At 73.9% G+C, this 54,876-nt stretch carries 56 protein-coding genes, 1 tRNA gene and 1 pseudogene (1 of these 58 only partly in view); 16 read left to right on the forward strand and 42 right to left on the reverse strand.

Features of this window, described 5'->3' with window-relative positions; genetic code table 11:
- Nucleotides 1-885, reverse strand: a pseudogene (locus GD632_RS02505) (NlpC/P60 family protein); the annotation flags it as partial.
- 455 nt (nt 886-1,340) lie between these two features.
- Here GD632_RS02505 and GD632_RS02510 point away from each other — a divergent pair.
- Genes GD632_RS02510 through GD632_RS02520 form a run of 3 tightly spaced genes read left to right on the forward strand, consistent with a single transcriptional unit; the run spans nt 1,341 to nt 5,075 of the window.
- Nucleotides 1,341-2,666 (forward strand): bifunctional o-acetylhomoserine/o-acetylserine sulfhydrylase, encoded by a 1,326-nt coding sequence (locus tag GD632_RS02510; RefSeq protein ID WP_152188393.1) that lies wholly within the window; start codon nt 1,341-1,343, stop codon nt 2,664-2,666.
- A 34-nt stretch (nt 2,667-2,700) separates the two neighbouring features.
- Nucleotides 2,701-3,882 (forward strand): homoserine O-acetyltransferase MetX, encoded by a 1,182-nt coding sequence (metX, locus tag GD632_RS02515; RefSeq protein WP_193311344.1) that lies wholly within the window; start codon nt 2,701-2,703, stop codon nt 3,880-3,882.
- Between the two features lie 38 nt (nt 3,883-3,920).
- Nucleotides 3,921-5,075, forward strand: a complete 1,155-nt coding sequence (locus tag GD632_RS02520) for an alpha/beta hydrolase (protein ID WP_226924465.1) — start codon at nt 3,921-3,923, stop codon at nt 5,073-5,075.
- On the opposite strand, the gene GD632_RS02525 is transcribed toward GD632_RS02520, so the two are convergent.
- From GD632_RS02525 to ppdK, 7 genes are all read right to left on the reverse strand, one after another.
- Nucleotides 5,041-6,153 carry a hypothetical protein gene (locus GD632_RS02525; protein WP_152188395.1) on the reverse strand — a complete coding sequence of 371 codons (1,113 nt, stop codon included), beginning with the start codon at nt 6,151-6,153 and terminating at the stop codon, nt 5,041-5,043. The genes GD632_RS02520 and GD632_RS02525 overlap by 35 nt on opposite strands.
- Before the next feature lie 96 nt (nt 6,154-6,249).
- Complete coding sequence (locus GD632_RS02530; RefSeq protein WP_152188397.1) at nt 6,250-9,120, reverse strand: FAD-binding and (Fe-S)-binding domain-containing protein; 2,871 nt, start codon at nt 9,118-9,120, stop codon at nt 6,250-6,252.
- A 45-nt stretch (nt 9,121-9,165) separates the two neighbouring features.
- Nucleotides 9,166-10,278, reverse strand: a complete 1,113-nt coding sequence (locus GD632_RS02535; RefSeq protein WP_152188400.1) for a bifunctional 2-methylcitrate synthase/citrate synthase — start codon at nt 10,276-10,278, stop codon at nt 9,166-9,168.
- A 20-nt stretch (nt 10,279-10,298) separates the two neighbouring features.
- Nucleotides 10,299-11,192 (reverse strand): methylisocitrate lyase, encoded by an 894-nt coding sequence (gene prpB, locus GD632_RS02540; RefSeq protein WP_152188402.1) that lies wholly within the window; start codon nt 11,190-11,192, stop codon nt 10,299-10,301.
- Complete coding sequence (locus tag GD632_RS02545) at nt 11,192-12,727, reverse strand: MmgE/PrpD family protein (RefSeq protein WP_152188405.1); 1,536 nt, start codon at nt 12,725-12,727, stop codon at nt 11,192-11,194. The genes prpB and GD632_RS02545 overlap by 1 nt, the downstream gene beginning before the upstream one ends.
- A gap of 35 nt (nt 12,728-12,762) precedes the next feature.
- A complete protein-coding gene (locus tag GD632_RS02550; RefSeq protein WP_152188407.1) occupies nt 12,763-13,476 on the reverse strand; it encodes a maleylpyruvate isomerase family mycothiol-dependent enzyme in 714 nt (237 codons plus the stop codon).
- Nucleotides 13,477-13,556: 80 nt separating this feature from the next.
- Entirely contained in the window at nt 13,557-16,259 is a 2,703-nt protein-coding gene (gene ppdK, locus GD632_RS02555) for a pyruvate, phosphate dikinase (protein WP_152188409.1), read from the reverse strand.
- A gap of 124 nt (nt 16,260-16,383) precedes the next feature.
- On the opposite strand from ppdK, the gene GD632_RS02560 reads away from it, so the two are divergent.
- Nucleotides 16,384-16,677, forward strand: coding sequence for a GNAT family N-acetyltransferase (locus tag GD632_RS02560; RefSeq protein ID WP_152188411.1), 294 nt, complete (start codon nt 16,384-16,386; stop codon nt 16,675-16,677).
- 56 nt (nt 16,678-16,733) lie between these two features.
- On the opposite strand, the gene GD632_RS02565 is transcribed toward GD632_RS02560, so the two are convergent.
- Complete coding sequence (locus GD632_RS02565) at nt 16,734-18,047, reverse strand: hypothetical protein (RefSeq protein WP_152188413.1); 1,314 nt, start codon at nt 18,045-18,047, stop codon at nt 16,734-16,736.
- A 96-nt stretch (nt 18,048-18,143) separates the two neighbouring features.
- Between GD632_RS02565 and GD632_RS02570 the strand changes: the two genes are divergently transcribed.
- Entirely contained in the window at nt 18,144-18,692 is a 549-nt protein-coding gene (locus tag GD632_RS02570; RefSeq protein WP_152188416.1) for an NUDIX hydrolase, read from the forward strand.
- A 16-nt stretch (nt 18,693-18,708) separates the two neighbouring features.
- Here the strand turns inward: GD632_RS02570 and GD632_RS02575 are convergent, their stop codons facing one another.
- The 4 genes from GD632_RS02575 to GD632_RS02590 all read right to left on the reverse strand — a co-directional run bounded on the left by GD632_RS02575 (nt 18,709) and on the right by GD632_RS02590 (nt 22,620).
- Complete coding sequence (locus GD632_RS02575) at nt 18,709-19,182, reverse strand: RNA polymerase sigma factor (protein ID WP_152188418.1); 474 nt, start codon at nt 19,180-19,182, stop codon at nt 18,709-18,711.
- A gap of 128 nt (nt 19,183-19,310) precedes the next feature.
- Nucleotides 19,311-19,481 carry a CsbD family protein gene (locus GD632_RS02580; protein ID WP_152188420.1) on the reverse strand — a complete coding sequence of 57 codons (171 nt, stop codon included), beginning with the start codon at nt 19,479-19,481 and terminating at the stop codon, nt 19,311-19,313.
- A gap of 190 nt (nt 19,482-19,671) precedes the next feature.
- Nucleotides 19,672-19,875 (reverse strand): cold-shock protein, encoded by a 204-nt coding sequence (locus tag GD632_RS02585; RefSeq protein WP_110852418.1) that lies wholly within the window; start codon nt 19,873-19,875, stop codon nt 19,672-19,674.
- A gap of 168 nt (nt 19,876-20,043) precedes the next feature.
- Nucleotides 20,044-22,620 (reverse strand): ATP-dependent Clp protease ATP-binding subunit, encoded by a 2,577-nt coding sequence (locus GD632_RS02590; RefSeq protein WP_152188422.1) that lies wholly within the window; start codon nt 22,618-22,620, stop codon nt 20,044-20,046.
- 168 nt (nt 22,621-22,788) lie between these two features.
- On the opposite strand from GD632_RS02590, the gene GD632_RS02595 reads away from it, so the two are divergent.
- Complete coding sequence (locus GD632_RS02595; RefSeq protein WP_193311313.1) at nt 22,789-23,301, forward strand: O-acetyl-ADP-ribose deacetylase; 513 nt, start codon at nt 22,789-22,791, stop codon at nt 23,299-23,301.
- A 10-nt stretch (nt 23,302-23,311) separates the two neighbouring features.
- On the opposite strand, the gene dtd is transcribed toward GD632_RS02595, so the two are convergent.
- From dtd to GD632_RS02625, 6 genes are read right to left on the reverse strand one after another with little or no spacing between them, the layout of a single operon-like run.
- A complete protein-coding gene (dtd, locus tag GD632_RS02600; RefSeq protein WP_152188428.1) occupies nt 23,312-23,737 on the reverse strand; it encodes a D-aminoacyl-tRNA deacylase in 426 nt (141 codons plus the stop codon).
- Complete coding sequence (locus GD632_RS02605; protein ID WP_152188431.1) at nt 23,734-24,057, reverse strand: DUF2516 family protein; 324 nt, start codon at nt 24,055-24,057, stop codon at nt 23,734-23,736. Before GD632_RS02605 ends, dtd begins: the two co-directional genes overlap by 4 nt.
- A gap of 36 nt (nt 24,058-24,093) precedes the next feature.
- Nucleotides 24,094-25,209 carry an FUSC family protein gene (locus tag GD632_RS02610; protein ID WP_152188433.1) on the reverse strand — a complete coding sequence of 372 codons (1,116 nt, stop codon included), beginning with the start codon at nt 25,207-25,209 and terminating at the stop codon, nt 24,094-24,096.
- 4 nt (nt 25,210-25,213) lie between these two features.
- Nucleotides 25,214-26,311: a CAF17-like 4Fe-4S cluster assembly/insertion protein YgfZ gene (ygfZ, locus tag GD632_RS02615; protein ID WP_152188436.1), complete on the reverse strand. Its 1,098-nt coding sequence runs from the start codon at nt 26,309-26,311 to the stop codon at nt 25,214-25,216.
- Nucleotides 26,308-26,913, reverse strand: a complete 606-nt coding sequence (locus tag GD632_RS02620; RefSeq protein ID WP_152188438.1) for an FABP family protein — start codon at nt 26,911-26,913, stop codon at nt 26,308-26,310. Before GD632_RS02620 ends, ygfZ begins: the two co-directional genes overlap by 4 nt.
- 43 nt (nt 26,914-26,956) lie before the next feature.
- On the reverse strand, nt 26,957-27,679 hold the full coding sequence (locus GD632_RS02625; RefSeq protein WP_152188440.1) for a hypothetical protein: 723 nt from the start codon (nt 27,677-27,679) through the stop codon (nt 26,957-26,959).
- 137 nt (nt 27,680-27,816) lie between these two features.
- On the opposite strand from GD632_RS02625, the gene GD632_RS02630 reads away from it, so the two are divergent.
- Complete coding sequence (locus tag GD632_RS02630) at nt 27,817-28,494, forward strand: response regulator transcription factor (protein ID WP_152188442.1); 678 nt, start codon at nt 27,817-27,819, stop codon at nt 28,492-28,494.
- 238 nt (nt 28,495-28,732) lie between these two features.
- Nucleotides 28,733-29,164, forward strand: a complete 432-nt coding sequence (locus tag GD632_RS02635; RefSeq protein WP_152188445.1) for a septum formation family protein — start codon at nt 28,733-28,735, stop codon at nt 29,162-29,164.
- A gap of 140 nt (nt 29,165-29,304) precedes the next feature.
- Here GD632_RS02635 and pstB read toward each other — a convergent pair whose 3' ends face one another.
- From pstB to GD632_RS02700, 13 genes are all read right to left on the reverse strand, one after another.
- The gene (gene pstB / locus GD632_RS02640; RefSeq protein ID WP_152188447.1) at nt 29,305-30,084 is read right to left on the reverse strand and encodes a phosphate ABC transporter ATP-binding protein PstB; all 780 of its coding nucleotides are present in this window, start codon (nt 30,082-30,084) and stop codon (nt 29,305-29,307) included.
- 51 nt (nt 30,085-30,135) lie between these two features.
- Entirely contained in the window at nt 30,136-31,179 is a 1,044-nt protein-coding gene (pstA, locus tag GD632_RS02645) for a phosphate ABC transporter permease PstA (protein WP_152188449.1), read from the reverse strand.
- Nucleotides 31,179-32,165 carry a phosphate ABC transporter permease subunit PstC gene (gene pstC / locus GD632_RS02650; RefSeq protein WP_405002515.1) on the reverse strand — a complete coding sequence of 329 codons (987 nt, stop codon included), beginning with the start codon at nt 32,163-32,165 and terminating at the stop codon, nt 31,179-31,181. Before pstC ends, pstA begins: the two co-directional genes overlap by 1 nt.
- Before the next feature lie 88 nt (nt 32,166-32,253).
- Complete coding sequence (gene pstS / locus GD632_RS02655) at nt 32,254-33,393, reverse strand: phosphate ABC transporter substrate-binding protein PstS (protein ID WP_152188453.1); 1,140 nt, start codon at nt 33,391-33,393, stop codon at nt 32,254-32,256.
- A gap of 131 nt (nt 33,394-33,524) precedes the next feature.
- Complete coding sequence (locus tag GD632_RS02660) at nt 33,525-34,259, reverse strand: anti-sigma factor (protein WP_152188462.1); 735 nt, start codon at nt 34,257-34,259, stop codon at nt 33,525-33,527.
- Entirely contained in the window at nt 34,246-34,779 is a 534-nt protein-coding gene (locus tag GD632_RS02665; RefSeq protein ID WP_152188464.1) for an RNA polymerase sigma factor, read from the reverse strand. The genes GD632_RS02660 and GD632_RS02665 overlap by 14 nt, the downstream gene beginning before the upstream one ends.
- A gap of 26 nt (nt 34,780-34,805) precedes the next feature.
- Nucleotides 34,806-35,495 carry a class F sortase gene (locus GD632_RS02670; protein WP_152188466.1) on the reverse strand — a complete coding sequence of 230 codons (690 nt, stop codon included), beginning with the start codon at nt 35,493-35,495 and terminating at the stop codon, nt 34,806-34,808.
- Between the two features lies 1 nt (nt 35,496).
- Complete coding sequence (locus GD632_RS02675; protein ID WP_152188468.1) at nt 35,497-36,315, reverse strand: DUF4397 domain-containing protein; 819 nt, start codon at nt 36,313-36,315, stop codon at nt 35,497-35,499.
- 108 nt (nt 36,316-36,423) lie between these two features.
- A complete protein-coding gene (arfA, locus tag GD632_RS02680; protein ID WP_226924467.1) occupies nt 36,424-37,935 on the reverse strand; it encodes an arabinosylfuranosidase ArfA in 1,512 nt (503 codons plus the stop codon).
- Between the two features lie 113 nt (nt 37,936-38,048).
- Entirely contained in the window at nt 38,049-39,053 is a 1,005-nt protein-coding gene (locus GD632_RS02685) for an NUDIX hydrolase (protein ID WP_152188470.1), read from the reverse strand.
- Nucleotides 39,050-41,404 carry an RNA degradosome polyphosphate kinase gene (locus GD632_RS02690; RefSeq protein WP_152188473.1) on the reverse strand — a complete coding sequence of 785 codons (2,355 nt, stop codon included), beginning with the start codon at nt 41,402-41,404 and terminating at the stop codon, nt 39,050-39,052. The genes GD632_RS02685 and GD632_RS02690 overlap by 4 nt, the downstream gene beginning before the upstream one ends.
- A gap of 17 nt (nt 41,405-41,421) precedes the next feature.
- A complete protein-coding gene (gene mshD, locus GD632_RS02695; protein WP_152188475.1) occupies nt 41,422-42,282 on the reverse strand; it encodes a mycothiol synthase in 861 nt (286 codons plus the stop codon).
- The gene (locus GD632_RS02700; RefSeq protein ID WP_152188477.1) at nt 42,282-42,905 is read right to left on the reverse strand and encodes a hypothetical protein; all 624 of its coding nucleotides are present in this window, start codon (nt 42,903-42,905) and stop codon (nt 42,282-42,284) included. Before GD632_RS02700 ends, mshD begins: the two co-directional genes overlap by 1 nt.
- A gap of 157 nt (nt 42,906-43,062) precedes the next feature.
- Here GD632_RS02700 and GD632_RS02705 point away from each other — a divergent pair, with 157 nt between their 5' ends.
- Complete coding sequence (locus tag GD632_RS02705; protein WP_152188479.1) at nt 43,063-43,434, forward strand: spore germination protein GerW family protein; 372 nt, start codon at nt 43,063-43,065, stop codon at nt 43,432-43,434.
- Here GD632_RS02705 and GD632_RS02710 read toward each other — a convergent pair whose 3' ends face one another.
- Together GD632_RS02710 and GD632_RS02715 are read right to left on the reverse strand one after the other, a co-directional pair.
- The gene (locus GD632_RS02710) at nt 43,435-44,082 is read right to left on the reverse strand and encodes a hypothetical protein (protein ID WP_152188481.1); all 648 of its coding nucleotides are present in this window, start codon (nt 44,080-44,082) and stop codon (nt 43,435-43,437) included.
- 8 nt (nt 44,083-44,090) lie between these two features.
- The gene (locus tag GD632_RS02715; RefSeq protein WP_152188484.1) at nt 44,091-44,369 is read right to left on the reverse strand and encodes a hypothetical protein; all 279 of its coding nucleotides are present in this window, start codon (nt 44,367-44,369) and stop codon (nt 44,091-44,093) included.
- A gap of 161 nt (nt 44,370-44,530) precedes the next feature.
- Here GD632_RS02715 and GD632_RS02720 point away from each other — a divergent pair.
- The 4 genes from GD632_RS02720 to GD632_RS02730 all read left to right on the forward strand — a co-directional run bounded on the left by GD632_RS02720 (nt 44,531) and on the right by GD632_RS02730 (nt 45,635).
- A tRNA-Lys gene (locus tag GD632_RS02720) sits at nt 44,531-44,603 on the forward strand.
- 89 nt (nt 44,604-44,692) lie between these two features.
- The gene (locus GD632_RS02725; protein ID WP_152188486.1) at nt 44,693-44,953 is read left to right on the forward strand and encodes a hypothetical protein; all 261 of its coding nucleotides are present in this window, start codon (nt 44,693-44,695) and stop codon (nt 44,951-44,953) included.
- Nucleotides 44,954-45,046: 93 nt separating this feature from the next.
- Nucleotides 45,047-45,199, forward strand: a complete 153-nt coding sequence (locus GD632_RS15865) for a hypothetical protein (protein WP_193311314.1) — start codon at nt 45,047-45,049, stop codon at nt 45,197-45,199.
- Nucleotides 45,200-45,236: 37 nt separating this feature from the next.
- A complete protein-coding gene (locus GD632_RS02730; protein ID WP_152188488.1) occupies nt 45,237-45,635 on the forward strand; it encodes a hypothetical protein in 399 nt (132 codons plus the stop codon).
- Nucleotides 45,636-45,647: 12 nt separating this feature from the next.
- On the opposite strand, the gene GD632_RS02735 is transcribed toward GD632_RS02730, so the two are convergent.
- Nucleotides 45,648-47,153, reverse strand: coding sequence for a DEAD/DEAH box helicase (locus tag GD632_RS02735; RefSeq protein ID WP_152188491.1), 1,506 nt, complete (start codon nt 47,151-47,153; stop codon nt 45,648-45,650).
- A gap of 185 nt (nt 47,154-47,338) precedes the next feature.
- Here GD632_RS02735 and GD632_RS02740 point away from each other — a divergent pair, with 185 nt between their 5' ends.
- The gene (locus GD632_RS02740; protein ID WP_193311315.1) at nt 47,339-49,252 is read left to right on the forward strand and encodes a DUF2207 domain-containing protein; all 1,914 of its coding nucleotides are present in this window, start codon (nt 47,339-47,341) and stop codon (nt 49,250-49,252) included.
- A gap of 51 nt (nt 49,253-49,303) precedes the next feature.
- Here GD632_RS02740 and GD632_RS02755 read toward each other — a convergent pair whose 3' ends face one another.
- The 4 genes from GD632_RS02755 to GD632_RS02770 form a co-directional block, all read right to left on the reverse strand.
- Complete coding sequence (locus GD632_RS02755; protein ID WP_152188493.1) at nt 49,304-49,573, reverse strand: GlsB/YeaQ/YmgE family stress response membrane protein; 270 nt, start codon at nt 49,571-49,573, stop codon at nt 49,304-49,306.
- Between the two features lie 98 nt (nt 49,574-49,671).
- Nucleotides 49,672-50,436 (reverse strand): endonuclease/exonuclease/phosphatase family protein, encoded by a 765-nt coding sequence (locus GD632_RS02760; RefSeq protein ID WP_152188495.1) that lies wholly within the window; start codon nt 50,434-50,436, stop codon nt 49,672-49,674.
- Nucleotides 50,437-50,446: 10 nt separating this feature from the next.
- Nucleotides 50,447-50,869 (reverse strand): peptide-methionine (R)-S-oxide reductase MsrB, encoded by a 423-nt coding sequence (gene msrB, locus GD632_RS02765; RefSeq protein WP_152188498.1) that lies wholly within the window; start codon nt 50,867-50,869, stop codon nt 50,447-50,449.
- A 32-nt stretch (nt 50,870-50,901) separates the two neighbouring features.
- A complete protein-coding gene (locus GD632_RS02770; RefSeq protein ID WP_152188500.1) occupies nt 50,902-51,432 on the reverse strand; it encodes a GNAT family N-acetyltransferase in 531 nt (176 codons plus the stop codon).
- Nucleotides 51,433-51,489: 57 nt separating this feature from the next.
- Here GD632_RS02770 and GD632_RS02775 point away from each other — a divergent pair, with 57 nt between their 5' ends.
- Nucleotides 51,490-52,458 (forward strand): 1-phosphofructokinase family hexose kinase, encoded by a 969-nt coding sequence (locus GD632_RS02775; protein WP_152188502.1) that lies wholly within the window; start codon nt 51,490-51,492, stop codon nt 52,456-52,458.
- Nucleotides 52,459-52,461: 3 nt separating this feature from the next.
- Nucleotides 52,462-53,337 (forward strand): 5'/3'-nucleotidase SurE, encoded by an 876-nt coding sequence (gene surE / locus GD632_RS02780; RefSeq protein WP_152188504.1) that lies wholly within the window; start codon nt 52,462-52,464, stop codon nt 53,335-53,337.
- A gap of 10 nt (nt 53,338-53,347) precedes the next feature.
- Here the strand turns inward: surE and GD632_RS02785 are convergent, their stop codons facing one another.
- The 3 genes in view from GD632_RS02785 to GD632_RS02795 are tightly spaced (at most 49 nt apart) and all read right to left on the reverse strand, a layout consistent with a single transcriptional unit that may run on beyond the window.
- The gene (locus GD632_RS02785; protein ID WP_152188506.1) at nt 53,348-53,908 is read right to left on the reverse strand and encodes a hypothetical protein; all 561 of its coding nucleotides are present in this window, start codon (nt 53,906-53,908) and stop codon (nt 53,348-53,350) included.
- Nucleotides 53,905-54,156, reverse strand: a complete 252-nt coding sequence (locus GD632_RS02790; protein ID WP_152188508.1) for a helix-turn-helix transcriptional regulator — start codon at nt 54,154-54,156, stop codon at nt 53,905-53,907. Before GD632_RS02790 ends, GD632_RS02785 begins: the two co-directional genes overlap by 4 nt.
- Before the next feature lie 49 nt (nt 54,157-54,205).
- Nucleotides 54,206-54,876 carry the 3' portion of a cation diffusion facilitator family transporter gene (locus GD632_RS02795; RefSeq protein WP_152188510.1) on the reverse strand. 238 nt of this gene lie beyond the right edge of the window, so only the last 671 of its 909 coding nucleotides appear in the window; its start codon lies off the right edge, out of view — the gene reads right to left on this strand; its stop codon occupies nt 54,206-54,208.

Consider the following 54,876-nt stretch of genomic DNA (forward strand, 5'->3'; position numbering starts at 1 on the left):
CGACGGCGCCGGCCGGGCGGGCGCGGACGGCTCGGACGGGGCGGCGGGCTGGGCGGGTGCCGCGGGCCGCTGGCTGGCCCGGGACGCGGCCTCCTGCTCGCGTGCGGCCTCGAGCGCCGCGGCGCGAGCGACCTCCGCCTCCCGGCGGCGGCGCTCCTCGTCCTGGGCGTCCTGGCGCTCACGCTCGAGCTCGGCCGTCGTGCCGCGCTGCTCGGCGAGCTGGGCGATGAGGCCCTCGCGGCGGTCGGCGGACAGCGCGAGCTGGGTCTCCGCCCCGCTGGCGGCGGCGCGGGCCTCCTCGGCGGCCGCCGCGAGCGCCGTCGTCGCGTCCTCCTGCTCGGCCGCGGCCTCGTCGGACCGGCGCTGGAAGGTGGCGGCGACGAGCTCGGTCGCCTGGAAGCGCTGCAGCGCCTCGTCCGCGCGCGTGCCCATGCGCTCGGTGGTCGTCGCGCGCCGCATGGCGTTCTCGAAGCTGTCGGCCGACAGGAGCGGCTCGATGGGCCCGAGGGCGCCGGGCCCGGAACGGTAGGCGGACATCGCGATGCGGCCGATCTCGGTGCGCTGCTCCTCGACCTCGGCCTGCGCGGTCTCGGCGGCCTCGCGGGCCTCCTCGGCGCGGGCGGTCGCCTCGTCCAGGGCGACCTGCGCACCGAGGTAGTCCTCGTTGGCCTGCTGGGCGCGCACCGTCGCGTCCTCGAGCCGGGTGGCGAGGCCGGCGAGCTCGACCTCGAGCTCGGCGATGCTCGAGGCGGTCCGGCCTTCCGCCGCCCGCGAGGCGGCGATCTCCTCCTCGCTCGGCGGCTCGGCCGTGGCCGAGCTGACGAGCGCACCACTGGAGAGCGCGAGCACGGCGACGGCCACCGCTGCCTGTCGCCGACGGTCCAACCAGCCCACAGTGCCTCCTCCGCCGCCCGGTGGACGGCCTCACGCAGCGCCGGGGACGACGCCGACGGACACGCTAGCGCCTCCGACCCCAGAACGGAACACCAGCCCCACCCGTCCCACGAGTCACATCTGTGTCATTCCGGCCTCTCCGGCCCGCCGCCGAGCGGGGGCGGCGCTCCCCGGGCCGCACCGCCCCCGGCGCGCGGCGTCCAGCGGCGTCCACGTCGTGGACAGCGCCGCGCCGCCGGGTCCGCTGCGCGAGACACCCCTTCTCAGCGGCTCCGGGGGTTCCTAGGCTTCCCAGCATGAGCCGACGAATGTGCACGTGACGCTGCGCACCGTTGCCATGCCCGCCGCCCTCGGCGCCAGGCCCCCGTGCGCCAAGCCCCTCCGCGGGACCGGCGTGACGGCAGGGAGCCGGCTCGCCCCCGCTCCCCCACACCTGGAGAACTGACATGACCGAGTCCACCTGGTCCTTCGAGACCAAGCAGATCCACGCCGGCCAGCAGCCCGACCCCGCGACCGGGGCGCGCGCTCTGCCGATCTACCAGACGACCTCCTTCGTCTTCGCGAGCGCGGAGCAGGCGGCGAACCGCTTCGCCCTCGCCGAGCTCGGCCCGATCTACACCCGCATCACCAACCCCACGCAGGCAGCCGTCGAGGACCGCATCGCGGCGCTCGAGGGGGGTGTCGGCGGCCTCCTCGTCGCCTCCGGCCAGGCGGCCGAGACCTTCGCGATCCTCAACATCGCCGAGGCCGGCGACCACGTCGTCGCCAGCCCCAGCCTCTACGGCGGCACCTACAACCTGCTGCGCCACACCCTGCCGAAGTTCGGGATCACGACGACGTTCGTCACCGACCCCGACGACCCGCAGGCCTGGCGTGACGCCGTCCAGCCGAACACCAAGCTCTTCTTCGCCGAGACGATCCCCAACCCCAAGCAGGACATCCTCGACATCGAGACCGTCGCCGGGATCGCCCACGAGAACGGTGTGCCGCTCGTCGTCGACAACACCGTCGCGACCCCCTACCTCATCCGCCCGCTCGAGCACGGCGCGGACATCGTCGTCCACTCGGCGACCAAGTACCTCGGCGGCCACGGCACCTCGATCGCCGGCGCCATCGTCGACGGCGGGAAGTTCGACTGGTCCGCCGACCCCGAGAAGTTCCCGAACTACAACACCCCCGACCCGAGCTACAACGGGCTCGTCTTCAAGGACCTCGGCGCCCCGGCGTTCATCCTCAAGGCCCGCGTCCAGCTGCTCCGGGACATCGGCGCGGCCGTCTCCCCGTTCAACGCGTTCCTCATCGGTCAGGGCATCGAGACGCTCTCGCTGCGCGTGGAGCGGCACGTGGCCAACGCCCAGCGGGTGGCGGAGTTCCTCGAGGCGCAGGACCAGGTGACGAAGGTCGGCTACGCCGGTCTGCCGTCCTCGCCGTGGTACGAGCGGGCGCAGAAGTACGCCCCCAAGGGCGCCGGCGCCGTACTCACCTTCGAGCTCGCCGGCGGCTACGAGGCGGGCATCGCCTTCGTCGACGCCCTCGAGCTGCACTCCAACGTCGCGAACATCGGCGACGTCCGCTCCCTCGTCATCCACCCGGCGTCCACGACGCACTCCCAGCTCGACGAGGCGGCCCTGACCGCCGCGGGCGTCAGCCCGGGTCTCGTGCGCCTCGCCGTCGGGCTCGAGCACATCGACGACATCCTCGCCGACCTGCAGACCGGCCTGCGCGCCGCCGCCGCGGTCTCGCAGGCAGCCGCGGCGGTCGGGGGCGAGTAGCACCGTGCCCCCCGAGGAGCGCCGCCCGCACGCGGTGAACGGTCAGACCACCGCTCACCGCGTGCGGGCGCGACTCGACTCCGCGCCGGTCCCGGCCACGGGGGCGTGGCGCCCCGAGCACGGCGCCGGGCAGCGGCGCTTCGTCGACCTCGGCGCGCTCCACCTCGAGGCCGGTGGCCGGCTGCCCTCCGTGACGCTGGCCTACGAGACGTGGGGAGAGCTCAGCGCCGCCCGGGACAACGCGGTCCTCATCTGCCACGCGCTCACGGGGGACGCGCACGTCGCCGGCCCGGCCGGGCCGGGGCACCCCACCCCCGGGTGGTGGTCCTCCGTCGTGGGACCGGGCCTGGCGATCGACACCGACCGCTGGTTCGTCGTCGCCGTCAACGTCCTCGGGGGCTGTCAGGGCTCCACCGGACCCTCCTCCCCCGCGCCGGACGGCACCCCGTGGGGCAGCCGCTTCCCCAGCGTCACCGTCCGGGACCAGGTGGCCGCCGAGATCGAGCTGAGCGACCGCCTGGGCATCGGGCAGTGGGCCCACGTCGTCGGCGCCTCCATGGGCGGGCACCGCGTGCTCGAGTGGGCGATCACCGCCCCGTCGCGGGTGCGGTCGGCCGCCGTCATCGCCTCGGGCGCCCAGACGACGGCGGACCAGATCGCGTGGGCGCACGCCCAGATCGCCGCCATCGAGCTCGACGCGAACTTCCGCGGGGGCGACTACTACGACGCCCCGCCCGGGCACGGACCGCACGCCGGCCTCGCGCTGGCCCGCCGCATCGCCCACACGACCTACCGCAGCGCCGAGGAGCTCGAGGGCCGCTTCGGGCGCCTGCCCCAGCACGCGGAGGAGCCGCTGCTCGGCGGCCGCTTCGCCGTCCAGTCCTACCTCGACCACCACGGCACCAAGCTCGCCCAGCGCTTCGACGCCAACAGCTACCTCACCCTCACCCGCTCGATGCTCACCCACGACGTCGGCCGCGACCGCGGCGGGGTCGCGGCGGCGCTCGCCGAGGTGACGGCGGACGTCCTCGTCATCGCCGTCGAGTCCGACCGCCTCTTCCTCCCGCACGAGTCCGAGCGGATCGCCGCCGGCGTCCCGGGCTCCGGGCCGGTCCGCTACCTGCGCTCCCCCTACGGCCACGACGGGTTCCTCGTCGAGCACGACCAGGTCACCCGGCACCTCGGCGGCTTCCTCAAGCAGGTCGCCCGGTCCTGACGCGTGCACGGCGCGCCCGTCCGAGCGACCATGGGCGGGTGCCGAGCATCCCCTTCCTGCGCCAGACCGCCGACGACGTCGCGGACGCCCCCGTGGACGAGGGCCGTCACAGCCCCGACGCGGCGCTCGCGGACCTGCCCGCCGCGCCGGTGGGCGCCTGGGGCCCCGACGTCCTCGGTGACGGCTTCACGGCTCGCACGGTGGAGCTGCTGCCCGACGAGGACGGGCCGGTCGTCGCGACCGTCGTGCGCTACCGGCCCGAGGACGACCCGGAGGGCCCGCCGCCCGTCCCGCCCCGCTTCGTCATGCTCCACCTGCACGGGTGGAACGACTACTTCCACCAGCGTGAGCTCGCCCGCCGGTCCGCCGCCTCGGGGGCCGCGTTCTACGCGCTCGACCTGCGCCGTTACGGGCGCAGCCTGCGCCCCGGGCAGCTGCGTGGGTACGTCGAGTCGCTGTCCACCTACGACGAGGAGATCCACGCCGCGCTCGACCTGGTCCGCGCGGACCACCCCGCGCTCGGCGACGTCGTCCTCATGGGCCACTCGACCGGCGGCCTCACCGCCGCGCTGTGGGCCCACCGCCACCCCGGCGCCCTGCGCGCCCTCGTCCTCAACTCCCCGTGGCTCGAGCTCCAGGGCTCGTGGATCGTGCGGACCCTGGGCCAGCCGGTCATCGAGACCCTCGCGCGGTACCAGCCCACGGCGGCGCTGCCCCTCAAGGACCCCGGCTTCTACGGCCGCACCCTCGCCGGCCGCGTGGGCAAGGCGGCCGAGGGCGGCGACGCGCTGCCCGAGCTCACCCCCGAGGAGCTCACCGACCCCGCGCACACCGGCTGGCCGCTCCAACCCGCGTGGCGCACGCACCCCAGCGCCCCGATCCGTCCCGGCTGGCTCGCCGCCGTCCTGGCCGGCCACGCCCAGGTGTCCGCCGGCCTCGACATCACCTGCCCGGTGCTCGTCCTCGCCTCCGACAAGTCACTGTTCGGGCCGCGCTGGTCGGAGCAGATGCGCGGTGCGGACACGGTCATCGACGCCGATCTCACCGCGCGCCGCGCCCTCGGGCTCGGTCCGCTCGTCACGGTCGCCCGGGTGCGCGACGCGGTCCACGACGTCCTGCTCTCCCCGGCGGCCGTCCGGGGCTGGGCCTACGACGAGCTCACTCGCTGGCTGCGCGCCTACGCCGACGCCTGAGGCCGCCCTCGGCCCTCCGGCGGCGCCCGCCCGCGCGCTGCACGCGCAGCTCCTCGCGCGCCTCGTGGAGGCTCGGGCCCGCCTCGCCGAAGCGCCACGCCTCCCACGCCTCGGCGGCCACGGGCTCGCCGACGACGGCGGAGGCCGCCGCCTCGGGCGCCCCGAAGGAGCGGCCCTCGACGACGATCCACCCGTCCGGCCGGAGCGTCGCCTCCCCGCCGTGACCGTTGCGGGCCCAGACCAGGGTGGCGGGCTGCCCGAGCATCTCGGCGATGCCGAGCAGGTCCTCGTGCGGGGCGGCGGTCCCGGTCACTGCCGGGCCGGGCGCGGGGTGCTCGGGCGCGGGCGCCGCGTGCGCGGACCCAGCGAGCCCGGGCACCGGGTCCGCGGCCGGCGGGGCGGCCGCACGGCGGCCGCGCGCGCGTCGCTCCGGCCGCTCCTGCTCCGTCTCCTCTGCGGCGGGCGGCGGCGGCAGTGCCGGGGAGCCGGCCTCGAGGGCGGCGACCGTGCGCCCGGGAAGGAGCCACGGCAGCGGGGCGACGGGCACGCTGACCTCGGTGACGTCGAGGAACAGCCGGCCGCTCGACATGACCCGCACGGCGACCTCGTGGACGACGACGCCCGCGCCGGCGAGCGCGTCCAGGGCCCGCCGGGCGTCGTCGTCGATCTGTGCGGCGACGACGTGCACCCGGGCCGTGACGACCGTGCCGACCGGCTGGGACTCGCGGAAGGCGTTCCAGTCGCGGCGGAAGGCCCCGACCCCGGTGGGATAGCTGCGGGCGACGTCGATCCAGCCGCGCTCGGCGGAGTGCCCGGCGCGGCCGAGAGCGGCGACGAGGGCGTGCGCGTCGAGACGCTCGAGGACCTCGACGCTGACGACGTGGCCGGCGGGGTCCATCGCGGTGAGGCGGGGCGCGCCGTCGTCGTCCTGCCAGGTGACGGGGAGGACGGGCAGCCGGAGCATCTCCAGCACCTGTCCGCGTACGGCGTCGAGCACGGCGGGCTCGACGGGGTCGGTGACGGCGTGACCGATCTGCGCCGGGATCAGCTGGCCGGCCTCGAACTCGAACAGCGGCATACTCGACCTGAACTCTCGCACCGTGGGGACCGGTGCCATCTTCTCATGACCGCCCGGCCGCTCGAGGGGCCCCGACCCCCGCCGAAAGTAGGGTTGTCAGCGCCTCTCGCCGGCGAGGAGCTGGGCGAGGTGGACGCCGTGCCGGCCGGCGAGCTGGGCCGCCTGCGTCCGGCAGGAGTAGCCGTCGGCGAGGTAGACCGACTCGGGACCGGCCTCCGAGAGCGCCGGCAGCAGGGCGTTCTCGGCGACCTGGACGGAGACGTCGTAGTGGCCCTTCTCCATGCCGAAGTTCCCGGCCAGACCGCAGCACCCGGCGAGCCTGGTCACCTGGGCGCCGGCCTTGGCGAGGATCGCGGCGTCGGCCTCCCACCCCATGACGGAGTGGTGGTGGCAGTGCGGCTGGGCGACGACCTCGACCCCCTCGAGCGAGGGCGGCTGCCAGTCCTCACCGGGTCCCAGCGGTGCCGGTGCGGTGAGGAGCTCGGCCAGGGTGTGGGTGCCCTCGGCGATCATCCGCGCTCGGGGGTCGTCGGGGAAGAGGTCGAGGAGGTCGTCGCGCAGCACACCGGTGCACGAGGGCTCCACGCCGACGATGGGCACACCGTTCGCCGCGAAGGGCGCGAGGACCGACATCGTGTGCTCGAGCTGGCGGCGCGCGCCGTCGAGCTGGCCGGTCGAGATCCAGGTGAGACCGCAGCAGGCCTGCTCGTCCGGCACGACGACCTCGTACCCGGCGTCCCGCAGCACCCGGACCATCGCCCGGGCCCCGGCGCCGTCGAGCGTCTCGGAGAACGAGTCCGCCCACAGCAGCACCCGCCGGGGCCCGCCCGCCGCGGCGGCGGGGGTGACGTCGGCGGCGGGGTTCGTCCGTGCCCAGCGCGAGAAGCGCTCCGTGGCGAAGGTGACCATCTCGCGCCTCGGGTCCATACCGCCGGCGCGCATCACGAGCTTGGCCACCGGACGCACGCCGAGGACGGCGTTGACGAGGCGCGCGACGGCGGGCACACGGGTGATGAGCCCGGCCCACCTCGGCAGCCAGCCGAGGGCGTAGTGGTTGACCGGCCGCAGGCGGCGCCGGTAGCTGCGGTGGAGCACCTCGGACTTGTAGCGCGCCATGTCGACGCCGGCCGGGCAGTCGCTCGAGCACGCCTTGCAGGACAGGCACAGGTCGAGGGACTCGTGGAGGGCGGGGCTGCGCACGTCGGCCACGAGGGTGCCGTTGGCCAGCTCCTGCAGCATGCGCGCGCGGCCGCGGGTCACGTCCTTCTCGTCCTGCGTCGCCCGGAAGGAGGGGCACATGAACCCGCCGGCGGCGGAGGTGTCGGCCCGGCACTTGCCCACGCCGGTGCAGCGGTGGACGGCGCGGGTCATGTCGCCGCCGTCCTCGTGGAAGGTGAAGCCGCCGGCGACGGGCAGCAACGGCCGGGCGTGCGGGCGGCGCAGGTCCGCGTCGAGCGGGCGCGGTCGCACGAGCACACCGGGGTTGAGCTGCTCGGCGGGGTCGAAGAGCGTCTTGACCTGCCCGAAGAGGTCGATCGCGCCGGCGCTGTACATGAGCGGGAGCAGCTCGCTGCGGGCGCGCCCGTCCCCGTGCTCACCGGACAGCGAGCCGCCGTAGGAGGTGACGAGCTCGGCGGAGGCGACGAGGAAGTCACGGGACGGCGTGATGCCCTCGGGCGTCTCGAGCGGGAGGTCGATGCGCACGTGCATGCAGCCGTCACCGAAGTGGCCGTACAGGAGGCCGTCGACGCCGTGGTCGGCCATGAGCGCCTCGAAGTCGCGCAGGTAGGCACCGAGCTTCTCCGGCGGGACGGCGGCGTCCTCCCAGCCGGGCCACCCCTGTGCCCCGGACGGGGTGCGCCCGCCCAGCCCGGCGCCGTCGGCGCGGATCCGCCACAGCGCGTCGGCCTGCGGGCCGGCCGGCACGACGGCGACGGCGTCGGTCCCGCCGTCGGCGGCGAGCCGGCGGGCGCGGTCGAGGGCGTCGTCGGCGTCCTGCCCGCCGACCTCGACGAGGAGCCAGCCCGCGCCGCGCGGCAGCTCGGGGACCGCCTGGGGGCCGTGGTGGCGGCGCACGACGTCGACGAGCCGCGCGTCGATGCCCTCGACGGCGAGCGGTCCGTGGGCGAGCAGCGCGGGCACGGCGTCCGCGGCGGAGGCCATGTCCGGGTAGCCGAGCGCGACGAGGACCGGCGCGCTGGGCACGGGGACGAGGTCGACGGTGGCGCCGAGCACGGTGACCAGGGTGCCCTCGGTGCCGACGAGCATCTTGGCGAGGTCGGCGCCGTTCTCGGGCAGGAGGTGCTCGAGGCTGTAGCCGGAGACCTGCCGCTTGAAACGGCCCAGCTCGGTGCGGATCGTCGCGAGGTGGGCGCGCACCAGCCCGTCCAGGCCGGGGACGGCGTCCAGGCCGTCGCGCCCGGCGGTGAAGGAACGGCCGGTGCCGTCGACGACGTCGAGGCGCGCGACGTTGTCCGCGGTGCGGCCGTAGGCGACGGCGTGCGGCCCGCACGCGTTGTTGCCGATCATCCCGCCGAAGGTGGCGCGGTTCTGGGTCGAGGGGTCCGGGCCGAAGCGCAGCCCGTGGGGCTTGGCGGCGCGCTGGAGGTCGGACATGACGACGCCGGGCTCGACCCGCGCGGTGCGGGTCTCGGGGTCCAGCTCGAGGATGCGATTGACGTGGCGGGAGAAGTCGATGACGACACCCGGGCCGATGGAGTTGCCGGCGACCGAGGTGCCGCCGCCGCGCGTGGTGACGGGTGCCCCGAGCCGCCGCGCGGTGTCCAGCGCGGCGCGGGCGTCGTCGACGTCGCGGGGGATGACGACGACGTCGGGCACGACCCGGTAGTTCGAGGCGTCGGTGGAGTACAGCCCGCGGTGGAGCGTGTCGTCGTGGACGTCGCCGTCGACGGCCCGGCGCAGGGAGGCGACGAGGTCGGTGCGCTGGTCGGTCACGAGGTCGGTCACCCCCCGATCCTGCCACCTGGGCGGGGGCAGGGGCCGCACCGTCCGTCAGGTGCGAGGGCCGACGTGCCGCTCGGCGGGTCCGACGTAGGCGGACAGCGGCCGGATGAGGGCGTTGTCCGCGGCCTGCTCCATGATGTGCGCGGTCCAGCCGGTGACGCGTGCCGCGACGAACAGCGGTGTGAACGTCGCGGTGTCGAAGCCCATGAGGTGGTAGGCGGGCCCGGAGGGGTAGTCGAGGTTGGGCCGGATGCCGGTGCGGGCCGTCATCGCCGCCTCGAGCGCGTCGTACAGCGCGAGCAGCTCGTGGCGCCCGGTGTGCGCGACGAGCCGGTCCAGCGCCGCCCTCATCGTCGGGACCCGCGAGTCGCCGCGCTTGTACACCCGGTGGCCGAAGCCCATGACCTTCCGCTTCTCCGCGAGCGCCCGGTCCACCCACTCCTGCGCGCGCCCGGCCTCGCCGACCTCCTCGAGCACCGCCATGACCGCCTCGTTGGCGCCCCCGTGCAGCGGGCCCTTGAGCGCGCCGATCGCGCCGACGACGGCGGAGTACAGGTCCGCGCCGGTGGACGTGATGACCCGGGCGGTGAAGGTCGAGGCGTTGAAGGAGTGCTCGGCGTAGAGGATGAGGGAGACCCGGAAGGCGTCGACGACGACGGGGTCGGGCACGCGCCCGAAGGTCATGTTGAGGAAGTTCTCGACGAACCCGAGGTCGGCGCGCGGCGCGACGAGCTCCTCGCCGCGTCGGCGGCGCTGGTCGTAGGCGACGACGGCCGGGATCTGGCTGAGCAGCCCCACGGCCTTGCCCACGTCCGTGCGGCGGTCACCGGCGTGCCGGTCGTTGGCCCCCAGGACGCTGACGGCGGTGCGCAGGACGTCCATCGGGTGCGCCGTCGTCGGGACGAGGTCGACGGCGGCCCGCACCCGGTCCGACAGCGCCCGCTGGGCGCGCCCCTCCCCCTCGAAGGCGACCCGCTCGAGCCGTGTCGGCAGCTCCCCGTGCCACAGGAGGTAGGCGACCTCCTCGAAGGTGCAGCGCTCGGCGAGCTCGGTGACCGGGTACCCGCGGTAGAGCAGCGAGCTGCTCTCCGGGTCGACCTCCGACACGGCCGTGGTGTCGGCGACGACGCCGACCAGGCCCTTGCGGATCTCTTCGCTCATGGTGTGCTCCCCTGCGGCGGTCAGAGTCGGAAGTTGTAGACGTCGGCGTCGAAGTGGGCGTAGGCGGAGTAGTCGAGCAGCTCGTAGAGCCGGGCGCGGGTCTGCATGGCCGCGACCTCCTCGCGCAGCGAGCCGTCCCGGCGCAGCGCCCGGAGCCCGCGCTCCGCCGCCCCCATGGCGAGGCGGAGCAGGGAGACGGGGTAGATGACCATGCGCACCCCCGCCGCGGCGAGCTGGGCGGTCGTGAAGAGCTCGGACCTGCCGAACTCGGTCATGTTGGCGAGGACCGGGACGCCGACGGCGGAGGCGACGGCCTCGAACTCCTCGAGACTGGCCATGGCCTCGGGGAAGACGGCGTCCGCCCCCGCGTCGACGAGCGCGCGGGCCCGGTCGACGGCGGCGTCGACGCCGTCGACGGCGCGGACGTCGGTGCGCGCGACGACGAGCAGGCCGGGGTCCCGGCGGGCGTCCACGGCCGCGCGGATGCGCCGCAGCGCCGTCCCCTCCTCGACCACCTGCTTGCCGTCGAGGTGACCGCAGCGCTTGGGGTTGACCTGGTCCTCGATGTGCAGTCCCGCCACCCCGGCGTCCTCGAGCACCTGGACGGTGCGGGCGACGTTCATCGGCTCGCCGAAGCCGGTGTCGGCGTCCACGAGCGCGGGCAGCTCGGTGACGCGGGCGATCTGGGCGCTGCGCGCGGCGACCTCGCTCAGCGTGGTGAGCCCGATGTCCGGCAGCCCGAGGTCCGCGGAGAGGACGGCGCCGGAGACGTAGACCCCGTCGAAGCCCTGCTCCTCGATGAGCCGGGCGGACAGCGGGTTGAACGCCCCGGGCAGCAGGAGGAGGTCCTCCCCCGCGAGCCGCCGCCGGAAGGCGGCGCGCTTCTCGTGGGCCGGGGTGGTCGCGTGGAGCATCAGAAGATCCCCTCGGGTGCGGAGACGGACGCGAGCAGCGCGGGCGGGGCCGTGACGGTGAGCCCACCGAGCTCCTCGGCGGTGAGCGCGGGCAGCCGCTGCGCGACGTCGAGGACGCGTTCGACCTCGGCGGGCTCGAGCACCCCCTCGGCGAGGGTGCGGAACTTTGCGACGTACTGCTCGCGGCCGAAGGGGCGCGCACCGAGCGGGTGGGCGTCGGCGACGGCGATCTCCTCGACCACCCGGGAGCCGTCGGCGAGATGGATCTCCACCCGCCCGCCGAAAGCCTTCTCGGCCGGGTCGGTCGAGTGGTACCGACGGGTCCACTCGGGGTCCTCGGCCGTCGTCACCCTGCGCCACAGCTCCACGGTGTCCGGCCGGGCGGCCCGCTCGGGGCGGTAGGACTCGACGTGGTGCCAGGTCCCGTCCTGGAGGGCGACGGTGAAGATGTAGGGGATCGAGTGGTCGAGGGTCTCGCGGCTCGCGGCCGGGTCGTACTTCTGCGGGTCGTTCGCGCCCGAGCCGATGACGTCGTGGGTGTGGTGGGAGGTGTGGATGACGATCGCCTCGACGTTCGCCGGGTCGCGCAGCTCGGGCCGCTCCCGGTGGAGCCGGCGGGCGAGGTCGATGAGCGCCTGCGACTGGTACTCCGCGGAGTGCTCCTTGGTGTACGTGTCGAGGATCGCCCGCTTCGGCGACCCAGGGGCGGGCAGCGTCACCACGTAGTGGGCGTCCGGGCCGTCGAGCAGCCGGGCGATGACGCCGTCCTCCCCCTCGTAGACGGGGGTCGGTGAGGTCTGGCCGCGCATCGCGCGGTCGACCGCCTCGACCGCGACCTTGCCGGCGAAGGCGGGGGCGTAGGCCTTCCACGTGGAGATCTCGCCCTTGCGGGACTGGCGCGTCGCCGTCGTCGTGTGCAGCGCCTGCCCGACGGCGTGGAAGATCGTCCCGGCGTCGAGGCCGAGGAGCGTGCCCAGCCCGGCGGCGGCGGACGGCCCGAGGTGGGCGACGTGGTCGATCTTGTGCCGGTGCAGGCTGATCGCGCGGACGAGGTCGACCTGGACCTCGTAGGCGGTGGCCACACCGCGGACGACGTCGGCCCCGGTGAGACCGCGGCGGGCGGCCGCGTGCTGGGCGACGGCGAGGAGCGGGGGGATGTTGTCGGCGGGGTGGGAGTACTCGGCCGCCAGGAAGGTGTCGTGGTAGTCGAGCTCGCGGACCGCCACCCCGTTGGCCCACGCCGCCCACTCGGGACTCACCCGCCTCGCGGAGGGGCAGCCGAGGACCGTGGCGCCCGGCCGGTACGGGTGGGCGAGCGCCTGCGCGCGGGCGGCGACGACGGGGCCACGGGTGAGCGACGCCGTCGCGACCGCGGCGTTGTCGATGACCCGGTTGACGATCATCTCGGTGACGTCGTCGGGGACGGGGACCGGGTCGGTGGCGAGCTCGGCGATCTTCCACGCGAGCTGCTCCTCACGCCCGAGGTTCGCGGCGCTCGGGTGGACGCGGACGTCGTGGCTGACGAGCTCGGGCATGGTCCTCCTCCCCTCTGCCGGGACGGTCGGTGGTCTCACAGCCAGCGCGGCAGCGCGGGCAGCTCACCCGTCGAGGACTCGAGCCCGCCGCCGCCCCGCCCGGTGAGCCACCGGGCGAGGTCGGCCGCGCTCCCGGACACGGTGGGACCGGGTGAGCCGATGCTCGTCGGCCCGTCGCGGTCGGTCGGGTGGAGCACCATGTCGACCGCCTCGCCCCGGGCCGCCCAGCCCTCGAGCACGTCGGCGGTGAGCCGGTCCACGACGGCGGGCGGGAAGTCGCGGTAGGAGCCGCCGGTGGCGAGGTCGACGCCGTGGATCCACACCTCGCGGGCGCGCATCCACACGGTCTCCCGGGCGCGTAGGCGCCGCCCCTGCCGGGTGCGGACCTCGGCCTCCCACGCCTCGGCCGGCAGGGAGCGCCAGTCATCGTCGAGCGCGTCGCGGCTGTCGGTGCAGAGCTGACGCAGCTCACCGAGCGGCAGTGCGGCACCGCGTGCGATCTCCGCGTCGCGGGCCTCCTCCGACGTGTACATCGGCGTCTCCTCCCCGGTCCGGGCCCAGTGGCACAGCCGGCGCAGCGCCACGGCGTTGTACCCGACGTGGGCGATGACGGCCCCACGGGTCCAGCCGGGCAGCAGGCTGTCCCCGGCGACGTCCTCCTCGGTGAGCTCCGCGAGCCGCCGGGCGAAGTAGTCCGAGCCGCTGCGGACCCACTCGAGGTCCTCGTCGGGGAGGCCGTCGCCGGTCATCGGCGTGCTCCCTCCGTCCGGTGGACGCAGCGCACGGCGCATGTCGACCGTCCCCTCTCGCGTCGTCGTGGCACTGCCCTCTAGCCCTGCCCCGTCATGACCGCCGCCCGCCCCGCCTCGAGCCGGGCCACGGGCACCCGGTAGGGCGAGCAGGAGACGTAGTCGAGGCCGGCGTCGTGGAAGAAGTGGATGGACTCCGGGTCGCCGCCGTGCTCGCCGCACACCCCGATGTGCATGTGCGGCTTCGTCGCGCGGCCACCGGCCACCCCGGCGCGCACGAGCGGGCCCACGCCCTCGCCGTCGATCGTCTCGAACGGGGAGATGCGCAGCACCCCGTTGGCGAGGTACCGGGAGAAGAACGCGGCCTCGACGTCGTCGCGGGAGAAGCCCCACGTCGTCTGGGTGAGGTCGTTGGTGCCGAAGGAGAAGAAGTCGGCCTGCTCGGCGATCCGGTGGGCGGTGAGCGCCGCGCGGGGCAGCTCGATCATGCAGCCGATGGGCAGGTCGAGGAGCGTGCCCGCGGCCCGGCCCTCCTCCGCGAGGACCCGCTCGGCCTCCTGGCGGACGAGCTGCAGCTCCCGCACCGAGCCGACGAGCGGGACCATGATCTCCGGGCGCGGGTCCCTGCCCTCGGCGCGCAGCCGCGCGGTGGCCTGGGCGATCGCCCGCACCTGCAGTGCGAAGAGACCGGGCACGACGAGGCCCAGCCGCACCCCGCGCAGCCCGAGCATCGGGTTCGCCTCGTGCATCCGCCGGACGGCCCCGAGGAGCCGCACGCGGTGCTCGTCGGCCTGCCCGCGCTCCTGCGCGAGCGCCACCTCGACCGAGAGCTCGGTGAGGTCGGGGAGGAACTCGTGCAGCGGCGGGTCGATGAGCCGGATCGTCGCCGGCAGGCCGTCCATGGCCCGCAGGATCTCGCCGAAGTCCTCCCGCTGGAGCGGCAGCAGCGCCTCCAGCGCCGCGTCCCGCTCCTCCTCGTCGTCACCGGCGAGGATGACCCGTTCGACGAGGGCGCGCCGCTCGCCGAGGAACATGTGCTCGGTGCGGCACAGCCCGATCCCCTCGGCGCCGCGTTCACGCGCGCGGCGCGCGTCCTCCTCGGTGTCGGCGTTGGCGCGCACACGCAGCCGCCGGACGTCGTCGGCGTGCGTGAGGATGCGGTGGACCGCCTCGATGAGCTCGCGGGTCTGCTCGTCCGGCGCCGCCGCCAGCCCGGCGTCGAGGCCCTCGGCGATATAGGTCATCACCGGGGAGTCGACGACGGGCACCTCGCCGAGGAAGACCTCGCCGGACGTCCCGTCGATGGCGATGGTGTCCCCGGCGTGGAGGGTGCGGCCGTTGACCCGTACCTCGCGGCGGACGACGTCGACGTCGAGCTCGTCCGCGCCGACGACGGCGCAGGTGCCCATCCCGCGGGCGACCACGGCCGCGTGGGACGTCTTGCCGCCCCGGGAGGTGAGGATGCCGGCGGCGACCACCATGCCCTGGAGGTCGTCGGGGTTCGTCTCCCGCCGCACGAGGATGACGTCGGCGCCCGCCTCGCTGCGCTCGACGGCCTGGGCGTTGTCGAAGACGATCTCGCCGACGGCGGCGCCGGGGGACGCGGCCATGCCGGTGGTGAGGCGTTCGCTGTCCGCGTCGGCGTCGAACTGCGGGAAGAGGAGCTTGCCCAGCTGGGCGCCGCTCACCCGGCCGATGGCCTCGTCCATGGTGATGAGGTCCTCGTCCACCAGCTGGGTGGCCACCCGGAACGCTGCCGCGGCGGTGCGCTTGCCCACCCGCGTCTGCAGCAGCCAGAGCTTGCCGTCCTCGATGGTGAACTCGATGTCGCACAGGTCGCGGTAGTGGGTCTCCAGCCGCCGCATCGCCTGCCGCAGCTCGGTGTACGCCTCGGCGTCGAAGCGCTCGAGCTCGGCGAGCGGCACGGTGTTGCGGATGCCCGCGACGACGTCCTCGCCCTGGGCGTTCGGCAGGTAGTCGCCGTACACGCCGGAGTGGCCGGTCGAGGGGTCGCGGGTGAAGCAGACCCCGGTGCCCGACGTGGGGCCGAGGTTCCCGAACACCATCGCCTGGACGTTGACCGCCGTGCCGAGGTCGTTGGGGATGCCCTCCTGGCGGCGGTACAGGACCGCCCGGTCGGTGTTCCACGAGCGGAGCACCGCCTCGATGGCCATGTCGAGCTGCTGGCGCGGGTGCTGCGGGAAGTCGTGGCCGGACTGCTCGCGGACGATGCCCTTGTACGTTCCTGTCAGTCCCCGCAGGTCCTCGCCGGTGAGCTCGGTGTCGTCCGTGGCGCCGCGCCGGGCCTTGAGCTCCTCGAGGGCACCGGAGAAGAGGTCCCCGTCGATGCCGAGGACGGTCTTGCCGAACATCTGGACGAGCCGGCGGTAGGAGTCCCACGCGAAGCGCTCGTCCCCGGTGACGGCGGTGAGGCCCTGCACCGAGGCGTCGTTGAGCCCGACGTTGAGGACCGTCTCCATCATCCCGGGCATGGAGAACTTCGCGCCCGAGCGCACCGACACGAGGAGCGGCTCGTGGAAGTCCCCGAGACTGCGGCCGAGGGTGTCCTCGACCTGACGCAGCGCGAGGGTCACCTCCACGCGCAGGTCCGCCGGGACGTGCCCGTCGCGCATGTACGCGCGGCACGCCTCGGTGGTGATCGTGAAGCCCGGGGGCACCGGCAGACCGAGCCTGCTCATCTCGGCGAGGTTCGCGCCCTTGCCACCGAGCAGGTCCTTCTGGTCCATCCCGCCCTCGCTGAAGCGGTACACGTACTTCGGCATCGTCGCCTCCGGTGGTCCCCGCGGTCCCCGACACCGCGGACGTGTGCCCACTCTAGCGACGCCCACCCACATCCATCGAGGGTTCTCGGCGTGCGAGGGGGCGGTCGGCCGGGCACGCTGAGGCATGGTCGAGATCCAGGTGGCCGACGTCCCCACCCGGCACCGCTTCGAGGCGACAGCGGGCGGGGACCTCCTCGGTGTCGCCGTCTACGAGCGTGACGCCGACGTCGTCGTCCTCACGCACACCGTCGTCGAGCCGTCCGCCGCGGGGCAGGGCGTCGGTTCCGCCCTCGCGAGCGCGGCGCTGGAGGCTGCCCGCACCGAGGGGCTCCGGGTCGTGCCGGAGTGCTCGTTCATGGCCGGGTGGATCGACGAGCACCCGGAGTACGCCGACCTCGTCGACGAGCGCACCGACTGACCGGCACCGCCCCGGCCGGCCCTCCAACCGGCCGGGACGACGCCTCTCGTGGCGTCCTAGAACGCCAGCTCGTGGTCGGCCACGGCCAGCACCCGCCAGGTCCGTCCCTCGGCGTCGCTCAGGTCGTAGGCCGGCAGCAGGAGGCTGCTGCCCCCGTCCGTCCAGTGCTCGGTCAGGCTCGGCTCCGCCGTCGTGATGGTGACGTCGGTGACCGGCCACGGGACGGGCGCACCGGCCGCCGGCGGCGGGGCGGGCGGGTCGTCCCAGCTGCGCCCGTCCGGCTCGGGCACCGGCATGATCGCGACGTCCTCCGACCACACCGGGCTGCCACCGAAGCGCGGGTCGGCGAGCCGCTCGACCGCCGCCGCGGGGCTGACGACGTCGTACGCGCCGAGATCGACGACCGGTGCGAGCGGACCGGAGAGGGACATCACCTCGCCGTCGACGACGTCGGCGTACCAGCTGTGACCGGTGCGCAGCCCCGCGACGACGTGGTGCGCGACGACGCTCGTCGCCGGGTGCCCCGCCCACGCGTCCTGCTCGGCGTACTCGGCCGCCTCGGGGTCCAGCCCGAGCGCGGCGAGCGTCTCGTACAGGGCACCGGCCGCCCCGTCCGGCGCCGACCCCTCCGGCGCGACGGCGCTCGGCTCGTCGCCCCCACCGGGAGCGGGGAGCGGCTCGACAGCGGACGTCCCGACGTCCCCGTCCCCGCCGGAGGCGGCGTCCCCGCCCTCGGCGGCACCCTCGTCCATGGGCTCGGCGGGCGCGACGTCCTCCAGCCCCGCGTAGAGCGCGGGGTCGCTGTAGTAGACGGTCACCGCGGCGTCCGGGCCGATGCTGAGGGTCGGGCCGCTGCCGTCGACCGGGCCGACGTTCCACCCGCCCTCCAGGCGCGGCTCCCCCTCGACCCCGAGGACCTCGGCCACGCGGGCGGCGGTCTCCTCGGAGAAGACGGCGGCGCCGTCGAAGGCCCAGGCCGTCGCGGTGCCGCCCGCGTCGCTCAGCCCCGCGGCGGTGAAGGTCGTGCGCTCCCCGCCGTAGCCGCCGGCGAGGGACGTGTCGGCGGAGGACATGCTCTCCGGGGCGCCGGCGGCGACGCTGCGCTCCGCGGGCGCACCGGCGTCGAGGGTCGACGTGGCCGGGTCCTGCGTGGCCCGGCCGACCCCGAACCCGGCCCCGCCGCCGACGACGAGCGCGCCGGCCGCGACGGCGGCCACCGCCGCCCACCGCGCACCCCGGCGGCCGCGCCGCGCCGCGAGCTCGTCCGCACGCCGCTCGCTGGTGAGCGCGGCCAGCCGCTCGCCGTCCGGCTCGGCGCCGGCGGCGGGGTCGGCGCCGCGTACCCGAGCGACTGCCTCGTCCTCGTCCATGGTGACCTCCGGGGTTAGGACTGGGTGGGCCTGCTCCTACCCCACCTGTGTGGCGAGCCGCCCGGATCTTGCGCCGGTGGTGGCACGCTGGTCACCGTGCCTCCCACCCTCCACTCCTCCGCCCTCGCCGTGCTCGAGACCTGGCACGCCCCCACGCCACGGCAGGAGCAGCTGCGCGAGCGCTACGTCGCCCACCTGCGGGCCGAGCCGCTCGGCGTGCTGCGCGAGTGCTACCCCGACCACCTGACGGCGAGCACCGTCGTCGTCTCGGCCGACCGCCGCAGCGTGCTGCTCACCCTGCACCGCAAGGCCCAGCGCTGGTTCCAGCTCGGTGGGCACGTCGAGCCCGGCGACCCCACGCTGGCCGCCGCCGCCCTGCGCGAGGCCCGCGAGGAGTCCGGCATCGACGCCCTCGTCCTCGACCCGGTGCCGGTGCAGCTCAGCGCGCACCCCGTGCCGTTCTGCGACCCGCGCGGCGGGGCCACGCACCTGGACGTCCGCTTCGTCGCCACGGCACCCGTCGGCGCCGCCCACGCCGTGTCCGCCGAGTCCCTCGACGTCGCCTGGTGGCCGGTCGACGAGCTGCCCGACCCGCAGCCCGACATGGTCGAGCTCGTCGCTCTCGCGCTGGCCCGCCTGGCCTGACCCGGGCGGCGCCGGGTCAGTCCGGCCAGGCCGCGGTCAGGCGGGCGCGGGCCCGGGACAGGGCGGCGTCGGCTCCGCCCCGGGAGATCCCGAGAACCTGCGCCAGCTCGTTGCCGCCCAGCCCCTCCCACGCGTGGAGGACGAGGATCTGCCGGTCACGTTCGCTCAGCGCCGCCAGCGCCACCCGGACGTCGTCGTCGGCGACGGCCGCCAGCGCTGGGTCACCGTCGTCGTCGCGTGCGTCGGGAAGGTTCTCCACCGGGAGGGGGACGATCTTGCGGCGGTGGTTGGCCAGGACGAAGCCGGCCGTGCGGTAGAGCCAGGGCAGCTCCGCGTCGGCGGGCACGTCGTCGCGGCGTCGCCAGGCGGTGGCGAGGACGTCGGCAGTGAGGTCCTCGGCGTCCGCGGCCGGCGCACGGCGCAGCAGGTACCGGTACACGGCGGTCGCGTGGTCACGGTAGAGCCCCTCGAACCACGCGTCGTCGCGCACGGCGCCCCTCTCGTGTCCGGATGCCACCACCCTGCCTGTGTCCCCTGCGGCCCTGATCTTGCACGGGCGCGGGCCGGACAGGCGAACGCCCCGCGGGACGGGTGTCACCGCGGGGCGTCAGGAGCCGTCTACTTGAAGGCGTCCTTGACGTTCTCGGCGGCCTGCTTGAGGCTGCCCTTGGTCTGGTCCTTGTGGCCCTCGGCCTGGAGGTCCCTGTTGTCGGTCGCGTCGCCGACGGCCTCCTTGATCTTGCCCGAGGTCTTCTCCGTCGAGTTCGCGATCTTGTCGTCAGTGCCCATGGAGCAACTCCTTCCGTCGCGGAGACCGGTCCTGGCCTCTCTGCCATCCACACTATGGGCGACGTCCGGGACTCGCACGACGGACGGCGCAGGTCACCGGGCCCGGACGCACCACAGCCCGCCACCGTTCGACGGTGGCGGGCTGCAGCGGGGTGCGCAGTCAGTGAAGACGGTGCGCGGTCACCTCAGATCAGAGGGGGCGGACATTCTCCGCCTGGGGGCCCTTGGGGCCCTGCGTGGTGTCGAACTCGACCTTCTGGTCCTCGTCGAGCGAGCGGTAGCCGCTCGTGGCGATGGCCGAGTAGTGGACGAAGACATCCGCACCCCCGCCGTCGGGAGCAATGAAGCCGAACCCCTTCTCGCCGTTGAACCACTTCACGGTGCCAGTAGCCATGCAAACTCCTCGATAAAAAAGCCCCGGCCGATGCCGAAGCAGTTACAACTGTAGCGGGCCTGGGCCGATAGGGCGAGGCCTACGGCCGAAGATCTTGCGGAGGCCTCTGTCACGGACGCGCGAAGGCCCGGCAACCCGCGGGGTTGCCGGGCCTTCAGGCGCCGTTCGTCAGGCTCCGGGCTGCAGCTGTCCGCCGCCGCCCGCGCCGCCGCCCTGGGGGGCGGTGGGCATCTGGCGCTGCTCGACGGTCGTGGTGCCGCCGACGCCGACCGGCTCGGGCGTGACGATCTCGCCCTCGTCCAGCCCGCGGAAGAGGAACTCCCCGAGCACGCCCTCGCCCGCGGCGTCGACCTCGATGGTCTGGCCGGCGTGGATCTGGCCGTAGAGGATCTTCTCCGACAGGACGTCCTCGATCTCGCGCTGGATCGCGCGGCGCAGCGGCCGGGCACCGAGGACGGGGTCGTAGCCCCGCTCGGCGAGCAGCACCTTGGCCGCGCCGGTCAGGCGGATCGCCATGCCCTGGTTGCGCATGCGCTCGTCGAGCTGGGCGATCATGAGGTCGACGATCTGGACGATCTGGTCCTGCGTGAGCTGCGGGAACACGATGGTGTCGTCCACGCGGTTGAGGAACTCGGGCCGGAAGTGCTGCTTGAGCTCCTCGTTGACCTTCGTCTTCATCCGCTCGTAGTCGTTGGACAGCTCGCCGCTCGCCTGGAAGCCCGTCTGCACGCCCTTGGCGATGTCCCGGGTCCCGAGGTTCGTCGTCATGATGATGATGGTGTTCTTGAAGTTCACCACCCGGCCCTGGGCGTCGGTGAGGCGGCCGTCCTCGAGGATCTGCAGGAGCGAGTTGAAGATGTCCGCGTGGGCCTTCTCCACCTCGTCGAACAGGACGACGGAGAACGGACGGCGGCGCACCTTCTCGGTGAGCTGACCACCCTCCTCGTAGCCGACGTAGCCGGGGGGCGAGCCGAAGAGGCGCGAGACCGTGTGCTTCTCGGAGAACTCACTCATGTCGAGCTGGATGAGCGCGTCCTCGTCACCGAAGAGGAACTCCGCGAGCGCCTTGGCGAGCTCGGTCTTCCCGACGCCGGTGGGTCCGGCGAAGATGAACGAGCCGCCGGGACGCTTGGGGTCCTTGAGGCCGGCGCGGGTGCGGCGGATCGCCTGGGACAGCGCGGTGATCGCGGCCTCCTGGCCGATGATCCGCTTGTGGAGCTCCGCCTCCATGTGGAGGAGCTTGGAGGACTCGGCCTCGGTGAGCTTGAAGACCGGGATGCCGGTCGACATCGCCAGCACCTCGGCGATGAGGTCCTCGTCCACCTCGGCGACCGTGTCGAGGTCGCCGGACTTCCAGGCCTTCTCCCGGTCGACCCGGCGCGCGGAGAGCTGCTTCTCGTCGTCGCGCAGCGAGGCGGCCTTCTCGAAGTCCTGGTCGTCGATCGCCGACTCCTTCTCGCGGCGGACCTCGGAGATCTGCTCGTCGAGCTCGCGGAGCTCCGGCGGGGCGGTCATCCGGCGGATGCGCAGGCGCGCGCCCGCCTCGTCGATGAGGTCGATCGCCTTGTCCGGGAGGAAGCGGTCCGACACGTAGCGGTCGGCCAGCGTCGCGGCGGCGATGAGCGCCTCGTCGTTGATCGAGACGCGGTGGTGCGCCTCGTACCGGTCACGCAGCCCCTTGAGGATCTCGATGGTGTGGGCCACGGACGGCTCGTCCACGAGGATCGGCTGGAAGCGGCGCTCGAGGGCGGCGTCCTTCTCGATGTGCTTGCGGTACTCGTCCAGGGTCGTGGCACCGATGGTCTGCAGCTCACCGCGGGCGAGCATCGGCTTGAGGATGCTCGCGGCGTCGATCGCGCCCTCGGCCGCACCCGCACCGACGAGCGTGTGGATCTCGTCGATGAACAGGACGATGTCGCCGCGGGTGCGGATCTCCTTGAGGACCTTCTTCAGGCGCTCCTCGAAGTCTCCGCGGTAGCGGGACCCGGCGACGAGCGAGCCGAGGTCGAGGGTGTAGAGCTGCTTGTCGCGCAGGGTCTCGGGCACGTCGCCGCGCACGATCGCCTGGGCCAGGCCCTCGACGACGGCGGTCTTGCCGACACCGGGCTCACCGATGAGGACGGGGTTGTTCTTCGTGCGGCGCGAGAGCACCTGCATGACGCGCTCGATCGGCTGCTCGCGCCCGATGACCGGGTCGAGCTTGCCCTCGCGGGCGGCCTGGGTGAGGTTGCGGCCGAACTGGTCGAGGACGGCGGAGCCGGAGGGCTGCCCCTCCGCGGGGCCGCCGGCCGCGACGGCCTCCTTGCCCTGGTAGCCGGAGAGCAGCTGGATGACCTGCTGGCGCACGCGGTTGAGGTCGGCGCCCAGCTTGTTGAGCACCTGCGCCGCCACGCCCTCGCCCTCGCGGATGAGGCCGAGGAGGATGTGCTCGGTGCCGATGTAGTTGTGGCCCAGCTGGAGCGCCTCGCGCAGCGACAGCTCGAGAACCTTCTTCGCGCGCGGCGTGAAGGGGATGTGGCCGCCGGGGGCCTGCTGGCCCTCACCGATGATCTCGGTGACCTGCTGCCGCACTCCCTCGAGGGAGATGTCGAGCGACTCCAGCGCCTTGGCGGCGACGCCCTCGCCCTCGTGGATGAGGCCGAGCAGGATGTGCTCGGTCCCGATGTAATTGTGGTTGAGCATCCGTGCCTCTTCCTGGGCAAGGACGATCACCCGACGGGCTCGGTCGGTAAATCTCTCGAACATCAGGGCTCCTTCGAGGCGGCGTGGCCGGGTGGTCCCAGCCGGGCAGCGTTCATCGATGCTAACGGCGGGCCTCGCGCGAACCTGCCCGTGTTCGCCAGGGGCGTGACTCCATCGTCCTCCTCCACAGGCCCCCGCGCCCGCGGGCCTCGCTGCGGCACCATGGTCCCCATGCGTATCGAGGCCGTGCAGGGCGACATCACCACCCAGGACGTCGACGCCGTCGTCAACGCCGCCAACTCCTCCCTCCTGGGCGGCGGCGGGGTCGACGGCGCGATCCACCGGGCCGCCGGCCCGCGGCTGCTCGAGGAGTGCATGGAGCTGCGGCGCACCGAGCTGCCCGACGGGCTGCCCGCGGGCCAGGCCGTGCCGACCGCCGGCTACGACCTGCCCGCACCGTGGGTCATCCACACGGTGGGGCCCAACCGGCACCGCGGGGAGACCGACCCGGCACTCCTCGCCTCCTGCTTCACCAGCGCCCTGGACGTCGCCGACGCCGTCGGGGCGCGGCGGGTGGCCGTCCCTGCCGTGAGCGCCGGCGTCTACGGCTGGGAAGCCACCGAGGTGGCGCGCGTGGCGGTCGCCGCCGTCCGGGGCCGGTCGGGCCAGGTCGAGCTCGTGCGCTTCGTCCTGTCCAGCGAGGAGGTCCTCACCGCGTTCACCGAGGCGCTCGCGACGCCCTGACCGCGGGCTGTCAGACGTCGAGGACGATCGTGACCGGGCCGTCGTTGACGAGGGAGACGCGCATGTCGGCGCCGAAGCGGCCGGTCTCGACGCGCACCCCGCGCTCGCGCAGGGCGGCGACGACGGCGTCGACCACGGGCTCGGCGACCTCCGCCGGGGCGGCGCCGTTCCACGAGGGACGCCGGCCCTTGCGCACGTCGGCGTGGAGGGTGAACTGGGAGATGACGAGGACGGGCGCGCCGTCGTCGAGCACGGAGCGCTCCTCCCGCAGGATCCGCAGCTCGGCGATCTTGCGCGCCGTGCGCTCGACCTGCTCGGGCCCGTCCTCGTGCGTGACGCCGACGAGCGCGACGAGGCCGGGACCGGTGAAGCCGCCGACCCGCTCGCCGTCGACGTGGACCGACGCGCCGTCGGCCCGCTGGAGGACCGTCCTCACCAACCGCCCCCGCCGCGGCGACCGCGGCCGTAGCCGCTCACGGCCGGCTTGACGTCGGTGAGGTAGATGGCGGCCGGGATGACGAGGATGATCGAGAGGAAGCTGCCGGACAGCGGCCCGAAGGGCGGCAGTGCCACGAAGCCGAGCGCGACGTTGACGGCGAGGACGATCAACCAGAAGTTCTTCGTCCGCTTGCCCGCGTAGCTGAAGGCCTGGGCGGGCTGGCGCAGGCAGTGCAGCAGCGCCCACACCTCCACGGCGAAGGCCGCGAGCGCCAGGGCGAGGAAGAGGAAGAACTGCATGCTGCCGATGATTCCCACTGCGCGAGTCTACGAGACGGCGCCGCGCGCGCAGCCCTAGCGGGCGAGGAGGTGGCTGGCCTCCGCGGCGCTGAGGCCGGACGCCTGGAGGAGGTCGATGGTGAGCGAGCGCATGAGGATGACCAGCGTCTGCAGGTGCCAGCCCGGGTCGTCGACGTCGGCGGGGTCGAGCTCGCCGGTGACGAGGGTGAGGACCTGGGCGGCGTCCGCGGTGCTCGCGCCGCTGCCCAGCGCCTCACCGAGGCGGAGCGCACCGACGGCGAGGCCGTCGAGGGCCTCGCTCACCCGGACGTCCTGCGCGCCCTGCTCGACGGCGGCGAGGCCGCGGCGGGCGATGACGCGGGCGTTGCGCATGGCACGGTCGGCGAGCGTGCTCGCCCGCCGGAGGCGGGCCAGCTCGGGCAGGTAGCGGCGTGCGGCCGGTGAGATCCGGGCCGACTGCTCGACGTTGCGCACCACCGAGGCCCAGTCGTCGAGGGTGCCCTGGGTGCTGCGGCCCAGGGCCAGGGCGTCCCGCATCCGCTCCGCGTCCCCGTCACGCAGGCCCTTGCCCAGGGTGCTGAGCATCTGCGAGAGGTCGGAGAGGCTGGCGGCGGCGAGCTGCCGCGCGCGGCGGCGGGCGTCCTGCGGGGTGAGGATCGCGACGAGCAGGGCGAAGGAGCCGCCGACGAGCGCGTCGGTCCACCGGCCCGTCGGACCGTCGATGGCGGCGACGGGCAGCGCAACGATGACGATGCCCTGGACGCCGGCCTGGATGGTGAGCATCGGGCCCCGGTCGACGAACCGCGCGAGCAGCGCGCCGACGACGATGACGAGCATGATCTGGAGGACGCCCGTGCCCAGCGTGTACGCGACGAGCTCCCCGAGCGCGACACCCAGCGCCACGCCCAGCGCCAGCTCGGCGACCTTCCGCACCTCCCGGTCCGCGCTGAACCCCAGGCACACCCAGGCGGCGATGGGCGCGAAGAACGGCTGCGCGTGCCCGAGCCCGTAGTAGGCCACCGCCCAGGCGAGGCCCGCGGCGACCGCGGCGACGACGACGGGCAGGGCCGCGGCCCGCACCCGGCGCCGGCCGCCGCGCAGCCGCTGCCGCACGAGGACGAGCAGGCGGCGCAGGTCGAGACGGTCCTCGCGGCCCCCGGCGTCGGTCATGGCGTCAGGCGCGCGGCCGCCGGCGCAGCTCCTGGCCCGGGCGCTCGACCGGGCGACCGACGGCCTCGCCGGCCACGGGGACGATGACCTCCTGCGCCGCGGCGATCCCGTCGACCACGAGCTCGGCGTCGGCCGGCAGCGAGCGCTTGACGAGGGCGAGGGCGACCGGGCCGAGCTCGGCGTGCCGCACGACGCTCGTCACGTGGCCGACCTCCTTCTCCCCGTGCACGACCGGGGCGCCGGGCTCGGGCGTGAGGTGCTCGGAGCCGTCGAGGTGGAGCATGACGAGGCGGCGCGGGGGCCGCCCGAGGTTGAAGACGCGGGCCACGGTCTCCTGGCCGCGGTAGCAGCCCTTGTCGAGGTGCACGCCGGTGCGCAGCCAGTCGAGCTCGTGCGGGATGGCCCGTTCGTCGACCTCCCGCCCGAGCCGCGGCCGCCAGGCCTCCACCCGCAGCGCCTCCCACGCCCACGTGCCGGCGAGCCGCAGGCCGGAGGCGTCGACGACGTCACCGAGGCGCGCGCGGTCGACGAGGCCGAGGGAGCGGCGCAGGTGCCGGCCCGGGTGCTCGTCGTCGGTCGGCCCGTAGCTCGTGCCGCCGGGCGCCGTCGTCGGCCAGGGGTCGTGCCAGGTGAGCACGTGCCCGGGAGCCGCCGCGACGGCCTGCCACCCGTCACCGCACGTGCCGAGGACGGCGGTGTGCTCGGTGACGTCGGTGACCTCCACCCGCAGCATGAACCGCATCCGCTCGAGGAACCCGACGAGAGCGGCCACGTGTCCGCCCTCGGTGACGAGCCAGACCCGCTCGCCGTCGTCGGCCACCGCGGCGGCATGCTCGATCCGGCCGTTGGGGTCGAGGAGGAGCAGCTCACCGGACTGGCCGGGGGCGAGGTCGAGGAGCAGCTGGGTGCTCAGCGTGTTGAGCCAGCTCAGCCGGTCCGGCCCGGAGACGGTGACGACACCGAGCTGGGAGAGGTCGACGACGCCCTGGCCGCGCTCGAGGGCGCGCTGCTCCTGGGCGGGGTGGCCGTAGTGCAGGGCGACGCCGGCGTCCGGGCCGCCGCCCGCGACCGCGCCGGGCCGGGAGAGCAGGGGGCTGCTCACGCCTGGTCCTGCCGGCTCAGCCGCCCGGAGGCGTAGGACTGCAGCTCCTGCCCGAAGGCGGCGAGCTCCTCGACCCACATCAGCTCGCCCTGGACGAGCCCGTACATGCGGCTGCTCGCGGCGACGTCCGGGGCGCTGGCCGTGCGGACGACGGCGTCGCTGACGATGTCAATGCGGGCCGGGCGCGCGTTGCCGACGTAGACGACGACGTGCCCGGTGGGCTGCGCGACGAGCACCTCGATGTCGGTGCTGCGCTGGCCCGGGGTCCGCTCACCGTTGGTCGGCTCCTCCGCCGCGGCCGGCGTGGCGCGCCAGTAGGCCGTCTCGGTGGCCCACACCTCGGCCTTGGCGAGCCGTTCGGCGCCGACGGCACCGGGCATCTCCTGGGAGACGGACGAGGAGTGCTCCGCGTCCACCGCCCACAGCGTGCTCGTGCACCGCAGGTAGGGACCGCCGTCGTGGTCGAAGGTCATCTCGTGGACGAGGGGCTGCTCTGGGACGCCCGGGTAGGCCATGACGCCGTAGCCGCGCCAGGATCCGACGAGCCAGGCGAGCGGGTAGACCTCCGGGGCCAGGCCCTCGGGAAGGGTGAAGGTGGCCATGCCCCGATGCTACGCGGTCGGCCGCGCTGGGCCCGTCCGCGGCTCAGCCGAGCAGGACGCTGCCGAGCATGAAGGTCGGCGCACCGGCGAGCATCGGGGGCAGTGCGGCGGCCGCGAGCGCGGGCAGCGGCCGGGTGGACGACGGGAAGCGGCCCAGGACGAGGTGGACGACCGAGGTGAGCACCCCGGCGACGAGGCCGCTCACCCCGCCGACGAGCGGGCCGACGGCGGGCAGGAGCACCCCGGCGAGGAGGCCGGCGCCGCCGGCGACGAGGGTGGCGACCGCCGGGACGAGCTGGGGGCGCAGCGGCACGGCCGTGCAGGCCGCCCCGGCCGCGAGCGCCGCCGCGGCCGTGACGACGACGGCGGCGGCGTGGCGGGTGTCCCCGAGCGCCGGCCACATCGCCGCGGAGCCGGCGACGACGCACCCGGTCACCGTGCCGGCGACCGACTCGACGAGCCGCGGCCGTCCGTCCCGTCGCAGCATCTCCTGGACGAAGCTGCCCGCGACCGCCAGGCCGAGCACCACGGCCACGCCGTCGATCGTGCCGGTGAGCGCGACGACGGCGAGCGAGGCCAGCCCGGTGGCGGCGATGACGAGGCCGGGTCCCGTCGTCACCGGCAGGCCGGCGAGCCGGGGCCAGCCGCCGGCGAGGAGCAGCGTGGTGAGGGCGACGACGACGAGGAGCGGCCAGTGCCACATGGCGCTGAGCGCGAGCACCGCGGCGAGGGCGGCGGTGACGACCCCGCGGGTCGAGCTGCCCATCACGACGCGGCCCCAGCGGGGGCGGGACGCTGCGGGTGGAGGGGGTGAGCGGGCACCCCCCGAGTCTGGCAGATCGAGCAGTGACGTCGACGGCACCCCGCTTCCCACTAGGGTGTCCCCGACCAGGAAGAGGTGCGATGGCCACTCTTGTCGTCCTGACACGTGAGCCGACCGGCGCGGCCGCTGTGCTGCCCTCGCTCGCCCTGCTCGACCACCGGATCGCGACGGCGCCGCTCGCCGCGGACTCGCTGGTCGACCCCGCGGACGCCGACGTCATCGTCGTCGACGGCCGCCAGGAGCTGGCGGCGGCGCGCTCGGTGTGCCAGCTGGCGCGCAGCACCGGTCTGCAGGTGCCCCTGCTGCTCGTCCTCACCGAGGGCGGGCTCGCCGCCGTCACCCCGGCGTGGGGGTGCAGCGACATCGTCCTCTCGACGGCCGGGCCGGCCGAGCTCGAGACACGCCTGCGGCTCCTCGGCGGCCAGGTGCCGGCGGTGGAGCCGACGGGGGACGTCCTCGAGGCGGGTGAGCTCGTCATCGACACGGCCGCCTACTCCGCGCGGGTGCGCGGGCAGGCACTCAACCTCACCTACAAGGAGTTCGAGCTGCTGCGGCACCTCGCGCAGCACCCGGGCCGGGTCTTCACGCGGGCACAGCTCCTCGACGAGGTGTGGGGCTACGACTACTACGGCGGCACGCGGACCGTCGACGTCCACGTGCGACGCCTGCGCGCCAAGCTCGGCGCGGAGCACGACCAGCTCATCGGGACCGTCCGCAACGTCGGCTACCGGTTCGTCGTACGCCCGACCGTCGACTGACAGGACGGGCCGCGTCCCCTGCCCTACGATGGACACAGACGTCGGGCCGCGAATGCCCCGGGCTCCAACACAAGCCGCCACGAGCGGCCTTCGCGCCGACTGGCGCTTCGCGGCCCGGCGTCGCCTCCTTCCCCGCCGCCTGGACGCTCGGGGTTCGCTAAGGTGGCCCGGGACTCCGGCCACACCCCTCCGGCCGAGACCGTCACCGATGCCCTTCTCGTCTACCGGAGGTAGAACCATGTCCTTGCGCCGTCCCGTCCTCGCCGTTGCCGCCACCCTCGCGCTGGTGGGGGCTGCCGGGTGCACGGCAGACTCCGTGCTCGACCTCGAGGTCGGCGACTGCCTCAACCAGAGCGACCTGGAGGGCGAGGAGGTCAGCTCGGCGGCAACCGTCGAGTGCACCGAGGAGCACGACGCCGAGATCTTCGCTGAGCACGTCTTCTCCGGCGACGAGTACCCCGGGGTCGACGCCGTCCAGGCCAAGTCCGAGGAGACCTGTCTCGCGGAGTTCGAGGAGTTCATCGGGCTGCCCTACGAGCAGTCCGCGCTGCCCTTCACCATGCTCTACCCCTCCGAGCAGAGCTGGAACGACGCCGACGACCGCACCACGCTGTGCATCGTCGTCTCCGACGAGCCGCTGACCGAGTCCCTCGAGGGCTCCAGGATCTGACGCCGCCACGAGGACGCCCCCGGGAGCCAGGCTCCCGGGGGCGTCGCGCCGTCACAACGTCGCAATTGGGGGGTTGACCGACGCCCCGAGACACATAAGCGTCGGTCAACCGACCAATTGCGACGGTTCTGGGGGGCGGGTCAGCCGAAGCGGCCGGAGATGTAGTCCTCGGTCGCCTTGTTCTTCGGCGCCGCGAACATCTGCTCGGTCGCGTCCATCTCGATGAGGCGTCCGGGCTTGCCGGTGCCGGCGATGTTGAAGAAGCCCGTCGTGTCCGACACGCGGGCGGCCTGCTGCATGTTGTGGGTGACGATGACGATCGTGTACTCGGACTTGAGCTCGGCGATGAGGTCCTCGATCGCGAGCGTCGAGATCGGGTCGAGCGCCGAGCAGGGCTCGTCCATGAGGAGCACCTGGGGCTGGACCGCGATGGCGCGGGCGATGCACAGCCGCTGCTGCTGGCCGCCGGAGATCGAGGAGCCCGGCCGGTCGAGGCGGTCCTTGACCTCCTCCCAGAGGTTGGCGCCCCGCAGCGCACGCTCCACGAGCGCCTCCTGGTCCCCCTTGCTCATCCGCTTGTTGTTGAGCTTGACCCCGGCGAGGACGTTGTCCGCGATGGACATCGTCGGGAACGGGTTGGGCCGCTGGAAGACCATGCCCACCTGCCGGCGGACCTCGACCGGGTCGACGTCGTCACCGTAGAGGTCCTGGCCGTCCATGAGTGCGTGCCCCTCGACGCGGGCGCCGGGGATGACCTCGTGCATCCGGTTGAGGGTGCGCAGGAAGGTCGACTTGCCACAGCCCGAGGGGCCGATGAGCGCGGTCACCGCGCGAGGCTCGATGACCATGTTGACGTCCTGGACGGCGAGGAAGTCCCCGTAGAAGACGTTGAGGTCCTTGACGTCGATGCGCTTAGACATGCGTGGTCCTTGTGGGTCGTGCGGGCAGGAGGGGCTGGTGCGGGTCGCGCATCAGCGCACTCCCTTGGGCGAGAAGTACCTGCTCACCAGGCGGGCGACGAGGTTGAGCAGCATGACGATGACGATGAGGGTCAGGGCCCCGGCCCACGCACGGTACTCACTCGCCCCGCCCTGCGCGTACTGGCGGAACACGTACACGGGCAGGGTGGCGATGCGGCCGTCGAAGGCGTCGTAGTTGACGGCGTTGGTGATGCCCACGGTGATGAGCAGCGGGGCCGTCTCACCGATGACGCGGGCGATGGAGATCATGACGCCGGTGGTGATGCCGGCGATCGCCGTGCGCAGGACGACCTTGACGATCGTCAGCCACTTCGGCACGCCGAGGGCGTAGGACGCCTCCCGCAGCTCGTTGGGCACGAGGCGCAGCATCTCCTCCACCGAGCGCACGACGACGGGCGTCATGAGGACGGCGAGGGCGATGCCGCCGATGAGGGCGGACTTGTACGCGGGGCCGAACAGGACGAGGAAGACCGTGAAGGCGAACAGGCCGGCGACGATGGAGGGGATGCCGGTCATGACGTCGACGAGGATGGTGATGGCCCGCTTGACGCGGCCACCCCCGTACTCGACGAGGTAGATCGCGGTGAAGATCCCGAGCGGGATCGAGATGACCGCGGCGATGCCGGTGACGTACAGGGTGCCGATGATCGCGTGGTAGGCGCCACCCTCGGTCATCTGCCCGAAGACCCCGACCATGTCGGTGGTGAGGAACTCCCAGCTGAACGCCCGGACGCCGCCGCTCACCACCGTCCAGACGAGGGAGACGAGCGGGACCATGGCGAGGACGAAGGCGAGGGTGACGAGCGTCGTCGCGAGGCGGTCCTTGGCCCAGCGCGTCCCCTCGACCTGCCAGGACACCGCGACGACGGCGACGACGTGGATGATCGCGCCGAGGAAGGCGACGCCCGCGAGGGTCGGGGTGCCACCGACCCCGAGGATCGCGGCGGCGACGGCGAGCGAGGCGGCGAGGACTGCCCACGGCACCCAGGCGGGCAGGCGGCGGGTCTGGTGCAGGGCGACGGGCGTCGTCGTCATCAGTTGGCTCCAGAGAACTCGGCGCGGCGCGCGATGACCCACCGCGCCAGGAGGTTCACGCCGAAGGTGAGGACGAAGAGGATGAGGCCGGTGGCGATGAGGACGTCGACGCCGGTCCCGGAGGCCTCGGGGAACTGGCTGGCGATGTTCGCCGCGATCGACTGGTGCTGGCCCGGCTGCAGGAGGTTGAAGTTGATGAGGAAGCCGGGTGACAGCACCATGAGCACCGCCATCGTCTCCCCCAGCGCGCGGCCCATGCCGAGCATGGCCGCCGAGATGATGCCCGAGCGCCCGAAGGGCAGCACGGCCTGGCGGACCATCTCCCAGCGGGTGGCGCCCAGGGCCAGGGAGGCCTCCTCGTGCAGGCGCGGGGTCTGGAGGAACACCTCACGGATGGTCGCGGTGATGATCGGCAGGATCATGACGGCGAGGACGAGCCCGGCGGTGAGGATGTTGCGGGCTGGGGCCTGGTAGTCGGCGAAGAGCGGGATCCAGCCCAGGTGCTCCGACAGCCACGCGAAGAGCGGGTCGATGACCGGCTGGAGCCACTGGATGCCCCACAGGCCGAAGATGACCGAGGGGATCGCGGCGAGCAGGTCGACGAGGTAGCCCAGCCCCTGCGCGAGGCGACGGGGGGCGTAGTGGGAGATGAACAGCGCGATCCCCACGCTCAGGGGCACCGCGACGACGAGGGCGATGACCGAGGAGAGGACCGTGCCGAACAGGAGCGGCGCGACGTACTCCCACAGGTTGCGTCCCTGCATGAACCCGACCTCGGCGAGCTCGTCGCGGGAGGCGACGAGCGCCGGCCAGGCGCGCACGAAGAGGAAGATCGCGACGGCGGCCAGGATGACGAGGATCACCACGCCGGCGCCGGTGGAGATGCCGGCGAAGAGCCGGTTGCCCAGCTTGCCGGGGGTCCGGCCGGCGCGCAGGGCCGGGGTGGGGCTCGGCGTGGGGTGGGGCGGTGCTGCGGCGGGAGCCACGTGTCCTCCGGCGATAAATCGGACGGCGTGCGGACGTGCGTCGGGCGGGCCGGCGTTGCTGCACCGGCCCGCCCGTCAGGTTAGCCGGTCAGCCGGCAACCGTGATCTGCTCGAGGGCGTCGGTGACCCGCTCGCGCAGGTCCTCGGAGATCGGCGCGGAGCCGGCGACGTCGGGCTGGGCGGCCCGGTCCTGGCCCTCGACGCTCGCGACGTACTCGAAGTACGCCTTGACGTTGGCGGCGTCCGCCTCGTTCTCGTAGGTCGAGCAGGCGATCGAGTAGGAGACGAGGACGATCGGGTACGTACCCGACTCGGTCGTGTCGCGGGCCAGGTCGATCGTCAGGCGCAGGTCGGTCGCGCCCTCGGCGGCCGGGGAGGCGTCGATGACGGCGGCGGCGGCCTCCGGGGAGAAGGGCACGTACTCGTCACCCACCCCGACCGCCACGGTGCCGAGGTCCTCGGCGCGGGAGGCGTCGGCGTAGCCGATGGCGCCCTCGGCGGCCTGGACGGTGTCGATCATGCCCGAGGTCTGGGCACCGGACTGCGTGCCGGAGATCGGCCAGGTCTCCACCGGGCCGTGCGTCCACACGTCGGGGGCGACGGCGTCGAGGTACTCGGTGAAGTTCTCCGTGGTGCCGGAGTCGTCCGAGCGGTTGACCGGGATGATGCCGAGGTCGGGGAGCTCGACGTCGGGGTTGGCCTCGGCGATGGCCGGGTCGTTCCAGCTGGTGACCTCGCCCATGAAGATCCCGGCGATGGTCTCCGGGTCCAGGTTGAGGTGCTCGGCGTCGACCCCGGGGAGGTTGTAGACGATCGCGATGGGGCTGATGTACAGCGGCATCTCGATGACCTCGCCGCCGTAGCAGCGGTCCGTGCCCGCGGCGAGCTCCTCCTCGTCCATGGCGGCGTCGGAACCGGCGAAGAGGACCGTGCCGTTGAGGAACTGCTCACGGCCGGTGCCGGAGCCGGTGGGGTCGTAGGTGACGTTGACGTCGGGGTTCTGCTCCATGAAACCGGCGATCCAGCCCTGGACGGCGGCCTCCTGGGAGCTCGCACCGGAGCCGGCGATCGAGCCGGAGAGCTCACCCGAGCCGGCGTCCGTGGAGGAGGAGCCGGGGGTGGAGGCGTCGGAGGTGTCACCGTTACCGCAGGCCGCGAGGGTGAGGGCGAGGGCGCTCATGGCGGCGACTCCCGCCAGGCGGCGGCTACCTGCAAGCTTCACGTTCATTCCATCCTTCAGTCGGAGGGCCCGGGATACCCGGTGGCCGTTCCCGACGGTAGGAAGTGCAGGTGTCCGCCCGGCAGGCACCGGGTGAACGACGGGTGAACAGGCGATGTGGATTTCATCACGGCACCCGCTCAGGTGGTCAGGCGCCCCCGCACGATGCTGTCCCCGCTGTGGGCGGGGTCGCCGTCGAAGGGTTCGCGGGAGACGTCGACGAGGACGAGCTCGTCGAGGTCGAGGCCCGCGGGCAGGTCGAAGACGCCCTCGGTGCCGGCGAGCAGGCCGACGCTGACGAGCTGCTGGACGTCCTCGTCGAGCAGCCACACCTCGCGGAAGCCGTCCGTCTCCTCGCCGCTCACCTCGACCCGCAGGAGCAGGCGGCCGTCGGCCTCCTCGAGGCTCGCCGAGCCGGTCTCCTCCCACCCCGGCAGCGGGTCGAGCCGGGCCTGCGCCACCGGGGCGGGCTCGGCCTGGTCACCGGGCAGGTTCGTCACGACGAGCGTGCCGACGACGCCCGCGGCGACGCCGGCGGCGAGCCAGGCCGCGCGCGCCAGGCGGCCGCGGGGGCGCTCGCGCCGACCAGCGGGTCGGGTGGAGCCGGCCGGTCGGCGCCGGGCGGGAGCCGGGGCGGCCACGGTGGACCCGGGGTCCGCCGTCGGGCTCTCGATCTCCTGGGCGATGCGATCCCACACGTGCGGTGCGGGCGCCTCGAGGGGGCCACCGGCGCGCCCCGCCGCGACGACGGCGCTGAGCGAGTCGAGCTCCGCGCGGCACTGGTCGCAGCCGCCGAGGTGGTCGGTGACCGCGGCGTCGGGGGCGAGCTCGCCGAGCGCGACGAGGGTGAGGGTGTCATCGTCAACGTGACGCATGGCTTCCCTCCATCCTCGTGCGCAGGCGGCGCAGGCCGCGGTTGATGTGTGACTTCACGGTGCCGAGTGGCAGGTCCATTCTCTCGGCGATCTCGGTGTGCGTGAGCCGCTCGAAGAAGGCGAGCTCGAGCACGTCCTGCTGCGGGGGCCCCAGCTCGGTGAGGGCCTGGGCGACGACGACCTGGTCGACGATCTCGTCGGTGCGGTCCGGACCGGGCGTGTCCTCCGCCTCGGCGAGGTCGGACCGGTCACGGGCCCGGCGGCGCAGCGCGTCGGCGACGGCGTTGCGGGTGATGCCGGCGAGCCAGGCGCCGATCGGCGCGCGGGCGGGGTCGAAGCGGTCGCGGGAGCGCCAGGCGCTGACGAAGACCTGCTGGGTGACGTCCTCGGCATCCGCGACGTTCCGCAGGGTGCGGAGGGCGATGCTGTAGACCATCGAGGAGTACTCCTCGTAGACGAGTCGGACGGCGTCGCCGGTGCCGTCGCGGAAGCGCACGCCGAGCACCTCGGGTTCCGTCATCGCCACCTCTGCCGTACGCGTCCCTGTCAGAGGACCAATGTAGCGGTGACGACCGTGTTGTCGGTGTAGCTCTGGACGTCGTCCTGCCAGACGCCGTCGCAGGTGATGAGGACGAGGCGGTGCTCGCCGTCGCGACGGAAGTGCTCGGACAGGTCGATCGTCGTCTTGGGGATGAGGCGGGCGGACTCGACGGCGTACTCGAGGACCTGCCCGTCCTCACGGGTGACCTCGACGCGGTCACCGGGCTCGAGCTCGACGAGGTCGCGCAGCGGGCCGTAGGCGGTGATGAAGGAGCCGGAGTGGGCGGCGATGACGGTGGCCCCCTCGTCGGCGCCCACGGAGGGGCCGAAGCGGTACCACCCGGCGCGGGCGGCGTCCTCGGGGATCTCCATCTCGCCGTCGGGGGCGACGCCGACGGCGTCGACCGGGAGGTCCGCGTCGAGGGCGGGGACGACCACCCGGACGGGCGGGCTCTCCTCCTGGACCTCCGGGAGCCCCGCCGCCGAGCGGACGGGCACGTCCGGCACGGCGGCGGGGCTCGGGGAAGGGGTGCCGGCGGAGGCGCTTGGGGCGAGCGTCTCGGCCGGCGTCCCCGCGCCCGGGCCGGCGGGGGCTCCCACCACCGGCCCGGGCTGCTCGGGCTCCCCGCCGTCCGCGCCGCACCCGGCGAGGACGAGCAGCAGGACTGCCGCTGCGGCTGCGGGGAGACGGTTCATGTCAGGCCCGGGTCGAGACGAGACGACGGGCGCCGACGGCCGCGGCGAGGAGCAGCGCACCCAGGCCCGCGGCGAGCACGGCGCCGGGGACTGCCGGGGGCTCGTCGACCGGGACGAGGCCGGTGGGCACGCCGTCGGGCGCGGAGTGGAGGCCGGTGATCGTCTGGGTCGCGATGTCGAGGGTGTCGTCCTCGAGGCTGCCCCAGGCGTAGACGATCGTGCTCGTGCCCTCCTCGACCGGGACGTCGGCGGGGCCGATGACCGGGTCGGTGGTGCCGGCGGCGGCGACGGACGCCGAGACGGTGCCGGCGGGCAGGTCCAGGCTGTCCTCCGCGCCGTTCGCGAGACCGCTGATGACGGCCTCACCCCCGGCGAGGACGTCGACCTCGGGAGCCGCGGCAGTGTGCCGGACCGTGAGGCGGCCCTCGCCGGCGGCGGTCTCGGAGATGTCGTTGGTGAAGAAGGAGGCGGTCGGGGCGCCGTCCGCGTCGAGGTGGGCGACGGCGGTGTAGTTGCCGCCCGCCTCGAGCGGCAGGTCGAGCGGGCCGAGGACCGGCTCGCTGTCGTCCTCCGCGTCCGCGGCGGTGATCGCGACGGAGTAGGTCCCGGCGGGCAGCTCGAGCGGGCCCGCGAGGCTGGCGGGCTCGAAGTCGTCCAGGGTGCGTTCCCCGTTGACCCAGACGTCCACGGTGAGGTCCGGGACACCGTGCAGCACGGACAGCTGCGCGGCGTCGTCGGTGGCGGCCGAGGCCGGAGCGGCGAGAGCGAGCAGGGCGAGGCCGGCGGTGGCGCCGATCCCTGCACGACGGGTGGTGCTCATGGTGTCCTCCAGTGTCGGTGGTGGTGCTGACACCAGGTATTCGTCGCCACCCCCCGATCCGGATGCACCCGGGTGCGAGAAATGTTCACGCGCCGGCGCGCGGGTCGGTCAGCCGTCGCGGGGACCCGGCCGCCGGACGACGGCACGACCCCACGACGCCGGGGGCAGCTCCACCCGGAGCACCCCCCGCTCGAGGTGCGCCACCAGGGGCCGGGGGCGGACACGGTCCGGGTGGTCGGCGCTGTTGGCCGCGGTGAAGTCGTCGTCGTGCAGGACGACGGCGTCGACCTCGCCCGCCGGGGACAGCTCGGCGATGTCGACGCGCACCGTCACCGGCTGGTCGGGACTGCGGTTGACCGCGAAGACCGCCACCGTCCCGGCGTCGGCGTCGTGGGTGGCGACGCAGTCCAGGACGGGGACCTGCCCGTACCGCTCCGTCGCCATGGTGGGGACGGTGATCCGGGGCCGCAGCACCCGCCCCCGCGCGTGGCGGGCCGTCTCCGCGAAGGGGTGGAAGGTCGCCTGCCGCCACGCCGGCCCACCGGCCTCCGCGCGGATCGGGCTGATCGTGTTGACCAGCTGCGCCTGGCAGGCCGCGGTCACCCGGTCGGCGTGCCCGAGCAGCGTGATGAGCAGCGACCCGACGACGACGGCATCGACCACCGTGTAGTCGTCCTCGCTCAGCGGGGGTGCCACCGGCCAGCCGGGCGGGATCTCCAGCTCACGCTGGTACCAGACGTTCCACTCGTCGAAGGAGATGTCGATCCTCTTCGAGGAGTTGAGGCGGGCGCCCACGTGGTCGGCGGTCGAGGTGACGTCGTCGATGAAGCGCGCCATGTCGACCGACGACGCGAGGAAGCTCGCGTCGTCCTCCCCCACGCGCTGGTAGTACGCGTGTGCCGAGATGAAGTCGACGAGCTCGTAGGTGTGCTCGAGGACCGTCGCCTCCCAGGCCCCGAAGGTCGCCATGCCCCGGCCCGAGCTGCCGCACGCGACGAGCTCGAGGTCCGGGTCGAGCTGCCGCATGGCGCGGGCGGTCTCGGCCGCGATCCGGCCGTACTCCTCCGCCGTCCTGTGTCCCAGCTGCCAGGGGCCGTCCATCTCGTTGCCCAGGCACCAGACCCGGATGTCGTGCGGCTCGGCGACCCCGTGGGCCACGCGCCGGTCGGACAGCTCGGTGCCCGAGGGGTGGTTGGCGTACTCGAGGAGGTCGAGCGCCTCCTCGATCCCGCGCGTGCCGAGGTTGACGGCCATCATCGGCTCGACCTCGGCGACCCGGGCCCACGCCATGAACTCGTTGAGGCCGAACGCGTTGGTCTCCGTCGAGCGCCAGGCGAGGTCGAGCCGGCGAGGTCGCGCCTCGACCGGCCCCACCCCGTCCTCCCAGCGGTACCCGGACACGAAGTTGCCGCCCGGGTAGCGCACCATCGAGACCCCCATCTCCCGCACGAGGGCGAGCACGTCCCGTCGGAAGCCGTTCTCGTCCGCCTCCGGGTGCCCCGGCTCGTAGATGCCCGTGTAGACGCAGCGTCCCATGTGCTCGGCGAAGGAGCCGAACAGGCGGCGGTTGACGGGCGCGACGACGTCGTCGGCGTGGAACTTAACGCGTGCGTCGAGCACGAGCCGGCCCTCCGGTCGTCGCGGTGCGGGCGTGACACGGCGTCGTGCCTCTCATGCGGTCTCCTCCCGCCGGCGTTGCGCCGGCACCCTGCTCGTCACTGGTACAGCCGTTCCTAGCGCGCGTCCGCCGCCGCCAGCTCCTCCTGGTACGTCGGGGCACGGTGCTTCTCGAGCGCGACGACCACCGCGGCCCGGCCCGGCCGGCGCCCGACGTGGACGACGAGCATCTCCGAGGTCTTGAGCCACGGGTCGGACTCGGGGACCTGCTTCATGATCCGGTTCGGCGTGTTGACCGCGATCTGGTCCATGAACGTCGGCAGCACCGGGCGGTGGGTGCAGATGGCGACCCCCGGGGCCCGTTGCTTCACCTCGGCGTCGAGGAGCTGGCGCGCCCGCTTGGGCTTCTCGCGGTGGGCGTCCTCGGTGATCTCCGGGTGCAGCTCGAGCTCGACGCCGATCGTGTCCGCGTAGGGCGTGACGGTGTCGACGCACCGCCGCCACGGGCTGGAGACGACCCGGTCGACCCCGTAGGCCGACAGCAGCGGGACGAGGCGCTGCGCCTGCGCCTCGCCCACGGCGGTGAGCGGGCGGGTGGACTCCCCGCCCTTCCAGGCCGTGCGCTTGCGCGCCCGGGCGTGCCGCACGACGATCAGCGCCCACGTGGCGAGCCGCTCGTCCTTCCACTGGTCCAGGAGCATGCCGAGCGGCTCGCGGTCGTGGTCGTGGGTGAGGAGACTCCGGGCGTCCCGGGCCTCGACCCACCGCACGTCGTCGATCTCGCGGTCGCTCGCGGGGGTGACGAGCGGGCGGGCGCGCAGCGACAGGTCCCCGGGCGGCGCGGGCCGGGCGGCCCAGTAGCGGACCTCCTTGCGGCGCCCGTCGCCGATCCGGTAGCTCACCTTGGACAGCGGCTGGCCGAGCACGACGGCGACGCCCGTCTCCTCCGCCGTCTCTCGGACCGCGCAGGCGGCGAGCGTCTCACCGCTGTCGACCTTGCCCTTGGGCCAGGACCAGTCGTCGTAGCGGGGCCGGTGCACGAGGAGCACCTCGAGCCTCTTGCGGTCGTTGAGCCGCCACACGAGCGTGCCGGCCGCGTGCTGGGTGCGGGGCGCGCTCATCGGCTGGCCGCCACGCGGCGCCGCGCCCGGGCGATGAGGAGCTCCTGGAGGTCCTCCAGGGGTGTGCCGTCCTCGTCGAACTGGTGGCGCTCCCAGCTGCCGTCCTGCAGGAGGTGCCAGGACGACGTCGACGGCGCGACGCACCGGTCGAGGAGGTCGGTGAGGAACTCGACCTGCCCCGGGTCCACGATCCGCACGAGCACCTCGACGCGGCGGTCGAGGTTGCGGTGCATGAGGTCGGCGCTGCCGATCCACACGTCGGGCACCTCCTCGTCCCCGGCGAAGGCGAAGACGCGCGCGTGCTCGAGGAAGCGGCCGAGGATCGAGCGGACCCGGATGTTCTCGCTCAGCCCGGGGATCCCGGGGCGCAGCGCGCAGATGCCGCGGACGACGACGTCGACCTGCACCCCCGCCTGGCTCGCCCGGTACAGCGCGTCGATGACGGTCTCGTCGACGATCGAGTTGACCTTGATCTTGATCCACGCCGGGCGGCCGGCCCGGTGCCCGGCGATCTCGCGCTCGATCCGCTCGACGAGCCCGGGGCGGACGGAGCGGGGCGCGACGAGGAGACGGCGGAAGCGCGAACGAGGCGCGTAGCCGGAGAGCTGGTTGAACAGGCGGGTGAGGTCCTGACCGACGTCGGGGTCGCAGGTGAGCAGGCCGAGGTCCTCGTACCCGCGCGCCGTCTTGGGGTTGTAGTTGCCGGTGCCGATGTGGCAGTAGCGGTGCAGACCGTCCTTCTCGTTGCGGACCACGAGGGAGAGCTTGCAGTGGGTCTTGAGGCCGACGATGCCGTAGACGACGTGGACGCCGGCCTCCTCGAGCTTGCGCGCCCAGGAGATGTTGGCCTGCTCGTCGAAACGCGCCTTGATCTCGACGATCGCGAGCACCTGCTTGCCGGCCTCGGCGGCGTCGATGAGGGCGTCGACGATCGGGGAGTCGCCGGACGTGCGGTACAGGGTCTGCTTGATGGCGAGCACCTTGGGGTCCGCCGCCGCCTGGGCGAGGAACTCCTGGACCGACGTCGAGAACGAGTCGTAGGGGTGGTGGAGGAGGACGTCGCGGCGGCGGATCGCCTCGAAGATGTTCGTCGGCTGGGCGCTCTCCACCTCCGCCAGCGGGTGGGCCGTGACGGGGACGAACTTCGGGTACTTCAGCTCGGGCCGGTCGAGGTCGTGGATGTCCTGGAGGCCGGTGAGGTCGAGCAGCGAGGGCAGCTCGTACACCTCGTGCTCGACGACCCCGAGCTCGCGGATGAGCAGGTCGCGCACGTGCGCGCTGATGCCCTGGGCGAGCTCGAGCCGGACCGCGGGCCCGAAGCGGCGCCGCATGAGCTCCTTCTCCAGGGCCTGGAGGAGGTTCTCGGCGTCGTCCTCCTCGACCTCGAGGTCCTCGTTGCGGGTGACCCGGAAGGTGTGGTGCTCGACGATCTCCATCCCGGGGAACAGGTAGTCGAGGTGCTCGCCGATGATCTCCTCGAGCGGGACGAAGGCGGTCCGGCCGTCCTCGCGCGAGGAGGGAGTCTCCTCCGGGCGGTGGGGGCGGCCCGCGGCGTCGACGGCGATGAACCGTGGCAGGAGCGGCGGCACCTTGACGCGGGCGAAGTGCTCCTTGCCCGAGCTCGGGTTGCGGACGACGACGGCGAGGTTGAGCGAGAGCCCGGAGATGTAGGGGAAGGGGTGGGCCGGGTCGACGGCGAGCGGGGTGAGGACCGGGAAGATCTGCTTGCGGAAGTACTTGCGCAGGCGCAGCTGCTCGCTCTCGGCGAGGTCCGCCCAGTGGAGGATCTCGATCCCCTCGGCGGCGAGCGCCGGCTGGATGTCCTCGGCGAAGGTGCGGACGTGCTCCTCCATGAGCTCGTGGGCGCGCACGCTGATCGCCTCGAGCACCTGCCGCGGGGACAGGCCCGAGGCCGCCGTCACGGCAAGGCCGGTGGCGATGCGCCGCTTGAGCCCGGCGACGCGGACCATGAAGAACTCGTCGAGGTTGGAGGCGAAGATCGACAGGAACCACGCGCGCTCGAGGAGCGGCTGGGTGGTGTCCTGGGCCTGCTCCAGGACACGCTGGTTGAACGCCAGCCAGCTGAGCTCACGGTCCGCGAAGCGCCCCGCGGGCAAGCGGACGTCGAGCGGGTCCACGTCGCCGCCGTCCTCGCCGGCCCCCTCCCCCGCCTCCTCGACGAGCTCGTCGGCCTGCTCGGCGACCTCCTCGGCGGGCGCGGCGGACCCGCTCAGCGCGACGGCGTCGACGCCGTCGTGCACCGCGACACCGTCACCGGGCGCGGCGCCGTCGGGCGCCTCGTCGGGCGCGTCCTCGAGGTGGGTCGGCGTGGTGACCTCAGGCTCTGGCATGGGGCCATGCTGCCACCTCAGCGCGCGTACTGAACGTCGAGCGAGGAGCGGTCGTACCCGGCGCGGCGGTAGGTGCGGATCGCCGCCGTGTTGTCCCCCTCGACGTAGAGCGTGGTCCGGCGAAAGCCCCGGCGCCGCATCTCGTCGAGGGCGAGGGCGGTGAGGTGTCCGCCCAGGCCGCGGCCCTGGGCCCGCGGGGCGACCCCGAGGGCGTAGATCTCCGCGTCGTCGCCGTCGGGCTTGACCCACATCGAGGCGAGCAGCGCGTCCGGCCGCCCGGCCTCGTGGGCGAGCCACAGGAGCGAGGGGTCGAACCAGGGCTCGGCCTGCCGCTGGCGCAGGTCGGCGACGGTGAGCCGGCCCTGCTCGGGGTGGTCGGCGAAGGCGAGCGCGTTGAGGGCGACCCACGCGTCCTCGTCCTGCCCGACGACGAAGGTCCGCACCTCGACGCCCGTCGGCTGCCCCGCCGGCGCCGTCCCCGCGGCCGGCGTGAGGTCGCGGGCCATCTGCCACAGTTCACGGGTGACGCGCAGCCCGGCGGCGCGGGCCAGGCCCTGGGCGCCGGGCAGGTCGCCGTGCGCCCACAGCGCGACGGCGGGGGCGTCGTCGAGCACGGTGTCGAGGAGGTGCCGTCCCAGGCCGCGGCGACGGTGACCGGGGTGCACGCACAGCTCACCGCTGCCCTCGGGGTCGACGACGGCGTAGGCGAGGAGCTCCTCCCCCTCGGCGAGCCAGCGGTGTCGGTGCCCGCCCGTGCCGTGGCGCACGGCGAGGAGGCTCTGCTCGTTCAGTGGGGCGACGCCGTCGGCGGCGGTCACCGTGGCGGCGAGACGCAGGACGGCGTCCGCGGAGGCCGGGCCGGTGAGGCCGGTGCCCATCAGTCCAGGGTCCCGACGCGCCACATGTCCGCGGCGTGCTCGAGCTCCTCGGCGGTGCGGAGCAGCGCGGAGGCCCGGCGGGTGAGGCGGCCGGCGAGCTCGTCGTCGTCGATCCAGTCGGCGTCGAGGGCGGAGCCGGTGGCGACGACGCGGATGAACGCGGCGGCACGGTCGAGCGCGACGTCGAGGTCGCCCTCGTAGACGCCCGCGAGGACGGCGTCGGCGAGCTGGGCGACGTCGCTGGGGCCGGGCGGCTCGACGACGCCGGCGATGACACCGGCGACCTCGGCGCGGTGGCGGCCGAGGGAGAAGCGGTCGGCGACGCGGGCAGGGTCGGCCCGGACCCACTCGCGCATGAGGTACAGGCGCCACAGGGCACCGGGGAGGGTGGTCGAGGGGCTCTGGGACCACAGCGCGGCGATGGTGTCCAGGCCCTCGGTGTCGACGAGCGAGACGAGGCGGGAGACGAGCTCGGGGTCCTCCGCACCGGCGCGCCCCCGACCGACGAGGACCGCGGCCGTCGTGTGGGCGGCCTGCGAGCGCAGCGCCGGGTCGACGTCACCGACGATCCGCTCGGCGGTCTGCGCGTCGAGCATGGCCGGGCGGCGGTGCTTGCGCTCCATCGGTCCCCCTCTCGGTGGTCCGTCCCGGACGGACCGACCGGAACCTCCCCGATGCTACGAGACACCTCCCCCGTCCGGCACGCGCGGGGTCGCTCTTCCGCCCGCCCGCCGTCCGTGGTGTGCTTGGCCCGCCCACCCGAGGAGAGGGACCACTGCCATGGACGAGACACCCGCGAACCGGCCCGTCGAGACGGCCGGTGACGCGCTGCACGTGCGACGCGTCTTCGGGGAGGCCTACGAGTCGGGCGGCTCGCTCGTCATCCCGGTCGCCAAGGTCGTCGGCGCCAGCGGCATGGGCTACGGCACGGGCGCGCTCGGCGGCACCGAGCAGGGCGGCACCGGCGAGGGTTCCGGGGGCGGGGGCGGTTTTGCCGTCCACGCCAGGCCGGTGGGCGTCTACACGGTGCGCGACGGGGTGGTGCGCTGGCACCCGGCGCTCGACCTCAACCGGGTGATCCTCGGTGGGCAGGTGGTCGGTGCGATCGCCGTGCTCGCCCTGGCACGCGCGCTGCGCGCGCGACGCCGGTAGTCAGTCGAGCCGGCCCGCCCGGGCCCGGGTGGCCGCGGCGTCGAGCTCGTCGGCCGTCGCGGCGAGCGCGTGGGGCCGGCTCGTGACGGGGCCGGCGGCGGCGTCGTCGTGGGTGTGCCAGCGCGGGTCGCTCGCCGCACCGTCGGACAGCACGCGCAGGAAGGCCGCGGCCTGCTCGAGCAGGTCCGCGAGGTCGACCTCGCTGGTCCCGGCGAAGAGCTGGGCGAGCCGCTCGTCCAGGACGGGCGGCTGCGGCGCCACGACGGCGTCGCGCGGCTCGCCGTCCGACGCCGCCTCCCCCGGGGCCGTCTGCGCCGTACCGGCGCGGAAACGCATCGTGATGGTCTCGGGGTCGCGCTCGAGCCAGGCGCGCAGCAGGTAGAGACGCCACAGCGCACCGGGCAGCGTGGTCGCGGGGCTGCGCGCCCAGAGCCCGGCGATCTCGTCCAGGCCCTCGGCGTCGATGATCGCGCCGACGCGCTCGGCGAGGCGCTCGTCCTCGGCGAGGTGGCTGGGGCCGAAGAGCACGGCGTTGGCCGTGGAGTGGGCCGCCTCGAAGGCGAGCGCCGGGTCCGAGTCGCCCCAGATGAGCTCGGCGTCCTTGTTGTCGAGGATGGCGGGCCGTCGGGGCCGCTCGCGACCGTCCACTGCCCTGGTCAGCTCGCCTTGCGGAGGGCGAAACCCACACCCTCGGGGCCGGTCTCCGCGTCGAGGAGGTGCTCGGCGAGCAGCGGGGAGGCGGCCTCCTCGACGAAGACCCGGGCGCCGTCCTCCTCGATGACGTCGTCCCCGCGCTCCGGCTGCGGCGACAGGCTCATCTCCACCTGGTCGGCGTCGGGGGCGAGGGAGATCCGCACCCCGCCGGACCTCGGCAGGCCCGACTGGGAGGTGATGCCGCTGATGGCAGCCTTGGCGTTGTCGGTGAGGCTGAGCATGGTTCCCCCTCGGAGCGGACGGCGGCACCTTTCAGCACCACCTCTACGGTGCGACCCGATCCCGCACCTCGCAACCGGGCAGGGTCGACGGGCGCCGGCTGCGTGAGGGGAGCCGCGTACCCTGTGCTGTGGCGACGCCGGCCCCGCACGGACCGGGTCCCGGGCCTCTAGCTCAATGGGCAGAGCAGCGGACTTTTAATCCGTAGGTTGTGGGTTCGAGTCCCACGGGGCCCACTGGAGGCAGGCTCGCCGATCCTGGTGCATGCTGGGACGGCCCAGCCCAGGGCTCGCCCACGACCCACGGCGCCGACCAGGTGAAGGACATGGAGACGTACGAGAGCACGGTCAAGCTCGCCCAGGCCCTCGGCCCGGGCGACGTGCTCGTGGGCGTCGGTCCACGTGGTGAGCGGCTGTTCCCGGTCCGTGAGGTCCACCGCGGGGCCGAGGGCGTCGTCGTGGTCACCGACGAGCAGACCGTGACGTTCGACCCGCGCGACGAGGTCCGGGTCGCACACCCGGACATGGTGGAGCTCTACCTGTCCCGCGACGAGGCGGACACCGAGTCACCGACGAGGACGGTGTAGCGCCGCCCCGTTCGGCTGGCGCCCGCGAGGATCGCCTCGTACGTTCGTCGGCACGCCGACGAGACCCGCCGGCCATGCACACGAGGAGGCACGATGGGATTCCTGCGCAAGGCCGTTCGAGGTGGTATCGCCCTGAAGGCGCTGCAGATCGTCCAGCGCCAGGCCGCCAAGCCCGAGAACCAGCGCAAGGCCAAGGAGATGCTCGCCAAGGTCCGGGACAGCCGCAAGAAGCCGCCGCAGCGTTAGCCGCCGGTGAGGTTCACGGCGCCTCTACAGTGGCGCCGTGAACCACGCTGACAGGATCTGGGACCGCGCGCTCGACATGGACGGCGACGACGGCGCGGCACGCGTCGGTGACGGCGCACTGCGCGACGTGCTCCGTCTCCACGGGATGGCGATGAACGGCGGGCTCCTCCACGCCGTCGAGGGACTGGAGCCGGAGGAGCTCGACGGCGCGGTCACCGGCTTCCGGTGGCTCGGCCTGGAGGACCTCGCCGACGCCGTCACCGCCTACGCCGCGGACGCTGCCGACGCCGAGGGCATGCCCGACGACGCGGTCGACGCCCTCGAGGAGCGGGGCAACGACCTGTACTCGGACGCCGTCCCGGAGGACGAGGTCCTCTACGCCGCGTTCCACCGCCGCTTCACCGCGCAGCCGGAGGCGTTCGCCCCGCTCGGCTGACCGGGCGTGAGCTCAGACGCTGCGGACGCCGGACGTCGCACGGCGGCCGCCACGGTTGCGGCCCTGGCCGCCGCCCTGCGCGGGGCGCGAGTCGACCGAGCCCTGACCGGTCGTGGAGGAGTACACGGCTCGCGAACCGGCACCACGGCTCGTGCCGCCGGTCCTCGCGCCTCCGCGGCTGCCGCCGCGCGGCGCACCCGCACCACCGGACCGCCCGCCGCCCTGGGGCGCACGCTCGGCGCCGGCCGAGGACGCCGCGCGCCCGCGCCCACCGCGCCGACGACCGTTGCCGCCACCGGTGCCGCGCTGCTGCTGCGGCGCGCTCGGCACGGTCGCCGCGGCCTCGGCCGGGGACACGAGCGGGGCGACCTCACCGACGAGCTCGGCGATCATCCGGTCCCCGGGGCGGACCTTGACCGGCTTCGCGGAGATCTTCGCCTGCCGGGTCAGCGTGCGCATGTCGCCGGCCTGCTCGGGGAGCATGATCGTGACGACGTCGCCGCCGGAGCCGGCACGGGCGGTGCGCCCGGAGCGGTGCAGGTAGGCCTTGTGCTCCGCGGGCGGGTCGACGTGGACGACGAGCTCGACGTCGTCGACGTGGATGCCGCGCGCGGCGATGTCGGTGGCGACGAGCACGCGCACGGTGCCGGTGGAGAAGGCCGCGAGGTTGCGCTCACGGGCCGGCTGCGTGAGGTTGCCGTGCAGGTCGACGGCGGGCACGCCGGCGGCCGTCAGCTGCTTCGCCAGACGCTTGGCCTGGTGCTTGGTGCGCGTGAAGAGCACCCGCTTGCCGGTGCCGGAGGCCAGGGCCTGGACGACGTCCTTCTTGTCGTCGGCGCCGGAGACGGCGAGGACGTGGTGCGTCATCGCCGCGACGGGCGACTCGGCGCTGTCGACGGCGTGGTGCAGCGGGTCGGTGAGGTAGCGCTTGACGAGGACGTCGACGCCGTTGTCCAGGGTCGCGGAGAAGAGCATCCGCTGACCGGTGCGCGGGGTGCGGTCCATGATCCGCTTGACGCCGGGCAGGAAGCCGAGGTCGGCCATGTGGTCGGCCTCGTCGAGGACGGTGACCTGCACGTCGTCGAGGGAGAGCATGCCCTGACCGAGGAGGTCCTCGAGGCGGCCGGGACAGGCGATGACGATGTCGACGCCGGAGCGCAGTGCGTTCACCTGCCGGGTCTGGTTGACGCCGCCGAAGATCGTCGTCGTCACCATGCCGAGCGACGTCGCGAGCGGCTCGACGACGGCGTTGACCTGGTTGGCGAGCTCACGCGTCGGCACGAGGACCAGGCCGCTGGGGCGCTTGGAGGTGCGGCGGCGGCCGGCGAGCCGGGTGACGAGCGGGAGGGCGAAGGCGAGGGTCTTGCCGGAGCCGGTCCGCCCGCGGCCGAGGACGTCCCGGCCCTTGAGGGTGTCCGGGAGGGTCGCCGACTGGATGGGGAAAGGGGCCGTGATGCCGGTGTCGCTGAGGTGCTGGACGACGGGCGCGGGCAGGTCAAAGGACGCGAAGGAGGTCAAGGGTGCCTTTCAGGCTGAGAAGATCGGTCGGAGTTCGCCGTAACGGGATCCGCAGCGATGACCGCTGCATCGAACTCGACGACGCCGGGCTCGCGATACGCGGTGCCCACGGCGTCCAGTATGCCCTACGGGGCCTTCCTGTGCCGGGGCATGTGTGTGACCTGCCGCGCGATAGCGTGCCTCGCGTGACCAGTGCCCCGCGCCTTCTCGCAGTCCTCACCCTCTTTCTGGCCGGCCTGCTGCTCCTCCCGCCGGCCGCGACGGCGGCGAGCGGGGACGTCGTCCGGCAGCTGGACATCACCATCGAGGTGCGCCCCGACGGGACGCTGGCGGTCACCGAGACCTACGACTGGGACTTCGGTTCGCGGCAGGGCCTGGGCCTCACCCGCGTGCTCGACTCACGCTTCGACTACCAGCCGGACCCGGACAAGGTGCGGGTCTACGAGTACGGGGGCTTCACGGCCGCCAGCCCCACGGGCGCGCCCGCCGGGGTGTGGCCCACCGACGAGGGCGCCCGGGTGCGCGTGGACGTCGGCGCCCCGGACGGCTCGGAGGACCGGCGCAGCGGCCGGCAGACCTACGTCCTGCGCTACACGGTCGACGGCGCCCTCAACGCGGTCCGCGACGACCCCACCGTCCCCGACCGGGACGAGCTGTACTGGAACGCCACCGGCCACGACTGGGACGTGCCCATCGAGCAGGCGACGGTCACCGTCACCGGCCCGGCCGACGTCGTCGACCATGCCTGCTACGAGGGCAGCCGCGGGTCGACCGCCGAGTGCGCCTCCCTGGACGCCGACGGCGGCCGGGTGCGGGCGACGAGCGGTCACCTGCCGTCAGGCTCGGGGGTGACCGTCGTGGCCGCCTACCCGGCCGGCACCTTCGGGGCGGTCGAGCCGATCCTCGAGGACCGCCCCGAGCGGCTGCTGTGGGCCGGGGACGGCGCCGCCCCCACCGCCGCCCGCTTCGTGCGGGACAACCTCGCCTGGCTGGCGCCGCTCGCCATGGTGGGACCGGTGGTCCTCGCCGTGTTCCGCGTGCGGCGAGGACGCGACCTCCACTTCGCCGACCTGCCGCCCGGGGTGCTGCCGGCGCCGGGCACGACGCCGCGGGTGGAGGTCCTGCGCGACGACCCCGCCGTCGCCGTCCGTTTCACCCCGCCCGACGACCTGCGCCCCGGCGAGGTCGGCACCCTCGACGAGAAGACGGCGACGACGACGCACGTCTCGGCCACGCTCATCGACCTCGCGGTCCGCGGCTTCCTCCAGATCCGGGAGGCGGGCACGAGCTGGCGCGGGAGGACGAACGACTGGCTGCTCGTCGCGACGCCCGAGGCGGCACGCGGCGCGCTGCGCGACTACGAGCGCACGCTCCTCGAGAAGATCTTCGCGGGCCGCAGCCAGGTGCAGATGTCGCAGCTGCGCAACACCTTCGCCGGGACGCTGCGCACCGCCCGCCGGCAGCTCGCCGCCGGCCTGGCCGGGCTCTTCACCGGGCGCTTGCGACCCGCGACGCAGGGCTCGGTGGCCTCTCTCCTGCCCCTGGTCATCATCGGCTTCGTCGTGCTCAACATCGGCGGTGGGATCGTCGGGGCCGCCGCGAGCGGACCGGCGAGCATCGTCCTCGTCCTCGTCGCCGGCGTCGTCCTCGCCGCGTTCCTCCTCGCCTGGGGGCTGACCCGGAGGGCACGACAGCAGCGCACACCGGTCGGCCGGGCGCTCCACGAGCAGTCCCGCGGCTTCCGGCTCTACCTCACGACGGCGGAGGCCCACCAGCTGCGCGTCGAGGAGGGCGAGGACATCTTCTCCCGCTACCTGCCCTACGCCATCGTCTACGACGCGGCCGAGCGCTGGGCCGGCATCTTCGCCCGGCTCGAGGCCCACGGCCACCAGGTGGCCCGGCCCACCTGGTACGTCGGGGCGCACGGCTTCCACGGCGGCAGCTTCACCACCCTCGGCAGTGCCCTGTCCTCCTTCTCCTCCACCGCCGGCCGGACCCTGTCCTCCACCCCCGGCTCCTCGGGCGGCTCGGGCTCGCGGGGCGGTGGTGGCGGCTTCTCCGGTGGGGGCGGAGGCGGAGGGGGCGGCGGCGGGCGCTGACACGACGACGCCGGCCGGCCCCAGTGGGACCGGCCGGCGTCGCCGTCAGGCTCAGCGGCGTCGAGCGCTGCCCTTGTTCGTGATGCCCAGGTAGATGCTGATGAAGAGGATCGCGGCGACGACCGAGATGGCCCAGCGGATCCAGTCGATACCGCCCGTGTCGTCCACGCCCAGGACACCGGCCAGCCAGTAGCCGGCCAGGGCGCCCAGCACACCGAGGATGATGGTCCACAGGATGCCGAGGTTCTGGTCGCCCTTCATGAACAGCCGGGCGAGCGCGCCGATGACGGCTCCGAAGATGATGAGACCGATGATCTCCATGGCATTCCTTCCACTCACTGGGCGGCACCATTGGGGTGACGCCGGGTGTTCGTCCGGAATCGTGGCACGGGCGCTGGGGGCCCGCACTCCGAGTGGTCTCAGACCGGTTCGACGTCGACGGCGAGCGCCAGGTGGTCCGACACCGGCAGACGCACCGCGCTCGCCCCGCTCGGGGCACGCAGGCCCGGTCCGGCGAGGACGTGGTCGAGCTGACGGCGCGGGCGGCGCGCACTGAACGTGGCCGCCCGGGCCAGCCCGCTCATCCCCGTCACGCGGGCGGCGTCGTCGGGCCCCATGTTGAGGTCGCCGAGCAGGAGGTGCGGGCCGGGCAGGGTCCGCAGCGCCCACGCCGACTCGGCCAGCTGGCGCCGGGCCACCGGCGGGGCGACGGACAGGTGCGTGCAGCCCACCGTCACCGGGCCGAAGGGCGCCTGGACGACGGCGGCGAGCAGGACACGCGGCTGGTCGAGCCGCACCTGGAAGCCGAGGCGGGTGGCGGCGGGCGCGACACGGACCGGTCCCGGCCGCAGCGGCCGCACGTGCCAGGAGCTCACCGGCCAGCGGCTGAGGAGGGCGACGCCGTAGCCGGCGTCGTCGGGCACGTCGGAGGGGACGGGGCGGCGGCGCAGCCCTCGGGTGGACCCGGCGAACGCGGCGGCGAAGCGGTGCCAGCGGAAGCCGAGGGTCTCGGCGATGACGGCCGTCTCGTCGATGCGGCCGCTGCGGGCCTGGCCCTTGTCGACCTCCTGGAGGGCGAGGAGGTCACCGGGCAGGTCGCGGAACGCGGCCGCGAGCCGCTCGGCGGAGCTCGCGTCGCCGACGAGCGGGTGCCCGTGCTGGATGTTCGACGTCACGACCAGCACGGGCGGCCTCTCAGCGCTCCTCGAAGGTGAGCGCCACGGAGTTCATGCAGTAACGGTCCCCGGTGGGGGTCTGGGGGGCGTCGGGGAAGACGTGGCCCAGGTGGGAGTCGCACCGGGCGCAGCGCACCTCGGTACGGACCATGCCCAGGGTGCGGTCCTCGAGGAGGGTGACCGCCTCGGAGTCCTGCGGGGAGAAGAAGCTCGGCCACCCGCAGTGGGCGTCGAACTTCGTGGTCGAGCGGAAGAGCTCGGCCCCGCAGGCGCGGCAGCTGTAGACGCCGGCGCGGTTCTCGTGGAGGAGCTCGCCGGTGCCCGGCCGCTCCGTGCCTGCCTCACGCAGGACGTGGTACTCCTTGGGCGAGAGGCGCTCGCGCCACTCCTCCTCGCTCAGCGCCACCTTGGTGAACGCCACGCGCTGGTTCTCGGTGCTCATGTCCCCATCTTGCGCCTGCTCGGGCCGGGAAGTCACGTCGGGGCGCCCGGGCGTGGCTCGACGAGCTGCTTGCCGAAGACGTGGGTGACGTAGGGGTTGTCCTCGTCCCGCTCGACGGGCTCGTAGCCGCTGGCCCGGTAGAGCCCGCAGGCCTCGACGAGGGACTCGTTGACGCCGAGGAGCACGCGCTGCCCGCCGAGCGAACGGGCGCGGTTCTCCAGGGAGCGGAGGAGGAACCGGCCCAGCCCGCGGCCGCGGACGTCGGGCTTGAGCCACATCCGCCGGATCTCCACGACCCCGGGCTCGAGCACGTGCACCGCCCCGAATCCGACGACGGCACCCGTGCCGACCTCGCTCAGCAGCATGAAGTCCCCGCGCGGCGGGGTGACCTCGGCCGGGTCGGCGGCGTCCGCGAACGACGGGTCGATGTCGAGGCGGTCACTGAGCTCGGCGAGGTAGGCACGCATCGCGTGCGCCGCCGCGTCACTGCCGGCCTGGCCCTCGAGGACCCGTACCGGCGGCGCCCCCGGGGCCCGGCGTGCCCGGCCTGCCGTCGCCTCCATCGCCACAGTGTGCACCTTCCCCCTGCGTCCTGTCTCGCGCGGTCCTAGGCTCACGCCATGGAGCAGCAGGCGGCGCACCGGCCCAGGCTGTGCGTGCTCGCGCCCACCCCCCTGCTCATGGTCGAGGTCGAGCCCGGTGAGGACGAGGAGTACGAGCACTCGGCCGACCTCCACCTCCACCCCGGCGGCCAGGGTCTGTGGGTGGCCCGGATGGCGATCTCGCTCGGCGCGGACGTCACCGTGTGCGGACCCTTCGGCGGCGAGGTCGGCGCCGTGCTCGCCCACATGCTCACCGAGGAGAGGCTCACCGTGCGGGCCGTTCCCTACAACGCGGGCAACGGCGCCTACGTGCACGACCGCCGCGGCGGGGACCGCGCCACGCTCGCCCACATGGTGCCCCCGCAGCTGACCCGTCACGAGCTCGACGACCTCTACGGCACGGTCCTCGTCGAGGCGCTCGAGTCGGACGTCCTCGTCCTCACCGGAGCGGAGCCGGACCGGGTGCTGCCCGCGCGCTTCTTCTCGCGCCTCGTGCGCGACGTGCGCAGCGTGGACAAGCCGATCGTCGCGGACCTCTCCGGTGACGCCGCCCGGGCGGCCGCAGCGGAGGGCCCCACGGTCCTCAAGATGAGCCACGAGGAGCTCCAGGCCGCCGGTCTCACCACCGGCGACTCCCTCGAGGAGCTGCAGGCGGCGGGCCGGGGGCTCGTCAAGCAGGGCGTCGGGGCCATGCTCATCTCGCGCGCCGGCGAGCCGACCCTCCTCGTGACGGCCGAGTCCACGCGACTGCTCGTCGGGCCCGTCGTCACACCCCTGGACCACCGCGGCGCCGGGGACTCGATGACGGCCGGGGTGGCGGTCGCGCTGGGCCGGGGCGCCACCGTGGGCGAGGCCGCGCGCCTGGGAGCCGCGGCCGGAGCGCTCAACGTCACGCGCCGCGGGCTGGGGACGGGCCGCCGGGAGCAGATCGAACGCTTCGCGGACCGCATCGGCATCGAGGTCGTGTCCGAGGGCGGGGAGGAGTGAGGCGTGAGGGTCCTGATCACCAATGACGACGGCATCCTGTCCCCCGGGCTCGTCGTGCTCGCGCACGTCGCCCTCGAGGCGGGCTGCGACGTCGTCGTCGCGGCGCCGCACCGCCAGTACTCGGGGGCCAGCGCGTCCCTCACCGCGCAGGAGGTCGACGGGCGTCTCGCCCTCGTCGACGCCCGCCCGCCCGGCCTGCCCGACGGCGTGCCCGCCTTCGGCGTCAAGGCCGCTCCCGCCCTCATCGCCTTCGTCGCGGCCTACGGGGCCTTCGGCCAGCGCCCCGACCTCGTGCTGTCGGGGGTGAACCTCGGCGCGAACACGGGGCGGGCCACGCTCCACTCCGGCACGGTGGGTGCGGCCCTGTCCGCGGCCACCCAGGGCATCCCGGCCCTGGCGGTGTCGATCGCCTCGGCCGAGCCGCAGCACTGGGACACCGCCCGGCTCGTCACCACGCACGCCTTCGCCTGGCTGCGCGAGCAGGGCCCGGACGAGGAGCGGGTGCTCAACGTCAACGTGCCCGACATCCCCGCCGACCAGCTGCGCGGCCTGCGCCCGGCTCGGCTGGCGAGCTTCGGCGCCGTCCAGGCTCGGGTGAAGGAGAAGGGCAAGAACTACGTCATGCTCACCTACTCCGGCGTGGACGCCGTCGAGGAGCCCGGCTCGGACCACAACCTCCTCACCCGCGGCTGGGCCACCGCCACCCTGCTCACCGCCCCCTACGACGAGCCCGGGAACGCCGAGCTGCCGAGCTTCACCGGCCGCGGCTCCGCTGCCGTCTCGGTGGACGTCGGAGCCGGCACGGTCATGAGCTCCAACGACGACAGGCCCAGCGGGGAGATCACCGACGACCAGGGCGAGGCCGCCGCCACCCGCTGAGCCGCCGTCGTCAGACGTCCGCGACCGGCTCCTCCTCGGCCGGCGCACCGCCGGCGCGCCGACTGCGCCGGTCCTTGACGGCCATGACGACGGCACCGACGAGCAGCCCGCCCCCGCCGCCGATGACGCCGCCCTTGACCATGGAGGCGAGCGGGCCCGAGTCGAGGTCCGGGGCGGGCAGCTCGACCAGGCCGTGCCCGGTGAACACCGTCCAGGCCAGGGCAGCGAGGACGACGGCGAAGCCGCCGAACACGGCAAGGCCGGCGTTCCGCTTGAGGCCTGGCTCAGCACGGAAGGCGAGCTCGCTCACGTCCACCCCGTGGCGCCCGGCGTACCAGATCGTCGCCCCGCTCTGCAGGCCGACGAGGACCAGCAGGAGCACCGGCAGCAGCAGCTGCCCGAGCACCGCCCCGACGACCGCAACGGCCATCGACACGTAGATGGCCAGCATGAAGCCGAAGGTGCTGGCCTCCATGAAGACGGCGCGCTCACGCTCGTCCCCGTAGCCGGCGCTGTCCAGCGCCAGGAGGCGGTCGGCCGCCCGGTCCCGTGCTCCGCGGGTGCTCGTCATCGTCGTGCCTCTCCTGGGGTGGTGTTCTCGTCCTCGCCGAACAGCTCCTCGACGGTGGCGCTCAACGCGCGGGCGATCCGCAGCGCGAGGTAGACCGACGGCGCGTAGTCCCCCTGCTCGACGGCGATGACCGTCTGCCGGCTGACACCGACCGCGGTGGCGAGCTCCGCCTGCGTCAGGCGCTGCGCACGCCGGTGCCTGCGGACCGGGTTGTCCGTGCCGCCCACGGTGGCTGCGCGTCGGCTCATCGCTCGATGTTAAGGATCATTGACATCAATTGTCAAGCCTCCTTGACACTCAGTCGTGAAGCCGCACCTCGGTCGCCTTGTGGCCGCGCGGTTCCAGCTGGAGCGTGGAGTGCTCGACGTCGAAGTGGCCCTCGAGGCACTGCTGGAGCGCGTCGAGCACGACGCAGAACCGCTCGGGGCGGAGCACGTCGTCCTCGACGACGACGTGCGCGGAGACGACCGGGACACCGGAGGTGATGGTCCAGGCGTGGAGGTCGTGGACCGTGACGACCCCCTCGACCTCGCACATGTGCCCTCGCAGCCGACCGAGCGACATGTCCTCCGGGGCGGCCTCGAGCAGAACCCGGGCGACGTCGCGCAGGAGCATGAGCGCGCGCGGCACGATGAACGCGCCCAGCGCGACGGAGGCGACGGCGTCGGCCCGGGTCCACCCGGTCACGGCGATGACGGCAGCGGCGACGAGGACGGCCACCGAGCCGAGGAGGTCCCCGAGCACCTCGAGGTAGGCGCCGCGGACGTTGAGGCTCTCCCCGCGGCCCCCGCTGAGCAGCCAGAGGGACACGAGGTTGGCGGCGAGCCCGACGACGCCGACGACGACCATGAGGCCCGTGCGGATCTCCGGTTCGGTGCCGAACCTGCTGACGCCCTCGACGATGACGACCACCCCGACGACGAGCAGGATGACGCCGTTGACGAGCGCGGCGAGAATCTCCGCGCGCT

This window comes from Georgenia satyanarayanai (assembly GCF_009193135.1).
Taxonomy (GTDB): domain Bacteria; phylum Actinomycetota; class Actinomycetes; order Actinomycetales; family Actinomycetaceae; genus Oceanitalea; species Oceanitalea satyanarayanai.

Excerpts from the sequence above, each read along its gene's own strand:
- GD632_RS02715 (WP_152188484.1), bottom strand. The coding sequence starts at position 44,369 with ATGCTCAGCCTCACCGACAACGCCAAGGCTGCCATCAGCGGCATCACC.
- GD632_RS02685 (WP_152188470.1), bottom strand. The coding sequence starts at position 39,053 with ATGAGCGCGCCCCGCACCCAGCACGCGGCCGGCACGCTCGTGTGGCGG.
- GD632_RS02785 (WP_152188506.1), bottom strand. The coding sequence starts at position 53,908 with ATGACGAGCACCCGCGGAGCACGGGACCGGGCGGCCGACCGCCTCCTG.
- GD632_RS02625 (WP_152188440.1), bottom strand. The coding sequence starts at position 27,679 with ATGGGCAGCTCGACCCGCGGGGTCGTCACCGCCGCCCTCGCCGCGGTG.
- GD632_RS02610 (WP_152188433.1), bottom strand. The coding sequence starts at position 25,209 with ATGACCGACGCCGGGGGCCGCGAGGACCGTCTCGACCTGCGCCGCCTG.
- GD632_RS02630 (WP_152188442.1), top strand. The coding sequence starts at position 27,817 with ATGGCCACTCTTGTCGTCCTGACACGTGAGCCGACCGGCGCGGCCGCT.
- GD632_RS02545 (WP_152188405.1), bottom strand. The coding sequence starts at position 12,727 with ATGCCCGAGCTCGTCAGCCACGACGTCCGCGTCCACCCGAGCGCCGCG.
- GD632_RS02790 (WP_152188508.1), bottom strand. The coding sequence starts at position 54,156 with ATGAGCCGACGCGCAGCCACCGTGGGCGGCACGGACAACCCGGTCCGC.
- GD632_RS02565 (WP_152188413.1), bottom strand. The coding sequence starts at position 18,047 with ATGGACGAGGACGAGGCAGTCGCTCGGGTACGCGGCGCCGACCCCGCC.
- GD632_RS02770 (WP_152188500.1), bottom strand. The coding sequence starts at position 51,432 with ATGGAGGCGACGGCAGGCCGGGCACGCCGGGCCCCGGGGGCGCCGCCG.
- pstA (WP_152188449.1), bottom strand. The coding sequence starts at position 31,179 with ATGACGACGACGCCCGTCGCCCTGCACCAGACCCGCCGCCTGCCCGCC.
- GD632_RS02585 (WP_110852418.1), bottom strand. The coding sequence starts at position 19,875 with ATGGCTACTGGCACCGTGAAGTGGTTCAACGGCGAGAAGGGGTTCGGC.
- mshD (WP_152188475.1), bottom strand. The coding sequence starts at position 42,282 with ATGGGCACCGGCCTCACCGGCCCGGCCTCCGCGGACGCCGTCCTGCGT.
- GD632_RS02755 (WP_152188493.1), bottom strand. The coding sequence starts at position 49,573 with ATGGAGATCATCGGTCTCATCATCTTCGGAGCCGTCATCGGCGCGCTC.
- GD632_RS02620 (WP_152188438.1), bottom strand. The coding sequence starts at position 26,913 with ATGGCCACCTTCACCCTTCCCGAGGGCCTGGCCCCGGAGGTCTACCCG.
- GD632_RS02670 (WP_152188466.1), bottom strand. The coding sequence starts at position 35,495 with ATGAACCGTCTCCCCGCAGCCGCAGCGGCAGTCCTGCTGCTCGTCCTC.
- GD632_RS02525 (WP_152188395.1), bottom strand. The coding sequence starts at position 6,153 with ATGCCGCTGTTCGAGTTCGAGGCCGGCCAGCTGATCCCGGCGCAGATC.
- GD632_RS02675 (WP_152188468.1), bottom strand. The coding sequence starts at position 36,315 with ATGAGCACCACCCGTCGTGCAGGGATCGGCGCCACCGCCGGCCTCGCC.
- GD632_RS02550 (WP_152188407.1), bottom strand. The coding sequence starts at position 13,476 with ATGACCGGCGACGGCCTCCCCGACGAGGACCTCGAGTGGGTCCGCAGC.
- ppdK (WP_152188409.1), bottom strand. The coding sequence starts at position 16,259 with ATGCCGAAGTACGTGTACCGCTTCAGCGAGGGCGGGATGGACCAGAAG.
- GD632_RS02560 (WP_152188411.1), top strand. The coding sequence starts at position 16,384 with ATGGTCGAGATCCAGGTGGCCGACGTCCCCACCCGGCACCGCTTCGAG.
- GD632_RS02775 (WP_152188502.1), top strand. The coding sequence starts at position 51,490 with ATGGAGCAGCAGGCGGCGCACCGGCCCAGGCTGTGCGTGCTCGCGCCC.
- GD632_RS02700 (WP_152188477.1), bottom strand. The coding sequence starts at position 42,905 with ATGGAGCGCAAGCACCGCCGCCCGGCCATGCTCGACGCGCAGACCGCC.
- GD632_RS02595 (WP_193311313.1), top strand. The coding sequence starts at position 22,789 with ATGCGTATCGAGGCCGTGCAGGGCGACATCACCACCCAGGACGTCGAC.
- pstS (WP_152188453.1), bottom strand. The coding sequence starts at position 33,393 with ATGAACGTGAAGCTTGCAGGTAGCCGCCGCCTGGCGGGAGTCGCCGCC.
- GD632_RS02665 (WP_152188464.1), bottom strand. The coding sequence starts at position 34,779 with ATGACGGAACCCGAGGTGCTCGGCGTGCGCTTCCGCGACGGCACCGGC.
- prpB (WP_152188402.1), bottom strand. The coding sequence starts at position 11,192 with ATGCTCCACGCGACCACCCCGGCCCACGAGAAGCGCGCCGCCTTCCGG.
- GD632_RS02705 (WP_152188479.1), top strand. The coding sequence starts at position 43,063 with ATGGACGAGACACCCGCGAACCGGCCCGTCGAGACGGCCGGTGACGCG.
- pstB (WP_152188447.1), bottom strand. The coding sequence starts at position 30,084 with ATGTCTAAGCGCATCGACGTCAAGGACCTCAACGTCTTCTACGGGGAC.
- GD632_RS02660 (WP_152188462.1), bottom strand. The coding sequence starts at position 34,259 with ATGCGTCACGTTGACGATGACACCCTCACCCTCGTCGCGCTCGGCGAG.
- GD632_RS02635 (WP_152188445.1), top strand. The coding sequence starts at position 28,733 with ATGTCCTTGCGCCGTCCCGTCCTCGCCGTTGCCGCCACCCTCGCGCTG.
- msrB (WP_152188498.1), bottom strand. The coding sequence starts at position 50,869 with ATGAGCACCGAGAACCAGCGCGTGGCGTTCACCAAGGTGGCGCTGAGC.
- GD632_RS02510 (WP_152188393.1), top strand. The coding sequence starts at position 1,341 with ATGACCGAGTCCACCTGGTCCTTCGAGACCAAGCAGATCCACGCCGGC.
- GD632_RS02590 (WP_152188422.1), bottom strand. The coding sequence starts at position 22,620 with ATGTTCGAGAGATTTACCGACCGAGCCCGTCGGGTGATCGTCCTTGCC.
- GD632_RS02580 (WP_152188420.1), bottom strand. The coding sequence starts at position 19,481 with ATGGGCACTGACGACAAGATCGCGAACTCGACGGAGAAGACCTCGGGC.
- GD632_RS15865 (WP_193311314.1), top strand. The coding sequence starts at position 45,047 with ATGGGATTCCTGCGCAAGGCCGTTCGAGGTGGTATCGCCCTGAAGGCG.
- GD632_RS02725 (WP_152188486.1), top strand. The coding sequence starts at position 44,693 with ATGGAGACGTACGAGAGCACGGTCAAGCTCGCCCAGGCCCTCGGCCCG.
- GD632_RS02535 (WP_152188400.1), bottom strand. The coding sequence starts at position 10,278 with ATGAGCGAAGAGATCCGCAAGGGCCTGGTCGGCGTCGTCGCCGACACC.
- GD632_RS02690 (WP_152188473.1), bottom strand. The coding sequence starts at position 41,404 with ATGCCAGAGCCTGAGGTCACCACGCCGACCCACCTCGAGGACGCGCCC.